Source organism: Rhodococcus sp. F64268 (genome assembly GCF_023015605.1).
Classification (GTDB): domain Bacteria; phylum Actinomycetota; class Actinomycetes; order Mycobacteriales; family Mycobacteriaceae; genus Rhodococcus.
Window position 1 is genome coordinate 1 of the sequence record NZ_JALKAI010000015.1, and the last position, 57,339, is coordinate 57,339.

The 57,339-nt window shown below is 65.3% G+C and carries 56 protein-coding genes, 2 tRNA genes and 1 pseudogene (1 of these 59 only partly in view); 17 read left to right on the plus strand and 42 right to left on the minus strand.

All coding sequences use genetic code 11. From position 1 onward, the window contains the following. Window positions 1–498 precede the first annotated feature (498 nt). The 6 genes from MWU77_RS23110 to MWU77_RS23135 all read right to left on the minus strand — a co-directional run bounded on the left by MWU77_RS23110 (window position 499) and on the right by MWU77_RS23135 (window position 6,348). Window positions 499–696 (minus strand): hypothetical protein, encoded by a 198-nt coding sequence (locus MWU77_RS23110; RefSeq protein WP_169690635.1) that lies wholly within the window; start codon window positions 694–696, stop codon window positions 499–501. A gap of 249 nt (window positions 697–945) precedes the next feature. Then, window positions 946–1,018: transfer RNA gene (locus MWU77_RS23115), tRNA-Thr, on the minus strand. Window positions 1,019–1,080: 62 nt separating this feature from the next. Further along, window positions 1,081–2,268, minus strand: a complete 1,188-nt coding sequence (locus tag MWU77_RS23120; RefSeq protein ID WP_169690636.1) for a DNA polymerase III subunit delta' — start codon at window positions 2,266–2,268, stop codon at window positions 1,081–1,083. Between the two features lie 51 nt (window positions 2,269–2,319). After that, complete coding sequence (topA, locus tag MWU77_RS23125) at window positions 2,320–5,286, minus strand: type I DNA topoisomerase (protein ID WP_247274877.1); 2,967 nt, start codon at window positions 5,284–5,286, stop codon at window positions 2,320–2,322. Window positions 5,287–5,402: 116 nt separating this feature from the next. Further along, entirely contained in the window at window positions 5,403–6,011 is a 609-nt protein-coding gene (locus MWU77_RS23130; protein ID WP_247274878.1) for a hypothetical protein, read from the minus strand. Between the two features lie 133 nt (window positions 6,012–6,144). Beyond that, window positions 6,145–6,348 carry a cold-shock protein gene (locus tag MWU77_RS23135; protein WP_005248460.1) on the minus strand — a complete coding sequence of 68 codons (204 nt, stop codon included), beginning with the start codon at window positions 6,346–6,348 and terminating at the stop codon, window positions 6,145–6,147. 351 nt (window positions 6,349–6,699) lie between these two features. Here MWU77_RS23135 and MWU77_RS23140 point away from each other — a divergent pair, with 351 nt between their 5' ends. Continuing rightward, a complete protein-coding gene (locus MWU77_RS23140; RefSeq protein ID WP_247274879.1) occupies window positions 6,700–9,066 on the plus strand; it encodes a DEAD/DEAH box helicase in 2,367 nt (788 codons plus the stop codon). Here the strand turns inward: MWU77_RS23140 and MWU77_RS23145 are convergent. From MWU77_RS23145 to ssd, 7 genes are all read right to left on the minus strand, one after another. Further along, a complete protein-coding gene (locus MWU77_RS23145; RefSeq protein ID WP_374229962.1) occupies window positions 9,045–9,437 on the minus strand; it encodes an Rv3654c family TadE-like protein in 393 nt (130 codons plus the stop codon). The genes MWU77_RS23140 and MWU77_RS23145 overlap by 22 nt on opposite strands. Next, the gene (locus MWU77_RS23150; RefSeq protein WP_169690640.1) at window positions 9,434–9,748 is read right to left on the minus strand and encodes a TadE family type IV pilus minor pilin; all 315 of its coding nucleotides are present in this window, start codon (window positions 9,746–9,748) and stop codon (window positions 9,434–9,436) included. The genes MWU77_RS23145 and MWU77_RS23150 overlap by 4 nt, the downstream gene beginning before the upstream one ends. A gap of 47 nt (window positions 9,749–9,795) precedes the next feature. After that, window positions 9,796–9,960, minus strand: a complete 165-nt coding sequence (locus MWU77_RS23155) for a DUF4244 domain-containing protein (protein WP_169690768.1) — start codon at window positions 9,958–9,960, stop codon at window positions 9,796–9,798. Between the two features lie 89 nt (window positions 9,961–10,049). Then, a complete protein-coding gene (locus MWU77_RS23160; protein ID WP_169690769.1) occupies window positions 10,050–10,619 on the minus strand; it encodes a type II secretion system F family protein in 570 nt (189 codons plus the stop codon). 8 nt (window positions 10,620–10,627) lie between these two features. Continuing rightward, the gene (locus tag MWU77_RS23165; protein ID WP_169690641.1) at window positions 10,628–11,428 is read right to left on the minus strand and encodes a type II secretion system F family protein; all 801 of its coding nucleotides are present in this window, start codon (window positions 11,426–11,428) and stop codon (window positions 10,628–10,630) included. Beyond that, window positions 11,428–12,597, minus strand: a complete 1,170-nt coding sequence (locus MWU77_RS23170) for a TadA family conjugal transfer-associated ATPase (RefSeq protein WP_169690642.1) — start codon at window positions 12,595–12,597, stop codon at window positions 11,428–11,430. Before MWU77_RS23170 ends, MWU77_RS23165 begins: the two co-directional genes overlap by 1 nt. Further along, on the minus strand, window positions 12,594–13,658 hold the full coding sequence (ssd, locus tag MWU77_RS23175) for a septum site-determining protein Ssd (RefSeq protein WP_247274880.1): 1,065 nt from the start codon (window positions 13,656–13,658) through the stop codon (window positions 12,594–12,596). Before ssd ends, MWU77_RS23170 begins: the two co-directional genes overlap by 4 nt. A gap of 351 nt (window positions 13,659–14,009) precedes the next feature. Between ssd and MWU77_RS23180 the strand changes: the two genes are divergently transcribed. Next, the gene (locus MWU77_RS23180; RefSeq protein WP_247274881.1) at window positions 14,010–14,864 is read left to right on the plus strand and encodes an HAD family phosphatase; all 855 of its coding nucleotides are present in this window, start codon (window positions 14,010–14,012) and stop codon (window positions 14,862–14,864) included. A gap of 435 nt (window positions 14,865–15,299) precedes the next feature. Here MWU77_RS23180 and MWU77_RS23185 read toward each other — a convergent pair whose 3' ends face one another. Beyond that, window positions 15,300–16,052 (minus strand): oxidoreductase, encoded by a 753-nt coding sequence (locus MWU77_RS23185; protein WP_247274882.1) that lies wholly within the window; start codon window positions 16,050–16,052, stop codon window positions 15,300–15,302. A gap of 227 nt (window positions 16,053–16,279) precedes the next feature. Between MWU77_RS23185 and acs the strand changes: the two genes are divergently transcribed. The 3 genes from acs to MWU77_RS23200 all read left to right on the plus strand — a co-directional run bounded on the left by acs (window position 16,280) and on the right by MWU77_RS23200 (window position 19,877). Further along, entirely contained in the window at window positions 16,280–18,211 is a 1,932-nt protein-coding gene (gene acs, locus MWU77_RS23190; protein ID WP_247274883.1) for an acetate--CoA ligase, read from the plus strand. Window positions 18,212–18,420: 209 nt separating this feature from the next. Beyond that, entirely contained in the window at window positions 18,421–18,921 is a 501-nt protein-coding gene (locus MWU77_RS23195; RefSeq protein ID WP_169690647.1) for a phage holin family protein, read from the plus strand. Between the two features lie 23 nt (window positions 18,922–18,944). Further along, window positions 18,945–19,877 (plus strand): alpha/beta fold hydrolase, encoded by a 933-nt coding sequence (locus MWU77_RS23200; protein ID WP_169690648.1) that lies wholly within the window; start codon window positions 18,945–18,947, stop codon window positions 19,875–19,877. A gap of 5 nt (window positions 19,878–19,882) precedes the next feature. Here the strand turns inward: MWU77_RS23200 and MWU77_RS23205 are convergent, their stop codons facing one another. From MWU77_RS23205 to nth, 4 genes are read right to left on the minus strand one after another with little or no spacing between them, the layout of a single operon-like run. Further along, the gene (locus MWU77_RS23205) at window positions 19,883–21,073 is read right to left on the minus strand and encodes a MarP family serine protease (RefSeq protein ID WP_169690649.1); all 1,191 of its coding nucleotides are present in this window, start codon (window positions 21,071–21,073) and stop codon (window positions 19,883–19,885) included. After that, window positions 21,070–21,768: a CoA pyrophosphatase gene (locus MWU77_RS23210; RefSeq protein WP_247274884.1), complete on the minus strand. Its 699-nt coding sequence runs from the start codon at window positions 21,766–21,768 to the stop codon at window positions 21,070–21,072. The genes MWU77_RS23205 and MWU77_RS23210 overlap by 4 nt, the downstream gene beginning before the upstream one ends. Further along, window positions 21,765–22,427, minus strand: a complete 663-nt coding sequence (locus MWU77_RS23215; protein ID WP_247274885.1) for a TlpA disulfide reductase family protein — start codon at window positions 22,425–22,427, stop codon at window positions 21,765–21,767. The genes MWU77_RS23210 and MWU77_RS23215 overlap by 4 nt, the downstream gene beginning before the upstream one ends. Window positions 22,428–22,432: 5 nt before the next feature. Next, on the minus strand, window positions 22,433–23,239 hold the full coding sequence (gene nth, locus MWU77_RS23220) for an endonuclease III (protein ID WP_374229965.1): 807 nt from the start codon (window positions 23,237–23,239) through the stop codon (window positions 22,433–22,435). Between the two features lie 81 nt (window positions 23,240–23,320). Between nth and MWU77_RS23225 the strand changes: the two genes are divergently transcribed. Beyond that, entirely contained in the window at window positions 23,321–23,590 is a 270-nt protein-coding gene (locus MWU77_RS23225; RefSeq protein WP_169690653.1) for a hypothetical protein, read from the plus strand. A gap of 194 nt (window positions 23,591–23,784) precedes the next feature. Continuing rightward, the gene (locus MWU77_RS23230; protein WP_054805733.1) at window positions 23,785–24,459 is read left to right on the plus strand and encodes a Crp/Fnr family transcriptional regulator; all 675 of its coding nucleotides are present in this window, start codon (window positions 23,785–23,787) and stop codon (window positions 24,457–24,459) included. 87 nt (window positions 24,460–24,546) lie between these two features. Here MWU77_RS23230 and MWU77_RS23235 read toward each other — a convergent pair whose 3' ends face one another. From MWU77_RS23235 to MWU77_RS23245, 3 genes are read right to left on the minus strand one after another with little or no spacing between them, the layout of a single operon-like run. Continuing rightward, window positions 24,547–25,329 carry an MBL fold metallo-hydrolase gene (locus MWU77_RS23235; protein WP_247274886.1) on the minus strand — a complete coding sequence of 261 codons (783 nt, stop codon included), beginning with the start codon at window positions 25,327–25,329 and terminating at the stop codon, window positions 24,547–24,549. A 2-nt stretch (window positions 25,330–25,331) separates the two neighbouring features. Next, window positions 25,332–25,793, minus strand: a complete 462-nt coding sequence (locus tag MWU77_RS23240) for a RidA family protein (protein ID WP_247274887.1) — start codon at window positions 25,791–25,793, stop codon at window positions 25,332–25,334. Window positions 25,794–25,797: 4 nt separating this feature from the next. Continuing rightward, window positions 25,798–25,962, minus strand: a complete 165-nt coding sequence (locus tag MWU77_RS23245; protein ID WP_169690656.1) for a DUF4177 domain-containing protein — start codon at window positions 25,960–25,962, stop codon at window positions 25,798–25,800. Between the two features lie 53 nt (window positions 25,963–26,015). Between MWU77_RS23245 and MWU77_RS23250 the strand changes: the two genes are divergently transcribed. Beyond that, a complete protein-coding gene (locus tag MWU77_RS23250) occupies window positions 26,016–27,029 on the plus strand; it encodes an ArsA-related P-loop ATPase (protein WP_169690657.1) in 1,014 nt (337 codons plus the stop codon). Then, window positions 27,026–28,165 carry an ArsA family ATPase gene (locus MWU77_RS23255; protein WP_247274888.1) on the plus strand — a complete coding sequence of 380 codons (1,140 nt, stop codon included), beginning with the start codon at window positions 27,026–27,028 and terminating at the stop codon, window positions 28,163–28,165. The genes MWU77_RS23250 and MWU77_RS23255 overlap by 4 nt, the downstream gene beginning before the upstream one ends. An 81-nt stretch (window positions 28,166–28,246) precedes the next feature. Here MWU77_RS23255 and MWU77_RS23260 read toward each other — a convergent pair whose 3' ends face one another. Further along, window positions 28,247–28,570, minus strand: a complete 324-nt coding sequence (locus MWU77_RS23260) for a WhiB family transcriptional regulator (protein WP_054810128.1) — start codon at window positions 28,568–28,570, stop codon at window positions 28,247–28,249. Between the two features lie 278 nt (window positions 28,571–28,848). Between MWU77_RS23260 and MWU77_RS23265 the strand changes: the two genes are divergently transcribed. Next, entirely contained in the window at window positions 28,849–31,287 is a 2,439-nt protein-coding gene (locus MWU77_RS23265; protein ID WP_308198861.1) for a transglycosylase domain-containing protein, read from the plus strand. 3 nt (window positions 31,288–31,290) lie between these two features. Here MWU77_RS23265 and MWU77_RS23270 read toward each other — a convergent pair whose 3' ends face one another. Next, complete coding sequence (locus MWU77_RS23270; protein ID WP_169690658.1) at window positions 31,291–31,767, minus strand: GatB/YqeY domain-containing protein; 477 nt, start codon at window positions 31,765–31,767, stop codon at window positions 31,291–31,293. Window positions 31,768–31,834: 67 nt separating this feature from the next. Here MWU77_RS23270 and MWU77_RS23275 point away from each other — a divergent pair, with 67 nt between their 5' ends. Further along, entirely contained in the window at window positions 31,835–32,788 is a 954-nt protein-coding gene (locus MWU77_RS23275; RefSeq protein ID WP_247274889.1) for a metallophosphoesterase, read from the plus strand. Window positions 32,789–32,880: 92 nt separating this feature from the next. Further along, window positions 32,881–32,954 (plus strand) — tRNA-Pro (locus tag MWU77_RS23280). Window positions 32,955–33,026: 72 nt separating this feature from the next. Here the strand turns inward: MWU77_RS23280 and MWU77_RS23285 are convergent. The 5 genes and pseudogenes from MWU77_RS23285 to MWU77_RS23305 form a co-directional block, all read right to left on the minus strand. Continuing rightward, the gene (locus tag MWU77_RS23285; protein WP_169690660.1) at window positions 33,027–35,417 is read right to left on the minus strand and encodes an excinuclease ABC subunit UvrA; all 2,391 of its coding nucleotides are present in this window, start codon (window positions 35,415–35,417) and stop codon (window positions 33,027–33,029) included. A 76-nt stretch (window positions 35,418–35,493) separates the two neighbouring features. Further along, window positions 35,494–35,966, minus strand: a pseudogene (locus MWU77_RS23290) (nitroreductase/quinone reductase family protein). A 35-nt stretch (window positions 35,967–36,001) separates the two neighbouring features. Then, window positions 36,002–36,412 carry a VOC family protein gene (locus MWU77_RS23295; RefSeq protein WP_169690662.1) on the minus strand — a complete coding sequence of 137 codons (411 nt, stop codon included), beginning with the start codon at window positions 36,410–36,412 and terminating at the stop codon, window positions 36,002–36,004. A gap of 10 nt (window positions 36,413–36,422) precedes the next feature. Further along, complete coding sequence (locus MWU77_RS23300; protein WP_247274890.1) at window positions 36,423–36,860, minus strand: helix-turn-helix transcriptional regulator; 438 nt, start codon at window positions 36,858–36,860, stop codon at window positions 36,423–36,425. 75 nt (window positions 36,861–36,935) lie between these two features. Continuing rightward, window positions 36,936–37,943, minus strand: coding sequence for a LacI family DNA-binding transcriptional regulator (locus tag MWU77_RS23305; RefSeq protein ID WP_206040519.1), 1,008 nt, complete (start codon window positions 37,941–37,943; stop codon window positions 36,936–36,938). A 161-nt stretch (window positions 37,944–38,104) separates the two neighbouring features. On the opposite strand from MWU77_RS23305, the gene MWU77_RS23310 reads away from it, so the two are divergent. Then, entirely contained in the window at window positions 38,105–39,292 is a 1,188-nt protein-coding gene (locus MWU77_RS23310; RefSeq protein WP_169690664.1) for an acyl-CoA dehydrogenase family protein, read from the plus strand. A 112-nt stretch (window positions 39,293–39,404) separates the two neighbouring features. Next, on the plus strand, window positions 39,405–39,860 hold the full coding sequence (locus MWU77_RS23315; protein WP_169690665.1) for a tellurite resistance TerB family protein: 456 nt from the start codon (window positions 39,405–39,407) through the stop codon (window positions 39,858–39,860). Window positions 39,861–39,941: 81 nt separating this feature from the next. On the opposite strand, the gene MWU77_RS23320 is transcribed toward MWU77_RS23315, so the two are convergent. From MWU77_RS23320 to MWU77_RS23345, 6 genes are all read right to left on the minus strand, one after another. Then, window positions 39,942–41,372 (minus strand): alkaline phosphatase PhoX, encoded by a 1,431-nt coding sequence (locus tag MWU77_RS23320; protein ID WP_247274891.1) that lies wholly within the window; start codon window positions 41,370–41,372, stop codon window positions 39,942–39,944. A gap of 138 nt (window positions 41,373–41,510) precedes the next feature. Further along, entirely contained in the window at window positions 41,511–43,256 is a 1,746-nt protein-coding gene (locus MWU77_RS23325) for a cholesterol oxidase substrate-binding domain-containing protein (RefSeq protein WP_247274892.1), read from the minus strand. Between the two features lie 81 nt (window positions 43,257–43,337). Continuing rightward, window positions 43,338–44,147 (minus strand): metal-dependent hydrolase, encoded by an 810-nt coding sequence (locus tag MWU77_RS23330; protein ID WP_169690773.1) that lies wholly within the window; start codon window positions 44,145–44,147, stop codon window positions 43,338–43,340. Between the two features lie 177 nt (window positions 44,148–44,324). Further along, window positions 44,325–44,798 (minus strand): Dps family protein, encoded by a 474-nt coding sequence (locus tag MWU77_RS23335; protein WP_169690668.1) that lies wholly within the window; start codon window positions 44,796–44,798, stop codon window positions 44,325–44,327. 308 nt (window positions 44,799–45,106) lie between these two features. After that, entirely contained in the window at window positions 45,107–46,567 is a 1,461-nt protein-coding gene (locus MWU77_RS23340; protein WP_169690669.1) for a catalase, read from the minus strand. Between the two features lie 105 nt (window positions 46,568–46,672). Beyond that, window positions 46,673–47,101, minus strand: a complete 429-nt coding sequence (locus MWU77_RS23345) for a Fur family transcriptional regulator (RefSeq protein ID WP_247274893.1) — start codon at window positions 47,099–47,101, stop codon at window positions 46,673–46,675. Between the two features lie 108 nt (window positions 47,102–47,209). Between MWU77_RS23345 and MWU77_RS23350 the strand changes: the two genes are divergently transcribed. Continuing rightward, a complete protein-coding gene (locus tag MWU77_RS23350) occupies window positions 47,210–48,103 on the plus strand; it encodes an LLM class flavin-dependent oxidoreductase (protein WP_247274894.1) in 894 nt (297 codons plus the stop codon). A 6-nt stretch (window positions 48,104–48,109) separates the two neighbouring features. Here MWU77_RS23350 and MWU77_RS23355 read toward each other — a convergent pair whose 3' ends face one another. Continuing rightward, complete coding sequence (locus MWU77_RS23355) at window positions 48,110–48,682, minus strand: NADPH-dependent FMN reductase (RefSeq protein WP_247274895.1); 573 nt, start codon at window positions 48,680–48,682, stop codon at window positions 48,110–48,112. 174 nt (window positions 48,683–48,856) lie between these two features. Next, window positions 48,857–50,314 (minus strand): catalase, encoded by a 1,458-nt coding sequence (locus MWU77_RS23360; RefSeq protein ID WP_247274896.1) that lies wholly within the window; start codon window positions 50,312–50,314, stop codon window positions 48,857–48,859. 302 nt (window positions 50,315–50,616) lie between these two features. Here MWU77_RS23360 and MWU77_RS23365 point away from each other — a divergent pair, with 302 nt between their 5' ends. Further along, entirely contained in the window at window positions 50,617–51,405 is a 789-nt protein-coding gene (locus MWU77_RS23365) for a DUF5602 domain-containing protein (RefSeq protein WP_169690674.1), read from the plus strand. Between the two features lie 16 nt (window positions 51,406–51,421). Here the strand turns inward: MWU77_RS23365 and MWU77_RS23370 are convergent, their stop codons facing one another. The 5 genes from MWU77_RS23370 to MWU77_RS23390 are packed head-to-tail and all read right to left on the minus strand — an operon-like array spanning window position 51,422 to window position 56,522. Continuing rightward, on the minus strand, window positions 51,422–52,045 hold the full coding sequence (locus tag MWU77_RS23370) for a pentapeptide repeat-containing protein (RefSeq protein ID WP_247274897.1): 624 nt from the start codon (window positions 52,043–52,045) through the stop codon (window positions 51,422–51,424). Between the two features lie 47 nt (window positions 52,046–52,092). Beyond that, a complete protein-coding gene (locus MWU77_RS23375; RefSeq protein WP_247274908.1) occupies window positions 52,093–52,728 on the minus strand; it encodes an acetoacetate decarboxylase family protein in 636 nt (211 codons plus the stop codon). Continuing rightward, complete coding sequence (locus tag MWU77_RS23380) at window positions 52,712–54,427, minus strand: FAD-dependent oxidoreductase (protein WP_247274898.1); 1,716 nt, start codon at window positions 54,425–54,427, stop codon at window positions 52,712–52,714. The genes MWU77_RS23375 and MWU77_RS23380 overlap by 17 nt, the downstream gene beginning before the upstream one ends. After that, entirely contained in the window at window positions 54,424–55,947 is a 1,524-nt protein-coding gene (locus MWU77_RS23385) for an NAD(P)/FAD-dependent oxidoreductase (RefSeq protein ID WP_247274899.1), read from the minus strand. Before MWU77_RS23385 ends, MWU77_RS23380 begins: the two co-directional genes overlap by 4 nt. Continuing rightward, the gene (locus MWU77_RS23390; RefSeq protein WP_169690678.1) at window positions 55,944–56,522 is read right to left on the minus strand and encodes a TetR/AcrR family transcriptional regulator; all 579 of its coding nucleotides are present in this window, start codon (window positions 56,520–56,522) and stop codon (window positions 55,944–55,946) included. Before MWU77_RS23390 ends, MWU77_RS23385 begins: the two co-directional genes overlap by 4 nt. Window positions 56,523–56,691: 169 nt before the next feature. On the opposite strand from MWU77_RS23390, the gene MWU77_RS23395 reads away from it, so the two are divergent. Next, the gene (locus MWU77_RS23395; RefSeq protein WP_169690679.1) at window positions 56,692–57,171 is read left to right on the plus strand and encodes a MaoC family dehydratase; all 480 of its coding nucleotides are present in this window, start codon (window positions 56,692–56,694) and stop codon (window positions 57,169–57,171) included. A 78-nt stretch (window positions 57,172–57,249) separates the two neighbouring features. Here MWU77_RS23395 and MWU77_RS23400 read toward each other — a convergent pair whose 3' ends face one another. Further along, a protein-coding gene (locus MWU77_RS23400) for an aspartate-semialdehyde dehydrogenase (RefSeq protein ID WP_169690680.1) crosses the window boundary here: on the minus strand, window positions 57,250–57,339 show its 3' portion. 945 nt of this gene lie beyond the right edge of the window; only the last 90 of its 1,035 coding nucleotides appear in the window; its start codon lies off the right edge, out of view; its stop codon occupies window positions 57,250–57,252.

Below are 57,339 nucleotides of genomic sequence, written 5' to 3' on the forward strand. Positions count from 1 at the left end.
TAAAGACTCTTGATTTCACTCCCGAAAGAGTCAATCAGTCAAAGACATCGAGCCAAATCACTAGCAAAAAAACTCAAACTAGCAAAACACTGACCACCACAGACGGAAGAATGTGATGATCAGCACAATTTCGATCACCGAAACAATTTCGGTGATCGCACCAAAAATATTTGGCACTGACATTCATCGGCACACTGTTGAGTTCTCAAAGAACACGCACACATCATCACTCACCGGACATCATCCGGCTCGTTCCGAGGCAACTGTTCCAGCCTAGTTCGTTTCACTCACGGACGCAAATCCGTGTGGTGTTCGGAACCAGGGGCGGTNAAACCTTACCAGAAGGTGTCGTACCAGTGAAATTCAGGCGTCTTCGTCCAACCTCGTTGTCCCTGACCTTGCGGTCCGGGTCGGTGTCCGTGTCGCTCTGACCTGGAATAAGTTACGCGAGGACCTGCCGGAACACCAAATCGCCAGGTCAACGGAGTTTTACTGCTCTCAGGGCACCCAGTACTTCTCCGCAAGCGCCTGTACTACGGCGTCATCTTCCTCTGCGCGATCGAGCAACATCAGATCGTGGTCCAGGTCCATGGCCCTGGGGTCGTCTCCCTCGGCGTCCCCGACGGGCCGGCCCCCGTCCTCGGCACGCTGTCGGAGGATCTTGTCGCGCACTCGCCTCTTCAACGACTCGCTCATGTATCGAGCATGGGCGTCACACCGCAGCTTGTCGAGAGATGCGGAACTCCCCGGAGGCGGATCGCGCACCTAGCGATCGTCGCGGTTACGGAAGACTCGAATCGCCATCGGAAGCACAACTGCCAGCGCACCGAGAATCAGGATGAGGGAGAACAGTTCCATCAGCATGGTGCCCATGATCCACGCAGATCCGGTGGAAGGTCGAGAACGGTGAAGGCCCCGTCCATGTGGACGGGGCCTTCACCTCTGAGCTGCCTGAGAGAATCGAACTCTCGACCTTTTCATTACGAGTGAAATGCTCTACCGACTGAGCTAAGGCAGCGCGCCTTGCGGCGACCGAAGTCTAGCCGAAAACCCCCCGCCCGACGCAAACCGGCAGGAAACTCACCGAAACGCGGCGCTCAGACGAGCCGCCATCGCGGCCAGCGCGAAACGGGGTTTGACGTTCTGCGCGAGCGCTTCGCGACAGTCGAGGATCGCTTCGATGCAGTCGAGGAGCCTTTCGGGCTTCGCTCGGGAGGCGAGGTCGCGGGCGCGGTCGGCCATGTCGGGATGGTTGGGCGTCGTCGCAGCGCCCATCGACTGCGCGAGTGCATCCCGGTACAGCCCGGCAAGGTCGATGAGGGCACGGTCCATGATGTCGCGCTCGGTGCGGGTCTTGCGTGACTTCTGGGTGCGTTCGAGTTCCTTGAGTATCCCCGCCGAACCTCGCAGAGCACCCGCAGCTCCTTTACCTGTTCCCCCGGCACCGAGAGCGGTCTTGAGTTCTTCGGTTTCGCGTTCGTCGCGGTCTGCGCTGATCTCTTTGGCTTCGGCCTCCGCGCGCCGACCGAGTTCTTCCGCAGACGTATAGGTGGTGGCGGGTCGAAGGACGGCGCCCGCGACATCGAGAGCGCGGGCGCGGTTGTCGCGGGCCGCCGCGTCTGTGGCGAGACGTCGAGCACGACCCACATGACCACCGCTGACCGACGCGGCCCACTGCGCGGCATCCTCAGCGATACCGTCGACGTCGCGGAGGACCTGGGCGATCGAGTGGACGCTCGGAGTGATGAGCCCGACGTGCCGGCACCTCGACCGTAAGGTCACCGAGATGTCCTCCGGATCCACCGACGGTGCACACAGTAGGAAGACCGTGCGCTGCGGCGGCTCCTCGACGACCTTGAGCAGCGCGTTCGCGGCGCCTTCGGTGAGGCGGTCGGCATCTTCGATGACCACGACCTGCCAACGCCCGGTACTCGGTCGACGCGACGCGACCTGCACGATCTCGCGCATCGCCTTGACACTGATCGTCAGGCCTTCGGGAACCACACGTCGAACATCGCCGTGGGTGCCCGCCATCGTGGTGGTGCATGCGTGACAGCGACCACATCCGGGTGTTGCGTCGTCGGTGCACTGCAGTGCCGCCGCGAAGCACAGGGCTGCAACGGAGCGTCCTGATCCGGGCGGGCCTGTGAACAGCCAGGAGTGCGTCATCGCAGAGCCGGAGACGCCGGTGCGCGCGGCTACCGCCGCACCCACCAGATCGGTCTCGACATCACGTTGACCGACGAGACGATCGAATACTCCGGGCATGTGGCTCAGCGTAGCGATCGGCACCGACGGCCTCGGTCAGGGCAGATCAGATCAGTCGGTCGGCCCGTCGGCTGCGGTCTTCTTCGCTGCGGCCTTTTTGGCGGGCGCCTTCTTCGCCGCTGCCTTCCTGACTGCGGTCTTCTTCGCTGCGGTCTTCTTGGCGGGAGTCTTCTTCGCCGCCTTCTTGGTCGTCTTCTTCGCGGGCCCGCGGGCACGACGATCCGCCAGCAGCTCGGATGCTCGTTCGTCGGTGATCGTGCCGACCTCGTCGCCCTTGCGCAGGCTCGCGTTGGTTTCACCGTCGGTGACGTACGGACCGAAGCGACCGTCCTTGATCACCATCGGCTTCTCGCTGACCGGATCGACACCGAGTTCACGCAACGGCGGAACTGCCGCTGCCTGACGTCCGCGACGCTTCGGCTCTGCGTAGATCTTCAAGGCTTCGTCGAGAGTGACCGTGAACATCTGTTCCTCGGTCGCCAGCGAACGCGAGTCGGTGCCCTTCTTCAGATACGGACCGTAACGACCGTTCTGCGCGGTGATCTCGTCACCGGATTCCGGATCGACACCGACCACACGCGGTAGCGACAGCAACCGCAGAGCGTCGTCGAGAGTGACGGACGACAACTCCATCGTCTTGAGGAGAGATGCCGTGCGCGGCTTCGGGCCGGTGGCCTTCTTCGCGGCCTTCTTCGCCGGCGCCTTCTTGGCCGTCTTCTTCGCGGCCGTCTTGGTTGCGGTCTTCGTTGCGCCGCCGCTCGTCAGCTCTTCGACCGGTACGGGGGCGACATCGGGTTCCGGCTCCGGCTCAGGCTTCGGCTCGGGCAGCAACTCCGTGACGTACGGACCGAAGCGACCTTCGCGAGCGACGATCTCGTGTCCGGTCGCCGGGTCGACACCGAGAACCCGACCCTCTTGCGGGGTGGAGAACAACTTCTCCGCGTATTCGAGGGTCAGCTCGTCCGGCGGCAGGTCCTCTGGCAGGTTCGCGCGCTGCGAGATCGGATCGGCCTCGGGATTGTCGGGGTCGGCGACCATCCGCTCGAGGTACGGACCGAACCGGCCCACTCGCACGTGGATCTCGCGACCCTCTGCATCATCGAACAGCCGAATCGAGTTGATCTCGCGAGCATCGATGTCTTCGAGGTTCTGCCCGACCAGCTTCTTCAGGCCGCCCTTGCGGGCAACCGAATCCTCGTCGCCGTGCTCGCCACCGAAATAGAACCGCGACAGCCAGGCACTGCGCTGCTCCTGACCCGAGGCGATTTCATCGAGATCGTCCTCCATACCTGCGGTGAAGTCGTAGTCGACGAGCTGACCGAAATGAGCCTCGAGCAGACCGATCACCGCGAACGCCACCCACGAAGGCACCAGCGCGCTGCCACGCTTGTAGACATAGCCGCGATCGAGAATCGTCTTGATGATCGACGCGTAGGTCGACGGACGCCCGATACCCAGCTCTTCGAGAGTCTTGATCAGGCTCGCTTCGGTGAAACGGGCCGGCGGGTTGGTCGAGTGCCCATCCGGGTCCAGCTTCGTCGCGGTGACTGCAGAGCCCTCGCTGAGGTTGGGTAGCCGCGACTCCGCGTCGTCCGACTGACCACCTGCCTCTTCGTCGACGCTTTCGACGTAGGCCTTGAGGAACCCGGCGAACGTGATCGTGCGACCCGACGACGAGAACGTGCACACCTCACCCGTCCCGGCGGTGCCGGTGATGCGGAGCGTGAGGGTGGTGCCTCTGGCGTCGGCCATCTGCGACGCGACCGTACGCTGCCAGATCAGCTCGTACAGCTTGAATTCGTCGGTATCGAGCCGCGCATGCAGTTCGCCCGGAGTCGCGAAGACATCGCCGGCGGGCCTGATCGCTTCGTGCGCTTCCTGGGCGTTCTTGACCTTGCGGGTGTACTGGCGGGGTGTCGCGTGGACATACTCGGCGCCGTACAGCTGGGTGGCCTGCGAACGGGCCGCGGCGATCGCCGACTCGGACAAGGTCGTCGAGTCGGTACGCATGTAGGTGATGTAACCGTTCTCGTACAACCGCTGCGCGATGCGCATCGTGCGTTCGGACGAGAACCGGAGCTTACGGCCGGCTTCCTGCTGCAACGTTGACGTCATGAACGGCGCATAGGGCTTGCGCGTGTACGGCTTGCTCTCGGCCGACGACACCGTCAACGCGACACCGGACAGCGCATCGGCCAGGCGACGGGCATAGGCCTCGTCGAGCACGATGACACCGTCGGTCTTCAGAACGGCGTCGGGGCCGAAGTCGCGACCTGCCGCAACGCGGGAGCCGTCGACGTTGACCAGACGTGCTCCGAACGATCGGGGACTCGCATCTGCACCGGCATCCATGGTTGCCGCGATATCCCAGTATTCGGCAGACTTGAACGCCATGCGCTCACGTTCGCGTCGCACGATGACACGGGTCGCGACCGACTGGACTCGGCCTGCCGAGAGCCGGGGCATGACCTTCTTCCACAGCACCGGGCTGACCTCGTAGCCGTAGAGGCGATCGAGGATGCGACGGGTTTCCTGTGCGTCGACCAGGTCGTTGTCGAGCTCTCGGGTGTTCTCGGCCGCGGCACGGATCGCGGGCTCGGTGATCTCGTGGAAGACCATCCGGCGTACCGGAACCTTGGGCTTGAGGGTCTCGAGGAGGTGCCATGCGATGGCTTCACCCTCGCGGTCGGGGTCTGTCGCGAGGTAGAGCTCGTCCGCATCCTTCAGGAGCGACTTGAGCTCGGTGACCTTGGACTTCTTCTCCGGGCTGACGACGTACAGCGGCTCGAAGTCATGATCGACATCGACACCGAGCCGGGCCCACGACTCGCCCTTGTACTTGGCGGGGACGTCGGCTGCACCGCGGGGTAGGTCGCGTATATGTCCGACGGAGGCTTCGACGACATAGTTGCGCCCCAGGTAGGGGGCGATCTTCTTTGCCTTGGTCGGAGACTCGACGATGACGAGTCGGCGCGTGCCCGACGCGTTGTCCGACGTGCTCTTGTCCCGTGCTGCCACCGTGACGCCTGAACCTTCCCGTTTTGCCGACATGTCCGTCTCTCGAAGACATGTATACCGACCTGTCTCCCCGACTCGGTCACACACAGGGTCGCACACACTCGGTCGATCCCTCGTCACATGTAGTGGTCGAAGTGCTCGTGACGTGGCCAGATCGCGCGGGCTTCGGAGTCGTCGGGTGGTGCTCCGACGCTCTCCGCGAGCCGCGCGATTCGGCGCGGTCCCGACACTCGCAACCCTGGTGGGGCACCATGCGGACTGATCAAGGTAGGAGCGATTCCGGCCACCATCAGAGCCTCGGAAAGCGACACATACGTGCCGGGTGCATCCGGATCGAGCCCGAGGACGTACCGCTCACCCACCACTTCCATCCGGCCCGCTGCCAGGAACCATGCCCGCAACGCCCCGGCACTCGGGACCCATCCGGCCGGAACACGCTTGGATCCGCCGCGCGACCACGCGGTCGCGAGCGGAACGAGATCGGAAACGTCGGCGGTGCACACCCGCGCAGACCCGTCCGGTAACGCGTCGATCGCCGCGGTCAGACCCGTCGCGATGATCTGATCGGCGATCGCGGACGCGCGCCACGGCGCTTCGACCATCACTGTGATCTGCGCCGAGTCGGCTGTGCGCGTCACGATTCGTCCCTGCGAGGCGAGCAGCCCGCTCAGGTCGGACAATGCCGGCGGTGCGGTATCGGCGCCGAAGAAGGACAGTTGACTCACTGCTACCTCCTTGCGTACTGCCTTTTCCAGTTGTATCGATCCGAGAAAGCCCTCGTCCCCCATCGCCGGTGGCGACAGGGGACGAGGGAGTGAGAGCGATTGCTCTCAGAGGTGCTCGACGGAGCGTGCCGAATCAGACGGCGCGCACACCGGTGGCCTGCGGACCCTTGGTACCCTGCCCGACCTCGAACTCGACGCGCTGGTTCTCCTCGAGGGTACGGAAACCGGAACCCTGGATCTCGGAGTAGTGAACGAACACGTCGGCAGAGCCGTCCTCCGGAGCAATGAAGCCGAAGCCCTTCTCCGCGTTGAACCACTTCACAGTGCCCTGTGCCATGCTTTTCCTTCTCTTTCTAACACCGGATTCGACGAGCCGCTGGGGACAGCGGCCGCCAGGTCCCGATTCCGACCGCTGTACCTTTCGAATCCCCCGTTGGAAGAGCTAAAGCACACCGCTCGCAACCACGATCCTGCGAGCGTGCACTTTCTCAAGTCTACGAACACAGAAGCTGCGACCGCGTGCCAGTCAATCATGTTCCGGGCGGTCACAACAGTAGGTATGGCACAATCGCGCCAAAATTCTGATCTTGTAGGCCGCTCGGTAGCATGACCAGCGGGTAGAAGGCTGATTCCATGCTACGCACCATCGCCTCGACCCGCACCGAATTCGATCCACCGGAGCCGACGCGTGACCAGTCCATCACCTATCCACCACGACACGGGCACTCCCCCCGGTTACGGACAGGCGCTACTCGACCGACTGGTCGCAGGCACACCGTCGAACGAACACCCGCTCACCTACGCAGCCGATCTACCCGCACGGAAGGCGCAACACGTCCGCTGGCCGGATTGGGCCGCCGACTGCGTCGTCTACGCGCTCCGCGAACAAGGAGTGTCGGAGCCCTGGCGCCATCAGATTCACGCCGCCGATCTCGCATCTGCAGGCAGGAACGTCGTGGTGTCGACCGGCACCGCATCGGGCAAATCCGTCGCCTACCAGCTTCCGGTGCTCACCGCGCTCGCGTCGGCACCTCAGTCCACGGCGCTGTATCTCTCCCCCACGAAAGCACTGGGCGCCGATCAGCTGCGCGCAGTGACGGAACTGACCGGCGGGACGGGTGAACTGTCGACTGTTCACCCGTGCGCGTATGACGGCGACACCTCCACCGAACTACGTCGATGGGCAAGAAGCCATTCTCGGTGGATCTTCACCAACCCCGACATGCTGCACCTGGCGATACTGCCCGGCCATGCGCGCTGGGCTCGACTGCTTCGGCGGCTGCGGTACGTCGTGATCGACGAGTGCCACTCGTACCGCGGAGTCTTCGGGTCGCATGTCGCGCTGGTCATCAGACGGTTGCGCCGGCTCGCGAACCACTACGGCGCCGACCCGGTGTTCATCCTGGCATCCGCTACCACCGCCGACCCCGGAGCCGCCGCCTCACGACTGATCGGGGCGCCGTGCGAGGAGGTCACCGAGGACGGTTCGCCACACGGTCCGCGCACCGTCGCTTTATGGGAACCGCCGCTACTCCGGGACGTCACCGGTGAGCACGGCGCACCCGTTCGCCGCGCTGCCGGCGCCGAGGCGGCCCGGCTTCTCGCCGACCTCGTCGTCGAAGGTGCGCGCACGCTGGCGTTCGTCCGTTCCCGTCATGGTGCAGAGCTCACCGCGATGGGTGCGCGGCGTCTGCTGGCCGAAACTGCGCCCGAACTCGCGGACCGGGTCGCGACCTACCGCGCCGGGTATCTCGCGGAAGATCGTCGCGATCTCGAGGCCGCACTGTCCGATGGTCGGTTACTCGGGGTCGCGAGCACCAACGCTCTCGAACTCGGGGTCGACATTGCGGGCCTCGATGCCGTGGTCGTCGCCGGATTTCCCGGCACCGTCGCGTCGTTCTGGCAGCAGGGCGGTCGGGCCGGGCGCCGCGGACAGGGTTCTCTCGTCGTCCTCGTCGCACGCGACGACCCACTGGATACCTACCTTGTGCATCACCCGCAGGCGCTGCTCGACAGGCCCGTCGAAGCGACCGTGACCGACCCGTCGAATCCGTATGTGCTCGGGCCGCAGCTACTGTGCGCTGCCCTGGAGTTGCCGCTCTCACATGCCGAGGCCGAGGGGTTCGATGCGCAAGAGTTGCTCACGGAACTAGCGGGGCAGGGCCTGATTCGTCGGCGACCCCACGGCTGGTTCGTCACACCGGACACTCATCCGCACGCCGAGGTCGATATCCGCGGCGGCATCGGCCATCCGGTTGCGATCGTCGAAGCCGACACCGGCCGGATGCTCGGCACCGTCGAGGCGGGACGCGCGCCGGCAACCGTCCACCCCGGCGCAGTGCACCTCCATCAGGGTGAGACGTTCGTCGTCGACGAGCTTCAGCTCGACGACGGTGTCGCGCTCGTGCACGCAGAGGATCCGGAGTGGTCGACGTCCGTTCGGGAGGTCACCGACATCCGAGTCGTGGCTGTGGAAGAGGCCCGCACATACGGGCCCGTCACCGTCCAGATGGCCACCGTCGAAGTGACCGGGCAAGTTGTCGCCTATCTCCGGCGTCTCCCCTCCGGGGAGGTGCTCGACCAGATCGAACTGGACATGCCGGCACAGACCCTGCCCACCCTCGCTGTGCTGTACACCGTCACCCCGGAATTGCTCGACCGGATCGGGTTGACACCCGAGCGGATTCCGGGTGCTCTGCACGCCGCCGAGCACGCCGCCATCGGATTGCTACCGCTCGTCGCGACGTGTGATCGCGGCGATATCGGTGGTGTGTCCACCGATCTGCACGCCGACACCGGATTGCCCACCGTGTTCGTCTACGACGGGCATCCGGGTGGGGCAGGTTTTGCCGAACGCGGATTCTCACGGATCACCCAGTGGCTCACCGCCACCCGCGATGCAGTGCAGTCGTGCGAATGCACCGACGGATGCCCGTCGTGCGTGCACTCACCCAAGTGCGGCAACGGCAATGACCCACTCGACAAGGCCGGTGCGACAGCACTGTTGACCGCCGTACTCGAGGCACTCGGCACTCAACCTCCACCGTCCACGTAGGCGGTCGGTTCGTCGCCGAGGGCAGGCCCCGCTCGGGCGATCGCCGATGCGTCCCGGTCGCCGAACATCGGCGAGACCGCAGCGTAGGTCTCCACCACCGCGTCCCACCCGTGTATCCGGCAACTCCGCACACCCACGTCCATGCGGACGGTCACCGTCTCCGCGACCGCACACGCCTCGGTCACTCCCCGATCGAGCGACGATGCGACGGCCAATGCCGCCATGTCTGCCGCAGCCTGCAGCCGGTGCCGAACCACCACAACCGATCCGACGTGCACAACGGTCGCGGTGATCGCGATGAGTGCGGCCATGATGCAGCACCCGAGGACGCTGGCACTGCCACTCTCCTCGCGCAGATCCACCCGCGTCACGACACCTCCCCCGGTTCACGGACCGCAACGGCGTCGGCCGTCAGGGTCACCATCGGGAGCAGCGGCGCATCGACGCTCACGGTCGCTACGACGAGGTCGTCTTCCACACTCACCTCGATGTGCGCGCCCTGCGGCGCGACCCGGGCGGCCACCTCGACCGCCCGGGCCTCGTCACCGCGCGCCACCAGCCGCGCCGCCTCACGGGCAGCATCCTGACACCGCACCTGCTGCGAAACACACAGCACCGCACCGAGACACAGCGTCAGAACCGTGATGAGTGACGCGATCGCGAGTGCCGCTTCGACGGTCACACCACCCTCGTCCCGCGCAGCGACGCGACGAGCACGAGCCCACCCGGTCACACCGAGGTGTTGAGGGCTCGTTCGACGATGCCCGTCAGCGCCGACACGATTCCGTCGCCGGTGACGACCGTGTACAACACCGCGCCGAATGCCGCCGCGGCAATCGTGCCGATGGCGTATTCGGCCGTCGACATGCCGTCGTCGCCGGCCGCCACCTTCATGACGCGGCGGGCGAACGACCGATCTTCTTCTATGGATTCAGCGAACACGAGATTCCCCTTTCTGTCGACGCGGACGGTCCGCGTCGACGTCACAACAGCCCTGATCCCAGGACGCCCCGAGCCAGGCCGATCACCACCGGCACGATGCCCAGGCACACGAAGGCCGGTAGGAAGCACAGGCCGAGCGGACCGCTCACCAGCACCCCTGCACGTTCGATGGCGCCTGCAGCTTCGTCTTCGGCATCCGAGCGATGCCGCACGGCGAGTTCGGAAACGATGTCGGACAGTGGCGCACCGGATTTCGCCGATCGCCGCGCAGCGCGAGCGAAGTCTTCGAGAAGCAGGTCGCCTTCCGCGGACCACGCGTCTGCCGGGTCGGCGCCGAGCTTCAGACGGTCGGCTCCTCGACGGAGCGCTGCAGCGAGCACAGGCGGCGCAGATTCCGCGACCACACCCGCCGCCGATGCTGCCGGCATCCCCGCTCGCAGGCACGCAGCGAAAAGATCGAATGCGGCGGCGGTCGCATGCGGATCCTGCACGTTTCCGGTCGCGGTGCTCGTCGTCGCGCCGGGCGGTCCGTGCAAAGCCTGCAGCCGTCGCGTTCCAGGGTCCGGCACCGCAATCAGCGCTGCCGCAAGGCACAACGACGGCAGCAACATCGACGCGCTCACCGGCCTACCCTGTCAGCGATGCGGTCGGTCCACAGCAGTCCTGCGCACACGAGCACCGTGCCGAGCACCAGTAGCACTGCGCCGAGACCGCCACCGAGGAGCGTCGTCAGAGGCGACGCTCCCATGAGTTGCCCCAGCGCCACCCCGAGCGCGGGGAGCGCGGCAAGAACCGTTGCGGTGGCGCGAGCACCGGCGAGTCCTGCTGTGGTTCTGGTCCGAATCCGCAGGCGCGCAGCGAGATCGGATCGGGCCGCCGACAGTAGTTCGGCGAGCGCCAGGCCGTGACGATCCGAAACCGACCATGCATCTGCAACCCGGATGAGGCTTTCACCGATTCCGTCGTAAGCAAATTTGGTTGCTGCACCGCGCAGTCCGTCGGAGGCAGATCCCCCCAACCGGGCCCGGGCCGCGGCGACACGCAACGAGTCCGACGTCGGGCCGGTTGTTTCACGCGCGGCCGTATCGCACGCGTCGGCGGGATGCGCACCGACATGGAGTTCCGCGATCACCATGTCCAGGGCGGAGAGCAGGACCCGGCGTTCGGTGTCGAGACACACAGCCCGTTGTCGGCGACGCAACCGGAAGATGATCGTGGCTACTGCGACCGCCACGGCGACGGCAACACCTGCTCCACCCATCAATCCTGCAGCCGACGCGACGACCACCGCGCAGAGCACGCGGTTCGGTCGGCGTAACGCTGCCGATGAAGGGGTGGCGGGCCGTCCGAGTCGCCGGCGCGCATCGGCACCGGAAGAAGCGAGGACGGCGGCAGCCAGGCACAGGAGGGATGCTGTCACTACCGCTCCCTCGACCGCAGGATCCGTTCGAGCAGTTCCGAACCGGGCACAGCACCGTCGGCGTATGTCCACGCGGGCACCACCAGTACCCCCGCTACCGCGTCGCGTTCGAGCACCCCGATCTCGACGAGCCTCCTGGTGCCGTCGGGAGCACGGTGGACATGAAGGATCACCTGCACTGCTGCAGCAAGCTGACTGTGAAGGGCGGCACGATCGAGTCCGCCGAGGGCTGCGAGCGCTTCGAGCCGGGCGGGTACTTCGTCGGGCGAGTTCGCATGGACTGTTCCCGCGCCACCGTCGTGACCAGTGTTCAGCGCTGTCAGTAGATCGACCACCTCGGCGCCTCGCACCTCACCGACGACGATCCGGTCGGGCCGCATCCGCAATGCCTGACGCACGAGGTCGCGCACGGTGACTTCTCCTACGCCTTCGACGTTCGGCGCTCGGGCGACGAGACGAACCACATGAGGGTGATCGGGGACGAGTTCGGCCGCGTCCTCGACGCACACGATTCGCTCCGCGGGATCCACAGCGCCGAGGAGCGCCGCCAAGATCGTTGTTTTTCCTGCCCCCGTTCCCCCGACGACGAGGAAGGCGAGGCGCCCCGCCACGATCCGGCGGAGCAATCGGTGGGCTTCGGGGTGCACTGCCCCACGTTCGACCAACGCATCGAGCCCCTGCGTGGCCGGCCTCAGCACACGCAGCGACAGGCACGTGCCGCCCTGAGCGACGGGCGCAAGGACCGCGTGCAGACGGACGCCGAACTCGCCGTGCCCGGGCAGTCGGCCGTCGACCCACATTTGCGCGTCGTCGAGCCTGCGCCCGGCGAACAATGCGAGACGCTGCGCGAGCCGTCGGACGGCGGCCTCGTCCGGAAAGGTCACCGGCGTGAGGGTCAAGCCCCCACCACAGTCGACCCACACCCGGTCGGGTGCGGTGACCAGCACATCGGTCACGGTGGGGTCTGCAAGCAACGCTTCGAGTGGCCCTGCTCCGGTGAGCTCTGTCTGGAGGTGGCGCAGTGCGACAAGGAGGTCGGTGTCGCCGAGTACGCCGCTCGCCTCGGCACGCAGTGCAGACGCGACCCGTGCGGGCGACAGCTCTCCCGGTTCAGCCGCGAGCCGGTCGCGTACCCGGTCGAGCAGTTCGGCGTCCAGAACATTGTTCATGAGATCCGCCGCGCCCCGGTGTGACCGGACGAGTCGAGGACCTCGAGGGCAGCAACAACGAGCGGCGACCGCCGGCGTAGGGGCAGACCGCCACGTTCGAGTGCCTCTGCGAGTCCTGGCTGAGGACGCATCGCGGCCAGCAGCGGTAGTCCCACGACGGCTGCGACGTCGACGGCGCGCAGACCGCCGGGCGCTGGGCCACGCACCACGACTCCCGCAGTGGCGGCACGGCCGGCGAGCCAGTCGGCTGTCCGTGCGGCAGACAACGCGCTGCTCACCCGCGCCTGGGTGACGAGCACAGTGGTGTCGGCAGCAGCGATCGCGGCCTCGGCTACCTCGTCGAACGTACGGGCTACGTCACAGACCACAGTGGCGCCCGCGCGCCGTACTGCTTCGAGGACCGCGGTGAGTGGGGTCGCGCCGATGCGCTCGGCACCCCGGTCGCCTGCGAGCACGCCCACTCCCGATAGCCATTCGGGTACGGCGTCCCGCAGAGCGCGAGCAGAAACAGTGCCGGAGTCGATGGTCAGTCCGGACCATCGGATGCCTGCGCGTTCTTCGAGGCCCGTGAGGGTATCGAGTCCCGCTCCGAAGGGGTCGGCGTCGACGAGGAGGACGCCGCCGGGGGCGCCCCTGGTGGCAGCCACCCATGCCAGCGCGGCGGAGAAGGTCGAGGCGCCTGCCCCGCCACAACCACCGAGCACTGCGAACACAGTGCCTCCGCCCGCCTCAGGCTCGGCCGCTGCACCGAGAACGGCGAGCAGTTCCACTTCGTCGTCGGGAAGACCCAGAACATGCTCGGCGCCGACCGTGGCTGCAGCCTGCCATTCATCCAGCCCGGGCGTGTCCGGGCAGACCAGCACGATCCCGGATCGGCGGGGCAACGCAGCGGCGCAGACGAGCGCTTCGTCGCGGTCGACCACGACCACACCTGCGTCCAGCCATGCGCGGCGCTGCGGCGGCGCCGCGGGTTCGGCCAGTTGCCGGTCTGCTGCCGCCGCGACGCGGCGCAGACTCGCCAGCAGAGTCGCGTCGCCGATCAGCGCGAGGACGTCGTTCATGCCGCACAGCGTGCGCCGCCGACGACCGCCGTGGAAGGCCGATTCACCAGTAACGCCGAATCTGTGGATGGATCAGGCGCCTGTGGACAACTCGACGTGACGGGCTGCAACCGGGAACGGTCATCGGCTCCGAGCGGAAACCGGTCATGACAAAGAGACGACCCTCGCCAGGGGGGGAGGAGGCGAGGGCCGTCGGTGTTCAGCCCCGGGGGGTCGGGCTGAACACTGCCTGGATATCCAGACTGACGCGATACTACACCTTCCATACTCGGTGTTTGCAACTTCAAGCATCAGCGTGGCGCGCCACATCCAGGCCCCGAAAGTGGCACCGCGGGCCCTATGGTGGAGAACGTGACAGACGCGACCGCGGATACCGCCGAGTCCGGTCGGATCGCTGCCTTCTTCGATCTCGACAAGACCGTCATCGCCAAATCGAGCGTCCTCGCGTTCACCCGCCCGTTCTTCGAGCACGGCCTCCTCAACCGCCGCGCGGTACTCGCGAGCAGCTACGCACAACTGCTCTTCGTGCTGTCCACCGTCGACCAGGAGCGCGTCGATCGGATGCGTGAGCACATTGCGCAGATGTGCAAGGGCTGGGACGTGGAACAGATCCGTTCGATCGTGCACGAGACACTCGACGAGATCGTGACGCCGTTGGTGTATGCCGAAGCCAAGGACCTGATCGCGGACCACCGGGCCCGGGGGCACGACGTGGTGATCGTGTCGGCGTCGGGCGAGGAGGTCGTCACACCGATCGCGCAGGCACTCGGTGCCTCCTACAGCGCCGCAAGCCGGATGCGCATCGTGGACGGGCGCTACGCGGGCGAACTCGAGTTCTACTGCTTCGGCGAGGCGAAGAGCACCGCAATACGTGAGCTTGCAGTGGAACACGGCTACGACCTGACACGCAGTTACGCGTACTCGGATTCGGTGACGGACGTGCCGATGCTGCAGGCCGTCGGCAAGCCTCGCGCGGTCAATCCCGACCGCGCATTGCGGCGATTTGCGAACGAAAATCGATGGCCCATATTGAATTTCACGCGACCGGTGCCCTTGTCGCGACGCGTGCGCCCGTCAGCGAAAGGACTGATCCGACTCGCCGCGGCGGGAGCGTCGGCAGCGTTGATCACCGGTGCCGCAGTCTACCTCGCCGGGCGCAGGCACGACCCCCGGCGCCGCCCTCGACCCCTCCGACTCCCGAGCTGAATCTTTCCGGGCCAGGGTCTTGCCGACGCCGAAAGTACGGGGTACAAATGAGTTACGGAAGCACGGGAGGCCAAGAGCGAATCGGAAGAGAAGGTTCGATCTCCCGCCCGAGTTTCCCAGCACGGACACCGAGTACCCACGCGGAGCCGATGCCACTATAAGGGCAGAAGCGTTGTGGGCCTGCGAGTTCCGAGTTCTCGAAGGCAAGACCTTCACACCCGTTGTGAAGAGCGAACCGCCGACACCCGGATCATCGCCGAGGCCGTTGACACACAACCCACACCAGCACGCATGGTAACCCGGCAGGTCCGTGCTAGCGGGTGGCGCACCGATCACGATCGGCGAGCCACCCGCTTTTGCATCGCGTGGCCGAAAGCCGCAGCGCTGCAGCATGTTCAGAGCAACGCAGCGCGCTTCGAACGGGTGCGGCGACTGTCAGCTACCGCCGAACGCCTCGGCGATCGACGTTGCTTCGCGAGCGCCGGCCTCGAGCGCACCACAGCAGAAGATGACCCAGCCGCCGACACCCACTTCCGTACCCTGAGCAAAGCCCGCGATCCCGTCGCGGTACGCCTGCGCTCGCCGCATCCACGTCACTTCGGGCACCCCGAGGTTGTGGGTGTCGAATCCGGACGCCACACACACCAGCCGCGACGCCGCGCGCGCCACGAGACCGTCGGCCACACCGAAGGGACTCAGTGAACAAAGTTCGCCGTGCACCACGGCGGCGAGGACCGGCGCTGGGACAGAAGTGCCTCCCGTGACCAATTGGGCGAGTGCGTCGAGCCGTTCCGCCACCCCGGGTTCCGGCCGAGGCCTGCCCAGCTGCTCCGGATCGTCCACCAGATCTGCCGCGGCGAGCAGGTGCAGGCGGGCGAGCGCCTGCAACGGAGCACGGCGCCAGGTGGACACTTGGATTGCGAGCGCGTCACCGTCGAGGGACTGCGCGACGCGCAAAGCTCCCGACAGGACCGGATCGCCGGTTTCCCCGGGGGGCGGAAGCTCCGTAGATCCGCCGTCGATCGCTGCCGATGCTCGCGCGGCCCGTACCGAGGCTTCTGCCGCGGTGTTCGGCCAGCCGCGACGGTTCGTGCGGTGACGGTGGACCTCGGCGAGAGCGTCACGCGCGCGGTCTGCCGAGTCACGCACGCCGGGGAGATCGAGGATGGGCTGAAGCGGATCTGTCACGGTCCCGAACGGTACCGGCGTGCGCTTCGAACATCACCCACGGCCCATCACCGGACACACCGAGACGCCACTCGTCGCGACCGCCGACCGCCCGTCGCTCGACAGCGACCGATCAGCGCATGTGAGCAGGTTGCAGCGTAGTGCAACGATGCGATTCGCGTCACAGGTGACTACGCTCACTGACGTCCGAACTGTTTTGCCACGACCCGGAAAGAGGCCACCGCACCATGACGAGCGCAGCCCAGGACCACGATCAGCAGGTGTTCCCGCCGAGTGCAGAGTTCGCCGCCACCGCCAACGCAGGTCCCGAGTTGCAGGCCGCTGCCGACGCCGACCGCCTGGCGTTCTGGGACACCCAGGCCCAACGGCTCGACTGGGCCACACCCTGGACGCAGGTGCTCGACTGGTCCGATGCTCCCGTCGCGAAATGGTTCGTCGAAGGCTCCCTCAACGTCGCCTACAACTGCGTCGACCGCCACGTCGAAGCCGGCAACGGCGACCGCGTCGCGATCCACTTCGAGGGCGAACCCGGCGACTCGCGCTCACTGACCTACAACGACCTGCTCGCCGAGGTCTCGAAGGCCGCGAACACGTTCACCGACCTCGGTCTGACCACCGGCGATCGCGTCGCGATCTACATGCCGATGATCCCCGAAGCGATCATCACGATGCTCGCCTGCGCCCGCCTCGGACTGACCCACTCCGTCGTCTTCGCCGGCTTCTCCGCCACCGCACTGCGCTCACGCATCGACGACGCCGAAGCCAAACTTCTCGTCACGGTCGACGGGCAATGGCGCCGCGGCCAGGCCGCTCCACTCAAGACCGCCGCCGACGAAGCCGTCGACGGAGCCGCGTCGATCCAGAACGTACTCGTGGTCAAGCGCACCGGGATCGACGTCGAGTGGACCGACGGCCGCGACCTCTGGTGGCACGAAACGGTCGAGAAGGCCTCCCCCGAACACACGCCCGAGGCGTTCGACGCCGAACACCCCCTGTTCATCCTCTACACCTCCGGCACCACCGGGAAACCCAAGGGCATCGTCCACACCTCCGGCGGTTACCTCACCCAAGCGGCCTACACCCACCATTACGTGTTCGACCACAAGCCGGGCAAGGACGTCTACTGGTGCACCGCCGACATCGGCTGGGTCACCGGCCACTCCTACATCGTGTACGGGCCGCTGGCCAACGGCGCCACTCAGGTCGTCTACGAAGGCACCCCCAACTCCCCGAACGAGCACCGGCACTTCGAGATCATCGAGAAGTACGGCGTCTCGATCTACTACACCGCACCCACGCTGATCCGCACGTTCATGAAGTGGGGCCGCGAGATCCCCGACGCCCACGATTTGTCGTCGATCCGGCTGCTCGGCTCGGTCGGCGAGCCGATCAACCCGGAGGCGTGGCGCTGGTACCGCGAGGTCATCGGCGCAGGCAAGAGCCCGATCGTCGACACCTGGTGGCAGACCGAAACCGGTGCGATCATGATCTCCCCGTTGCCCGGTATCACCGCCACCAAGCCCGGCTCGGCGATGGCTCCGCTGCCCGGAATCTCCGCGAAGATCGTCGACGACGAAGCCCACCCGCTCGGTGCGGGCGGCAACGGCTACCTGGTGCTCGATCAGCCGTGGCCGGCGATGCTCCGCGGCATCTGGGGCGACCCGCTGCGCTACCGCGAAACCTACTGGTCCCGGTACGAGGAGCAGGGCTGGTACTTCGCCGGCGACGGCGCCAAGTACGACGAAGACGGCGCCCTGTGGGTACTCGGACGTGTCGACGACGTCATGAACGTCTCCGGGCACCGCATCTCCACGTCCGAAGTCGAATCCGCTCTGGTCAGCCACTCCGCTGTCGCGGAAGCCGCCGTCGTCGGCGCAGCCGACGACACCACCGGTCAGGGCATCGTCGCGTACGTGATCCTGCTCGAGCACGTCGAGAACACCGGCGATGCGCTCATCAAGGAACTGCGCGATCACGTCGCCGTCGAGATCTCCCCGATCGCGAAGCCGCGGCAGATCACCGTCGTGCCCGAACTGCCCAAGACCCGTTCCGGCAAGATCATGCGACGCCTGCTCCGCGACGTCGCCGAGGGTCGTGAACTCGGCGACACCTCGACGCTGGTCGACCCGAAGGTCTTCGACGCGATCCGTAACAAGTAGTCCGATAGAAGTAGTCCGATCCACGCTGCGCCTTCCCGGCATCCGTCCCGGGAGGGCGCAGCGTCATCAGGAGCGCAAAGAATCCGCGGAAATCACAAAAGCCACCGCCTTGCTGTGCCACTCGTCGCCCCCTCACTGGGATCGGCGCTACTGTTACGGCGTGGGTGAGCCCACCGCAAGCAGAACGAACCAACCGAAGGGGTCGACTAGTGAGCGTCACGAACGGGAACCGGCCGGGAGACGGGGCGCCGAGCAGCATCTCGGGCATTCCGCTGACGGAGGTACACACCCCGACCTCGCGGGACGCAAGCATCGGCGAACTCGTCCGTGACGCGACCGCGCAGGTGTCCACACTGTTCCGTGCCGAGGTCGAGCTCGCGAAGGCGGAGGTCACCGGCGAGGTCAAGAAGGGTCTGCAGGGCAGTCTGTTCTTCATCCTCGCCCTTGCCGTTCTCATTTTCAGCTCGTTCTTCTTCTTTTTCTTCCTCGCCGAACTGCTCGATGTCTGGGTTGCCCGCTGGCTCGCCTTCCTGATCGTCTTCCTACTGATGGTGGTCGTGACAGCGATCTTCGCGCTCATCGGTTACCTGAGGGTGCGCAAGCTACGGGCGCCGAGCAAGACCATCGACTCACTCAAGCAGGCGAAGACGGTTCTGCCGATGTCCGGCGACGATGCCGAGGCGCAACGCCCGCACTACACAGCTCGTTGACGCAGCTCGAACGATCATCCACTTTGACCCCGCCCGATCCGTCCACGGTCCGTTACGACGGGCCGTGGACCCACCGCGACATCCACGCCAACGGCATCCGACTCCACGCAGTCGAAGCCCATGGCGCGCCGGCGGGCGCGCCGCTGGTGGTATTCATCCACGGTTTCGGTGATCTGTGGTGGTCGTGGCGCAATCAGCTCACCTCGGTCGCCGAGGCCGGCTACCGCGCGGTCGCAATCGATCTGCGTGGCTACGGCGACACCGACAAACCGCCCCGCGGCTACGACGGCTGGACCCTCGCCGGCGACGTCGCAGGACTGATCCGTGCGTTGGGACATACCGAAGCGGTTCTCGTCGGCCACGCCGACGGGGGTCTGGTGTGCTGGGCCACAGCCGTTCTGCACCCCCAGCTCGTCCGCGCGATCACGGTCGTGGACTCCCCGCACCCGATTTCGCTTCGCGATGCTGCCATTCTGGACCGCGCGCAGCGCAAGTCCCTGTTGCCCCGATTCCTCGCTCATCAGCTGCCGTGGCGACCCGAACGGCTTCTCGTGCGCGACAAGGGCGCCGAGATCGAACGACTGGTCCGCCTCCGTTCAGGCAGCGACTGGCAGCGCAGCGCGGAATTCCCTGCCGTCATCGACCGCCTGCGCTCAGCGGTGCAGATCCCCGGAGTCGCGCACTGCAGCCTCGAGTACCAGCGGTGGGCATTCCGTAGTCAGTGGCGGCCCGACGGTCGCCGGTTCATGAAGGCCATGGACGTCACGTTGACCCTCCCCGTTCTGCAGGTGCACGGTGCGCTCGATCCGTATGTGGTGCCCGCGACCTTGCGGCGCTGCGTGCGACACGCGCCGGGGCGCATCATGAAGTTCATCGACGGCGCAGGGCACTATCCTCACCAGGAGAAGGCCGACGACGTCACGGCCGACCTCCTGGACTTCATCCGCGCCCTCTGACCGCGTCAGACGATGCACGCCCCGGTTTCGACGGCGGCGACCATCGAATCGGCTATTGCGAGCTGACGGCTCACCTCGGATGCTGTGAGCGCGAAACCGGTGTCGGTATCGTCGACGGCCGCACCGAACACCATGCCCAGGATCTGTCCTTGCGGGTCGACGAGCGGCCCACCGGAATTCCCCTGCTGGATGAGCCCGCGCAGGGTGTAGACCTCACGCTCGACAGTGCCGCTGCGGTAGATGTCCGGTCCCTGCAGGTCCAGGGTCTCTCGGATGCGGGCCGCGCTGGCGGTGTACGGGCCACCACCCGGGTACCCGAGGACGATGGCGTCGTCGCCCGATTCTGCTGGGGTGGCGGAGAACGGAAGCGGAGCCGCGGTCAGGCCGGGAACCGCGAGGATCGCCACGTCCACCGCGGGGTCGAACAATACGACCTCCGCGTCGAGTGCACGCCCGTTGCTCTCCACGGTCACCGCCGCGGTCCCCGCCACGACATGAGCATTCGTCATCACGCGTTCGGGCGCGACCACGAAGCCCGATCCTTCGAGCGCTTTCTGGCAACTCGGAGCGACGCCGTTGATGCGCAGCACGCTCGTTTGCAGCTGTGCGGGGATCGGCCCGTCGAGCAACGTGCCGTCAGGAACGGCGACCTCTGCGATCGGTGTTCGACCGAACGGCCCGATCACCTCGGGGAGGCCCGAGGTGTCGAGAAGTGCCGAGAACTCGTTGGGGATCGCCCGCATCCAGTCGGTGGCGAGGTTGTCGACGGTGCCGAGCACCTTCGATCCACGCACCGCAGCGGAAATCTGTGGTTGCGTCGCGGAGGTCAACGGGACGGCCAGCAGCCAAGCGGCGATCAGGACCGCGACGGATTGGAGTCCCGCGCCGATCACGCTGTCGACCGCACGGGCGCTGGGACTGTGCATGCTGCTGCGCGCGGCACGGCCGAGCACCATGCCCGCAACCTCCCCGACCACCACCAGCACGATGATCAGCACGATCCCGGCGAGGATCCGTAACCGCCCCTCGTCGACGTGGACGAGAACGTGAGGTGCGATGAGAATGCCGGCCACCGCCCCAAGCAGCACACCCAGGAACGCCAGCGCCGAGGCGACCGCTCCCTGCCGAAGGCCGGACGACGCCGCGATGATCACGACGAGGACGATCACCAGGTCGATCCAGTTCGATCCGGTCATGCGTCGATCACCCCCGATTCGAGTTCTGCTTGCACTACCGCCAGGTCACGAACGTCTCGGTGATCCCATTCGATCTCCCATCCCGACACCGTGAACAGGCCGGCGAGCACCCCCGCTGTGAATCCCCAGACGAGCATGCCGTCGACCTGGAACGCCGGGCCTCGATACCCCATTCGGTGGGAGACCTGGAATCGGTTCTCCGGATCGAGCAGGTCCCGGACAGGTACACGCACGACACGAGCCGCCTCGGCCGGGTCGACCACCCCGACCGGGCTGGGCTTCTCCCAGTACGCGACGACCGGGGTGACGTCGAACCCCGACGGCGGAATGAACAGTTCGGGCAGCACCGCCAGCGGTCGCACCCCGTCCGGGTCGAGCCCGGTCTCCTCCTGCGCTTCGCGCAGAGCGGTTGCGATCGGACCGTCGTCCTCGGGGTCGGCAGCACCGCCGGGAAAGGCGACCTGCCCGCTGTGCTGGCGCATGGTGGCGGCGCGCTGGGTGAGCAATACCTCTGCGTCTGCAGGCAGACCTCCTCGAACGAGGGGGTCGGGCTCGGGCGAGCCGCCGAACAGGACGAGCACGGACGCCTGGCGGGTGGTCATCCCATGTGGAGCTCCGCGAGTCAGCACAGGATTGAGTCCGTGCGGATCGGTGGGCTCACGAGTGGCTACACCCCGCAGCCAATACGGTGTCATGCGACAACCCCCAGATGTGTCTCTACGACCTCGGCCACCTCGTCGGCACTGCGAAACGGCTGCGGGAGCACCTTGGCAATCGAACCGTCGGCGCGCACGAGCACCGTGACAGGTAGGACTGCCGGCGCGGACACCGCAGCCTGCACGCGTCCTGAACCGTCCTGCACTCCGGGCAGGCGAACGTCGTATCGCGCGAACCGCTCCAGCGCGTTGCTCTCGTTGGGATCGGTATGCACGGTCACCACCGAGACTGCGTCGCCCGCGCGTAGCGCGAACTCCTCGAGTACGGGGAGTTCTTCGGCGCAGGGAGCGCACCACCACGCCCAGAGATTGACGACGGCGGGACGACCGGCAAGTCCGGCGGCAAGGTCGACGGAGCTACCGTCGCCCACGCACTCGAACACCAGCCCGGCGAGTGGTCCGGCCGGAGGTGCGCCGGTCGGTGCCGGACACGGCGGCAGATCCGCTGCGGCGCGAAGTGGGTCCAGCGCTTGTGCGTCGTCCTGGGGCCTGCGGTCGACGGGTGCCGCAGAAGTACCCGGGCCGTCGGTGGGGGCCGGCGCCGGGGCGTCGCTGTCGCGGGGCCAGATGGCGACGATCAGCGCGATCACTACGACCAGTGCTGCCAGGCTCCAGCGGCCTGCGCTCGAAGGACGCACCGCCGTCACATCCCGGCGAGCTCGAGCAGATGCTCGGTCTCCGGTCCCTTCACGAGCCTCGCGGCGAGGCTCGGGTCGGTGGGCCCGATCCCATAGGAAGGGCAGTCCTTCGCGAGCACGCACACCCCGCACGCCGGTTTACGCGCGTGGCAGACCCGCCGGCCATGGAAGATCACCCGGTGGGACAACAGCGTCCATTCCTTGCGCTCGATGAGCTCACCGACCGCGTGCTCGACCTTCACGGGGTCGGTTTCGTCGGTCCATTTCCACCGGTTCACGAGCCGACCGAAGTGGGTGTCGACAGTGATTCCCGGCACATCGAAGGCGTTGCCGAGGACCACATTCGCTGTCTTCCGGCCAATGCCCGGGAGTGTCACGAGGTCTTTCATCCGGCGCGGAACATCGCCGTCGAAGCGCTCGAGCAACGCCTGCCCGAGGCCGATGAGCGAATTGGCCTTGTTGCGATAGAAGCCGGTGGAACGGATGTACTCCTCGAGTTCCGTGCGGTCGGCTTCCGCGTACGCGCGAGCGTCGGGGTAACGGGCGAAGAGCGCAGGCGTGACCTGGTTGACTCGCACATCCGTGCACTGTGCAGACAGAATCGTCGCGACTGCGAGCTCGAGCGGAGTCGTGAAATCGAGTTCGCAATAGACGTGCGGGAAGGCATCGGCGAGGCGGCGGTTCATCCGCCGCGCGCGCCGCACCAAACCGAGGCGAGACTCGGGTCCTCGGGCCCGACGTGGCCTGCGCGAGCTCCGTTCGGCGGAGCGAACAGGGCTCGTATCGAGGCTCTCGGACGGGGTCGGTTGCACCTGGACCACTGTACGTAAGACGCCGGGCTCGATACGGGGGCCGTGTCTGTTCTGAGATCTTGCCCGTGTTTACTTCCCGTCATGCAAGCTCTTGCTGTCGTACTTCTCCCGGTGCTGCTCATGCTGTTTGCACTCGCCATGGAACGAGTCGAATCACGATTGAGTCGATTGTCCGTTCGTCAGCAGGAGGTCGAGGAGTTCCTCGACCAGGCAGACCACGACGACGTCGACGCCCTCGCCCGCGAGGGATTTCCCGGAGCATTGGCCCGGTTCAACCGCCGTAGGCGCCGCAGCGGCACCTCCGATTCCGTCGACGCTCCGGATCTCCTGGACGCGAGCCGCGCGAGCTGAGGAAGGTACCGGCCGGTAGTATTCGTGAGCGGGATCCGACATACCGAGACGGATTCCGTGGTGTCGGTCACTCACACATGCGACAGGCACAGTAGACTTGGCGTCCGTACGCCGCCATGGTGGCCCTCGCCGGGATGCCGTGGACGTGCACCTGACAGTGAAGTACAACGAGAATCATCCCAAAAGGAGCGCACGTGGACGAGGTCCTGGCCAGAGCAGGCATCTTCCAAGGAGTCGAGCCCTCTGCGGTTGCGGCGCTGGTCAAGGAGCTGCAACCGGTCGATTTCCCGCGCGGCCACGTCATCTTCAACGAGGGCGAACCGGGCGACCGCCTTTACATCATCGTCTCCGGCAAGATCAAGCTCGGACGGCGCTCGCCGGACGGCCGCGAGAATCTGCTGACGATCATGGGTCCCTCCGACATGTTCGGTGAGCTTTCCATCTTCGACCCGGGCCCGCGCACGTCCACCGCGACCACCGTCACCGAGGTGCGCGCGGTGAGCATGGACCGCGAGGCGCTCAAGGCGTGGATCGACCAGCGACCCGAGATCGCCGAGCAGCTCCTGCGCGTGCTCGCCCGCCGTCTGCGGCGCACCAACAACAGCCTCGCCGACCTGATCTTCACCGACGTTCCCGGTCGTGTCGCCAAGGCGCTGCTGCAGCTCGCTCAGCGTTTCGGCACCCAGGAGGCGGGTGCTCTCCGCGTGACCCACGACCTGACGCAGGAAGAGATCGCACAGCTGGTGGGTGCATCCCGCGAGACGGTCAACAAGGCGCTCGCCGACTTCGCCCATCGCGGTTGGCTGCGCCTCGAAGGCAAGAGCGTGCTGATCTCGGATTCCGAGCGACTCGCGCGTCGTGCCCGCTGAGGCCGACCTGCGCGGCATCCTGAACAGGTGAGGCCGGGACACCCTCGGGTGTCCCGGCCTCTCTCGTTCGTTCCCTGTGCTCGAGATCTAGCTGCGCAGGTACGCCAGCTGCACGTTCACCGATTTCTCGGCCGCGTCCCACAGGGACTCGTCCACATCGGCATACACGTGTTCGACCACCTGCCGGGCCGAAGCTTCTCGACCGAGGGTTCGCAGCGCTCCCCGAACCTGATCGAGCCGCTCTTCCCGGTGTGCCAGGTATCCGCGTGCGATGGTTTCGAGGTCGGGCAGTTCCGCACCGTGCCCGGGCAGCACCGTGTACCCCTGACCGAGCGCGATGTACGACCGCAACGAACCCAGATAGTCGCCGAGGTCGCCGTCCGTGTCGTCGAGCACGGTGGTTCCCCGCCCGAGGGTCGTGTCGGCGGTGAGGACACTGCGATCGTCCTCGAGAACGAACGACAGCGAATCCGCGGTGTGGCCCGGTGTGGCGAGGACCCGGACACGGAGCCCGGCGGCTTCGAGCACATCACCGTCGGACAGCTCGGTACCACCGCCGTGCCGATGTTCGGGTGTGACGGCGTGAACCGGGCTTCCGGTGAGCTCCGCGAATCGCTCACCACCTTCGGTGTGATCGAAATGGCGATGGCTGATGAGCGTCATCGCAACCGGAACCTGCGCGACGCGGGTGAGGTGCGCCTCGTCGAGCGGTCCCGGATCGATCACAATGCACTCGTCGCTGTCCGGGGCACGCAGGATCCACGTGTTGGTGCCCTCCAGGGACATCACCGACGGATTCTCGGCAAGCAGCACCGCCGCGTTCTCGGTCACTTGCCGTAGTTGCCCGTAGGCGGGATGAACGAGTGCCATGATCAGCGCACCTCCACCATCAGCTCCACCTCGACGGACGCAGCGAGCGGAAGTTCCGCGACGCCGACTGCGGATCTCGCGTGAGCTCCGGACTCGCCGAAGATCTCGCCCAGTAGTTCCGAGGCCCCGTTGACGACACCGGGTTGTCCGGTGAATCCGTCTGCCGACGCCACGAACCCGACCACCTTGACGATGCGCACAACATTGTCGATCCCTACGAGGGCATCGACTGCGGCCAGCGCGTTGAGTGCGCAAATGCGGGCAGCGGTCTTCGCGTCGTCTGCAGACACGTCGGAGCCGACCTTGCCGACGTACGCCAAGGTTCCGTCGACCATCGGAAGCTGGCCCGAGGTGTAGACGGTGTTCCCGCTGCGCAGGGCGGGAACGTATGCGGCGACCGGCTTCGCCACCGGCGGCAGGGGGATCCCGAGTTCGGCCAGACGTGCTGTCCAGGTTGCGGCCATGGGGTCAGCTCTTGGGGCGCTTGAGGTACGCGACGTGCTGTTCGCCGGTGGGTCCTTGCAGGACCGTCACCAGTTCCCACCCGTCAGCACCCCACGTGTCGAGGATCTGCTTGGTCGCGTGCGTGAGCAGGGGCACGGTTGCGTACTCCCACGTTGTCAATTCACTCATGACCTGACCCTATCCGGCGCCTTTCCCTGTTGACGACTTATAGGCTCGACACCGTGGCGACACAGACATCTCATTCCGGCACATGGCCGGCCAAGGCCGCGCGGGCGCGACTGCACTTCGTGTCCGGCAAGGGCGGAACCGGAAAATCCACGGTCGCGGCGGCAGTTGCACTTGCCCTCGCGTCGGGAGGCCGGAAGGTCCTGCTCGTCGAGACCGAGGGCAGGCAAGGAATCGCGCAGCTGTTCGACGTGGCCCCGCTGCCTCCGGTGGAGACGAAGATCGCAACCGCCGAAGGGGGTGGTGTGGTCATGGCCCTCGCGATCGATATCGAGGCGGCGTTCCTGGAATACCTCGACATGTTCTACAACCTCGGCTTCGCGGGCCGCGCGATGCGCAAGATCGGCGCGATCGAGTTCGCGACGACGCTCGCGCCCGGACTCCGCGACGTGATCCTCACCGGCAAGATCAAGGAGACGGTCGTACGCACCGACAAGTCCGGTGAGCGCCTCTACGATGCGGTCGTGGTCGACGCTCCGCCCACCGGCCGGATCGGCAGCTTCCTCGACGTGACGCAGGCCATGGCCGATCTCGCGAAGTCGGGACCGATCCGCTCGCAGAGCGAAGGTGTGGTCCGGTTGCTGCATTCCGACGAGACTGTCGTGCACCTGGTCACGTTGCTCGAGGCCCTGCCCGTTCAGGAGACCGCCGACGCGGTCGACGAATTGGAGGCAGCCGATCTGCGGATGGGCACGGTGATCGTCAACAGGACCGCACCCGAGCACCTTCCGGATTCTCTGGTCGACGATGTCGCCGACGGGCGCATCCCAGGTGAATCCATCCGGTCCGCGTTCGAGAGGGTCGGGCTGACGTTGTCGGACGACGATTTCGCCGGATTACTCACAGAAACCATCGAGCATGCCTCGATACTGCAGGCGCAGCAGGTCAGCGCCGCCCAACTCGACGACGTGAAGGTGGCCCGGATGTCTCTACCACTGCTCGCAGACGGGGTCGACCTCGGCGGACTCTACGAACTTGCAGAGCTGCTCGCCGAACAGGGCGTCCGGTGACCGAGCGGACGGTGCGCACGGCACCGGTCCTCGATGTCGCGAAACTCCTCCACGATCCGACCTCGCGGGTGATCGTGTGCTGCGGGTCGGGCGGTGTAGGTAAGACGACGACGGCGGCATCGCTCGCCTTGCGGGCGGCGGAGCAGGGCCGCAAGGTCGTGGTACTCACGATCGATCCGGCGAGGCGCCTGGCTCAGGCGCTCGGTGTGCAGACTCTCGACAATTCTCCGCAGAAGGTGCCGCTCGAATCCGGCGGGACAGGCGAACTACACGCCATGATGCTGAACATGCGTCGCACATTCGACGACATGGTGCTCGAGCACTCCACGCCGGAGAAGGCCCAGCAGATCCTCGACAACCCCTTCTATCAGACGGTGGCGTCGTCGTTCTCCGGTACGCAGGAGTACATGGCGATGGAGAAACTCGGCCAGCTCGCCGCGAGCGACGAGTGGGATCTCATCGTCGTCGACACCCCACCGTCACGGAACGCCCTCGACTTCCTCGACGCACCGAAGCGCCTCGGCGCTTTTCTGGACGGCAGGATGATCCGTATCTTCACCGCCCCCGGCCGTGGGTTGGGCCGGATCGTGACAGGTGCGATGGGTTTGGCGTTGAAAGCGGTCTCGACGATCGTGGGCAGCCAGATGCTGTCGGACGCATCCGCATTCGTGCAGTCACTGGATTCGATGTTCGGCGGGTTCCGCGAACGCGCCAACCGCACCTATCAACTCCTACAGCAGCCCGGAACCCACTTCATGGTCGTCGCGGCCCCGGAACCGGATGCCCTGCGCGAGGCATCGTTCTTCGTGGAACGACTGCGCGGCGACAAGATGCCGCTCGCGGGCCTCGTGCTCAACCGGACACATCCCACGTTGTCCTCGCTGCCCGCGGACCACGCGTTGACTTCGGCTGATCTCCTTGCGGAGGAGGGCGGTGAGGATGCCCCCGCAGCAGAGGCCGTGCTGCGCATCCACGCGCATCGCGCGGTGACGGCGAAACGAGAAGTCCATCTGCTGCGGGGATTCACCTCAGCGAATCCGCGCGTGCCGGTCGTCGGTGTGCCCTCCCTGCCCTTCGAGGTCTCGGACCTCGAAGCGCTGCGAGCGGTGGGCGACCAGTTGACCCGGCAGGTCTGATGTTCCGGGTGGCACGCACGACCTTCCCCGTCGTGCGTGCTCCGGCGTCGTTGTACAGCCGGTTACCTCATCGAGTTGCGGTTATACCGCGTTCTGGTGCTGACGCTGCGCCTCGAAGAAGTCCGACCAGGACTCCACTTCCGGATGCTGCTTGAGGAGCGCACGACGCTGTCGTTCGGTCATTCCTCCCCACACTCCGAACTCGACGCGGTTGTCGAGTGCGTCCGCGCCGCACTGCAGCATCACGGGGCAGTGACGGCAGATCACTGCCGCCTTCCGCTGTGCTGCGCCTCGGACGAACAACTGATCGGGGTCTACCTCGCGGCATCGAGCCTTCGACACCCAGGCGATGCGTGCTTCTTCTTCGTCAACGTCGAGCCTGGTCATGGGGGCGGTCAGGTGCATTCAGTTCCCCTTTGCTTTCCGAACTCCGTTGTGGGGAGTTCCTGAGGACGCACAATTTTGCACTTAGCATGAAAAAACTTGTACGTCTTCACTGTCGAGGTGTTACCTGCATCACACTGCTGTCTCAATCTAGGTAAAGTGATGCCCGCGCGCAAGGCGAACAAAACCTTTTCTGGTACGCCCGTGCATAGCCGCACGTCGGACGGCGTTTCGTTTCCCTGGAATCGTCGACTCCTCCGATCGGCACGTAGGGTGTACCCGTGTCGATCCGAAGTACTGTGGCGAAACTTGCCGGTTGCACGGCCCTCGGCGGTGTCCTCGTGGCCGGAATGCTCTTCCCGGCCGCAGGCGGATTCGGCTACGTGTCGAACCGCGCCGCAGACACCGTCGACAACAGTTCCGCAGAACTCGTCGAAGGGATCGTTCCCGCCGTAACGACAATGGTCGACTCTGCCGGCAACCCGATCGCGTGGTTGTACGACCAACGCCGCTTCGAGGTACCGAGCGACCAGATTTCCAACGAGATGAAACTCGCGATCGTCTCCATCGAGGACAAGAGGTTTCCCGAGCATCAAGGCGTGGACTGGCAAGGCACCATCCGCGCCTTCCTCACCAACACCAGCAGCGGGCAGGTCGAACAGGGCGCGTCGACGATCGACCAGCAGTACGTGAAGAACTACCTGCTGCACGTCGTGGCGAAGACCGATGCGGAACGCCGCGCGGCCATCGAAACCACGCCCGCCCGCAAGATCCGCGAGATCCGGATGGCGCTGACCCTCGACGAAGAGTTGTCGAAGGACGAGATCCTCACCCGTTACCTGAACCTGGTGCCGTTCGGAAACGGTTCGTTCGGCATCCAGGACGCCGCCCAGACCTACTTCGGCATCGACGCGAAAGACCTGAACATCGCTCAATCAGCGATGCTCGCGGGCATGGTGCAGTCCAGCTCCGCCCTCAACCCGTACACGAACGAAGAGGGCGTGACCAATCGCCGCAACATCGTGCTCGACACGATGATCGAGAACATTCCCGAGCGGGCAGACGAGATCCGGGCCGCAAAGGCAGAACCCCTCGGCGTCCTTCCCGAGCCCAACACCCTGCCGCGGGGCTGCATCGAAGCGGGCGATCGCGGATTCTTCTGCGAGTACGCACTCCAGTACCTCGCGAACTCAGGACTGTCACGAGAACAGATCGACAAGGGCGGATACCTCATCCGCACCACGCTCGACCCGGAAGTACAGAGTTCGACGAAGTCCGCGCTCGACCAGTACACGAGCCCGACCGTCGACGATGTCGCAACGGTGATGAATGTGGTCGAACCGGGTCAGGACTCCCATCGTGTCCTTGCGATGGGTTCGAGTCGTACCTACGGCCTCGACGGCGACGCCCACGAAACAGTTCAGCCGCAGCCTTACTCGCTCGCCGGGCACGGCGCCGGATCGGTCTTCAAGATCTTCACGGTTGCCGCAGCGATGGAGAAGGGTCTCGGCACGACCGCCATCCTCGACGTGCCCAGCCGTTACAACGCCCAGGGTCTCGGCGATGGCGGCGCGCGGGGCTGCCCTCCCGGCTACTACTGCGTCGAGAACGCCGCGCCGTACCCGCCTGCGTTGTCGGTGACCGACGCACTCGCTCAGTCCCCCAACACCGCCTTCGTGAAGCTGATCGAGGCGACGGGCGTCGACTCCGTCGTCGACATGTCCGTCCGACTGGGAATGCGTTCCTATGCGCAGCCCAACACCTCCGGATTCGGTGAGCAGTCGATGGCCGACATGCAGAAGAATCAGCATCTGGGCTCATACACGCTCGGCCCCACATGGATCAACAACCTCGAATTGTCGAACGTGGCCGCCACCCTGGCCTCACACGGAAAGTGGTGCCCGCCGACTCCGATCGACGGTGTCTTCGACCGTGAGGGCAAGCCGGTGCCGATCACGCAGCAGGCGTGCGAGCAGGTCGTCGAACCCGGACTGGCCGACACCCTCGCCAATGCGATGAGCAAGGACACCGCGGGTGGCGGTACCGCTTCCGGAGCCGCAGGCAACACGGGATGGAGCCTTCCGGTGGCAGCCAAGACGGGGACCACCGAGTCGCACATGTCCTCCGCATTCCTCGGATTCACCAACAGGTACGCAGGGTCGGTATACACCTACGGCGACTCCCCCACACCCGGCCAGATCTGCGCCAATCCGGTCCGTCCGTGCTACGACGGCAACCTGTTCGGCGGCACCGCCCCCGCACACACCTGGTTCACGGCCATGACTCCGATCGCCACCAAGTTCGGTTCCATCGAGCTTCCTCCGGCCGACCCTCGTTACGTCCGCGGCGCAGGCAATGCTCAGGTTCCGGACGTCACGGGCCTGTCACGGGATCGGGCCACCCAGCGCCTGCAGGACGCAGGATTCGCCGTCACCGAGTCCACGGTCAAGGCCGAGGAACGAGCAGGCATCGTCACCGGCTCCTCCCCCTCCGGCTCGGCGGTACCCGGATCGACGGTGACGATCTTCGTCAGTGACGGTTCCGTGCGCGTCGCACCCACGACGAGTGCGACTCCCGCAAGGCCGAGCGGCAGCGAAGTTCCCGATACCACGGTTCCTGCCGCCCCCGCTCCTGTTCCCGGCCGTCAAGAACCTGCCCAGACCGAGTCGGCGCCGCCGGAGGACAGCGAGTCGGAAAGCCCGGCCGCAACGACGACCCCGTCGCAACCGGACAACTGACGGCTAGAGACGCGACCGCACCGCCGCGGACAGGCGCTTTCCATCGGCCTTGCCCGCGGCGATCGCGGTCGCAACCTTCATGACCTGGCCCATGTTCTTCGGACCCGGACGCGTTCCGAGCTCGTCTGCAACCCTGCCGATGGCCGTGTCGACCACGTCGACGAGCTCCGCATCGGTCAGCGGAGTCGGCAGATACTCGTCGATGATGCGTGCCTCGGCGTGCTCCTTGGCCGCGAGTTCCCCGCGACCGTTCTCGGTGTAGACCTCAGCGGCCTCACCACGCTTCTTGGATTCACGCGACAGCACCTTGATGATCTCGTCGTCGGAGAGCTCGCGCGCCTCCTTCCCCGACACCTCCTCGGTCTGGATTGCAGCAAGCAACATCCGCAGTGTCGCCAAACGTAATTGGTCCTTGGCCTTCATCGCAGCGGTCATGTCTGCGCGCAATGTGGATTTGAGTGAGGAAGATGTGTCGGTCATACCGGGAACGCTACGCCGGGACCGTCGAAGCACGTGCGCAGACGTGCAGCGGCGGTACCCTGAAGAAGTGCCTGACCTTTCTCCCCTCACACGTGTCGCCGCGGGTACCGCAGGAGCTGCCGTTCTCGGCCTCGGTTACGCGACGCTGATCGAACGCAACGCATTCACCCTCCGGGAGGTCACCATCCCGGTCCTCGCGCCGGGCGCCTCGACGCTCCGGGTGCTGCACATCAGCGACCTGCACATGATGCCGGGGCAGAAACGCAAGCAGAACTGGCTCAGGGAACTCGATCAGCTCGAACCCGATCTGGTGATCAACACGGGCGACAACCTGTCGCACCCGAAGGCGGTTCCCGCAGTCGTCCAATCTCTCAGCGGCCTCCTTGCCCGCCCCGGTCTTTTCGTGTTCGGCAGCAACGACTACTTCGCGCCGGTCCTGAAGAACCCGCTCGCCTACTTCGACAAGGACCACGACCGCGTTTATGGGCCTCCGCTACCGTGGGGCGACCTGCGCGCGGCCTTCAACGAACGCGGATGGCAGGACATGACACACGTCCGACGCGATATCGAGGTCGGCGGCGTACGCATCTCGGTGGCCGGTGTCGACGACCCACATCTCGAACGTGATCGCTACGAGACCATCGCCGGGACGGCCGACAAGTCCGCGGATCTTCGCCTCGGACTGACCCACTCGCCCGAGCCCCGCGTGCTCGATCGTTTCGCCGACGACGGATACGACCTCGTGCTCGCCGGCCACACCCACGGCGGACAACTGTGCCTGCCGTTCTTCGGTGCTCTGGTGACCAACTGCGGCATCGACCGGTCGCGGGTGAAGGGACCCTCGCGGTGGGGTGCGCATATGCAACTGCACGTGTCGGCGGGAATGGGCACCTCCCCGTTCGCCCCCGCGCGCTTCTGCTGTCGTCCGGAAGCCACGCTGCTGACATTGGTTCCGGCTCCGCGTGAGGAATCGCGCAGATCCTCGGGTAGTGCTGCAGAAAGCGCAGGGACTCCCCGCTGACCGCAAGACTTCGTCATCGACCATCAAAAAGTCGCTGACCAGGCGATTTAATCTTCCTGCGAGTCGTGCGGTAAGCTGACCGAGGTTCATCACGGGGTGTGGCGCAGCTTGGTAGCGCGCTTCGTTCGGGACGAAGAGGTCGTGGGTTCGAATCCCGCCACCCCGACTCGTGAAACAGCCGATCGGGCGCCTTCTCCAGCCGGAGAAGGCGCCCGATGGCGTTGATCGGAGTCCCTTTCTACGCCCCCACGTACTCCGCCAGATGCTCACCGGTAAGCGTCGACCGGGAAGCGACGAGATCCGCCGGTGTCCCCTCGAAGACGATGCTGCCGCCATCGTGGCCCGCACCGGGACCGAGATCGATGATCCAGTCGGCGTGCGCCATGACCGCCTGATGGTGCTCAATGACGATGACGGACTTACCGGAATCGACAAGACGGTCGAGCAGACCGAGTAGATTCTCGACGTCGGCGAGGTGGAGGCCGGTGGTGGGTTCGTCGAGAATGTAGATCTCACCCTTCTCCCCCATGTGGGTGGCCAGTTTCAGCCGCTGCCGTTCACCACCGGAGAGCGTGGTCAGCGGCTGCCCGACCTTGATGTAGCCGAGCCCGACGTCCACCAGGCGATCCAGGATCTTGTGCGCCGCTGGGATCTTCGAGTCCGCAGATCCGAAGAACTCCTCGGCTTCGGCAACGGACATCCGCAGGATCTCGCTGATGTCCTTGCCACCGAACTTGTATTCGAGCACCTCGGCCAGGAAACGCTTTCCGTCGCACACCTCGCAGGGTGTCGCGACTCCGGCCATCATCGCGAGGTCGGAGTAGACGACGCCCGCGCCGTTGCAGTTGGGGCATGCGCCTTCCGAGTTCGCGCTGAACAGCGCCGGCTTGACCCCGTTGGCCTTCGCGAACGCCTTGCGGATCGGGTCGAGCATGCCGGTGTACGTCGCAGGATTGCTGCGTCGCGACCCCTTGATCGCTCCCTGGTCGATGGTGACCACGCCGTCGCGGCCGGACACCGATCCACCGATGAGCGAACTCTTCCCCGACCCCGCGACACCGGTGAGCACCACCAGCACTCCGAGGGGGATGTCGACGTCGACATTGCGGAGGTTGTTGGTGTCGGCGCCGCGCACTTCGAGTGCGCCGGTCCCCGTGCGCACCGACGATTTCAGCGAGGCACGATCGTCGAGGTGTTTGCCGGTGAGGGTGTCGCTCTTCCGCAGGCCGTCGAAGGTGCCCTCGAACATCACCTTGCCGCCCTCGGTACCGGCGTGTGGACCGAGATCGACGAGATGGTCGGCGATGGCCATGACCTCGGGCTTGTGTTCGACTACGAGCACGGTGTTGCCCTTGTCGCGTAGTTGCAGCAGCAGGTCGTTCATCCGCGCGATGTCGTGCGGATGCAGACCGATCGTCGGCTCGTCGAAGACATAGGTGACATCGGTCAGGGACGACCCGAGGTGCCGGATCAGCTTGGTGCGCTGCGCCTCACCACCGGAAAGCGTGCCTGCCGGGCGTTCGAGCGACAGGTAACCCAGGCCGATGTCGACGAACGAATCGAGGTTCTGCCGCAGATTGTCGAGCAAGGGGCCCAACGATGGTTCGTCGAGACCTCGAACCCACTCGGCGAGATCACTGATCTGCATCGAGCACACATCGGCGATGCTCAGTCCCTTGATCTTCGACGATCGCGCGTCCTCCGTGAGTCGCGTGCCGTCGCACTCGGGGCAGACCGAGAATGTGATCGCACGATCCACGAACGCACGGATGTGCGGCTGCATCGCCTCTCGGTCCTTGGACAGGAACGACTTCTGAATCTTCGGGATCAGCCCCTCGAAGGTCACGTTGACGCCTTCGACCTTGATCCTGGTCGGTTCCTTGTAGAGGAGATCGTTCAGCTGCTTCTTCGTGAATTTCGCGATCGGCTTGTCGGGATCGAAGAAGCCACAGCCGCGGTAGATCCGTCCGTACCAGCCTTCCATGCTGTAGCCGGGAATGGTCAGCGCACCTTCGTTGAGCGACTTGGTCTCGTCGTACAGCGCCGTCAGATCGAAGTCGGAGACCGACCCCCGACCTTCGCAACGCAGGCACATCCCGCCGGTGATGGTGAAGGAGCGACGTTCCTTCACTGTCCGTCCCCCGCGCTCCATCGACACGGCTCCGGCACCGCTGATCGAAGCGACATTGAACGAAAATGCTTGGGGGGAACCGATGTGCGGCTTACCCATCCGGCTGAAGAGGATACGCAGCATGGCGTTCGCGTCGGTTGCGGTACCCACGGTGGAGCGAGGGTTCGCGCCCATGCGTTCCTGGTCGACGAGGATCGCCGTCGTCAACCCGTCGAGGACGTCCACATCGGGCCGGGCCATGCTCGGCATGAACCCCTGGACGAACGCACTGTAGGTCTCGTTGATCAGCCGCTGCGACTCTGCGGCGATCGTGCCGAACACCAGCGAACTCTTGCCGGATCCGGAGACACCCGTGAACACCGTCAGTCGTCTTTTCGGGATCTCGATGCTGACATCTCGCAGGTTGTTCACCCGCGCCCCGTGGACGAGGATCCGGTCGTGACTGTCGGCGGGGTTCAGTTCACGCGACTGGGTGTTCGTCCTGGCGGACGGCGTCATCGGTGTCTCCGTTTCTCTGTCCGGGACCTCGCTCCGGAGGCCCTCGGTAATCGACCTGTTCGACTGTGCCACGCAGTTACTGCAGCGTCAGCCGGATCAACGGGTATTCACGATCGGACTTACTCTGATACTTGGCGATTCGAGGCTGTTCGGCCGCCAGACGCTGCCAGGCCCGTTCACGATCGGCACCGCGAAGTTCGTGTGCTCTCGCGGAGACCGGTTCACGACCCGGAAGCTCCACCGATACGCCGTCCGGGTGAGCCATCAGGTTGGCGTGCCAGTCGGGGTTCACGCTGCCCCCGCCCGACGCGATGACGAGCACGGCATCCTCGCCGTCCGCCAACCGCATCAGGGGGTTTCACGCCGTTGTCCGCTCCTGCGACCGATCGTGTGCAGGATCAGCATGTCCATGCCCATCGTCCGGCCCTTGCCGCGTCGGATCTTCCGCATCGTCCGCGCGTTGGCTGTGCGCTGGAACCAGCGCGAGAGCGCCCCCGGCGTACCGGGCGGTCGCGTCCGGTCGGTACCTGTCCCGTCGTCCTGTCCCATCTCGACCTCCACTCGAAGTTGGAATGCCTTGCAGATCAGCTGGTTTGGTTGATCCGGATCAGATTGCCCGCAGGGTCGCGGAAGGCGCAGTCGCGCACGCCGTAATCCTGATCCATCGGTTCCTGAAGGACCTCGGCCCCGCTTGCCTCGAGTCGCGCGAACAGCCCGTCCAGGTCGTCTGTGGCGAGAGTGACTGCACCGTAGTTGCCCTTTGCCATCAGCTCGAGGATCGTGTTCCGCTCGTCGTCACTGATGGTGGGGTCCGCCGCGGGCGGGTTCAGGACGATCGAGGTTTCGGGGCGGTTGGGGGGTCCGACGGTGATCCACCGCATGTTCTCGTAGCCGACGTCCTTGCGGACCTCGAATCCGAGGGTGTCGCGGTAGAACGCCAAGGACGCTTCCGGATCGGTGTGCGGGAGGAATGTGTAGTGAATGGTGATGTCCATGGCAGTAACGCTAGCGACGGCCGGACACCTGCGCTTCTCGATTCCTGACCGGTCTCGTGATCTGTTTCGCGACGCACGCCGGGATGCCTTCCGTGCCGTATTCGGCCTTGTCCTTGTAGACGCTCGGCGGCATACCGACCAATTCGGTGAATCGCGTGCTGAATGTCCCCAGCGAGGAACAACCGACTTCGAAGCACACATCGGTGACGCTGAGATCACCGCGGCGCAGCAACGTCATCGCCCGTTCGATCCGGCGGGTCATCAGGTACGAGTAGGGCGATTCGCCGTAGGCCTTCTTGAACTGGCGACTCAGATGCCCCGCCGACATGCCCACCCCGCGCGCGAGCGCGTCCACATCGAGCGGCCGCGCATACTCGCGATCCATGCGGTCGCGGACACGGCGCAACAGCGCGAGATCTCGGAGACGCTGCGCATCGCTATTCGCCACGTGCGCGATCGTCCTCGGTCACCGTGTCGTTGTCCAGCGGTGACCGAACACCGAGCCGAACACACCGGAGCCGGGTCAGCTCGATTTCCGCTCGATGAGCTCGACCGGGAGCCGCATGGACTCCACCTCGCGTCCCTGCACGAGTTCGAGCAGGCCGCGCACCGCGGACGCCCCGATCTCGCGGGCGGGCGAGCGGACCGTCGTCAGTGGGACGGGTAGCTGCTCGACGATGGGAATGTCGTTGTATCCCACGAGCGAGAGGTCGTCGGGGATGGTCAGCCCGAGATCGCGTGCGACTCCGAGGACACCGATCGCGATCGTGTCGCTGACCGCGAAGATCGCGCGGGGGCGATCCGGTCGATCCAGCAGTGCGCGCGCGGCGGTCACACCCCCGGCCACATCGAAGCCCGACCGCACGATCCGGTCGGGACGCGGCGGGAGCGATGCACGCTCGAGCGTGTCGACGAACCCGGCGCGGCGGTCACGGGCCGTGCTCGCGTGGTCCGGGCCGGCGATGATTGCGATATCCGAGTATCCGCGGTCGAGAAGGTGCTGCGCCGCGAGGCACCCGCCGCGGTAGTCGTCGCCGACGACGAAGGGCAGTCCCGCGTCGGCGTGCCTGGTCACGCACAGCAGCGGAAGCGGTCCCAGTGCGAGCGACTCGACGAACGGGCCGCCTGGGATGTGCAGGCTGCTGAGCAGCAGGCCATCGACCTGCCGACCGACAAGCAGAGAGATGGCGCGGCGTTGCGCGTCGAGGTCATCCGGAGGACTCGACAGCAGCACCGAGTACCCGGCACGCTCGGCCGCTTCCTCGATGCCCTGGTAGGTCGTGGCGACGACGCCGTCGGTGAGTCTGGGCATCACGACCCCGAGCGTCGTGGTCTTACGGGTGCGCAGGCTCGCCGCCCACAGGTTCGGGCGGTAACCCAACTCCTCTGCCACCTCCCGCACACGCAGGGCGGAGTCCGACCATCCGTCGACGGGTTCGGGTTGACGCAGCACCCTCGATGCCGTCGAGACGTGCACACCGGCGCGCTCGGCGATCTCCTTGAGAGTCGGCGCGCGGTCGGATCGGGCCATTCGGGCTCTCCTACTCTGTCGCATCTATGCCGGCCGGGTTGACGGCCCACATGACGCGCCCTAGCCTAGGTTATGCAAACGTTCTCGCAATCGTTCTTGCATACGATTGCACAAACGATTTTCCTCACCTCGAACCCACCAGCCACGACCCGGAGAACCACATGTCGAACCCCCAGTCCCTGACACAGCTCTTCGCCCTCGACTCGCTGCTGGAACCGGAAGAGATCGCAATCCGCGACACCGTCCGCAAGTTCGCGACCGACCGGATCCGTCCGCACGTCGCGCAGTGGTTCGAAGACGCGAAGCTCCCCGCCCGAGATCTCGCGAAGGAATTGGGCGGCCTGGGCGTCCTCGGCATGCACCTCGACGGCTACGGCTGCTCCGGCATGAGCGCGACCGCATACGGTCTGGCCTGCCTCGAACTCGAGGCGGTCGACTCGGGAATCCGCAGCCTGGTCTCGGTGCAGGGTTCCCTGGCCATGTTCTCCATCCACCATTGGGGCAGCGAAGAACAGAAGCAGGAATGGCTGCCACGCATGGCCGCCGGCGAAGCAATCGGCTGCTTCGGCCTCACCGAGCCCGACTTCGGCTCGAACCCGGCCGGGATGCGCACCAACGCAAAGCGTGACGGAGACGACTGGATCCTCAGCGGCACCAAGATGTGGATCACCAACGGATCGATCGCCGACGTCGCCGTGGTGTGGGCCCAGACCGACCTCGACGAGGGCCCCAAGGGCATCCGCGGCTTCGTTGTTCCCACGGACACCCCGGGCTTCTCCGCGCCTGAGATCCACGCCAAGATGTCGCTGCGCGCCTCGGTGACCTCCGAACTCGTCCTCGACGGAGTGCGGCTGCCGTCCTCGGCGATGCTGCCGCTCGCGAAGGGTCTGCGCGGCCCGCTGACAGCGCTCGGCGAAGCTCGATTCGGCATCGCCTTCGGCGCGGTCGGCGCTGCGCGCGATTGCCTCGAGACCGCCATCGACTACGCACAGTCGCGGATCGTGTTCGACAAGCCGCTCGCCTCATTCCAGCTGACGCAGGCCAAGATCGCCGATATGGCGCTCGAGGTGGGCAAGGGACATCTCCTCGCCTACAACCTCGGCCGCATCAAGGACCGCGGCGAGATCACGCCCGAGCAGATCAGCACCGGCAAGCTCAACAGCGTCCGTGAGGCCATCGCCATTGCGCGTGAATGCCGCACGATTCTCGGCGCGAACGGCATCACTCTCGAATACCCGGTCATCCGGCATGCCAACAACCTCGAATCGGTGCTGACGTACGAGGGCACCTCCGAGATGCATCAGCTGTCCATCGGTAAAGCACTGACCGGAGAGGCCGCATTCCGGTGACCGGCGGCCGGACTACGCGCCACGGCCCGAGATGCCGCAGACTTCACAAAGCACTTTCTTCACATCCGATGGCAGAGTGGTTGGTGCACGAACACCGACACGAAGGGCCACCATGGCGTTCTGGGATCAACTCAAGGCGAAGACCACCGAACTGAGCGCACAGCTCAAGACCAAGACGGATCAGTTCAAGAACAAAGAATTCGCGAACGCCAGCATGGCGATGTGTGCGCTGATCGCCGCTGCCGACGGCAGCATCGACCCCTCCGAACGGCAGAAGACCGCGGCGCTCATCATGAGCAACGACATCCTCTCGGTGTTCCCGAAGGACGAGCTCCGCGAGAAGTTCGACTGGTACTGCAGCAAGCTGGAGTCCGATTTCGACTTCGGCAAGGTCGAAGCCACCGCCACGATCGCCAAGTTGAAGTCGAAGCAGGATCAGGCCCGCGCGGTCATCCAGATCGGCATCATCATCGGAGGCGCCGACGGGCACTTCGACGACCACGAGAAGGCCGCTGTGCGCGGCGCCGCACATGCGGTCGGGATCAACCCCGCAGAATTCGATCTCTGACGTCGGATGAACGACAGTGGAGCCGCGCACCTGTCGAGTGCGCGGCTCCACTTCTCGTCGAACCCGTCGAGACGAAACAAGCTAGCCGATCGGACGGACCCAGGGGCCGGTGATCGCCAGGGTCAGTCCCGGCGTCTGAATGTTGACGAACAGCGTTCGACCGTCGGCGCTGAATGCGGGACCGCAGAACTCGCTGTCATTCAGCTCGTTTCGCGCCAGCGAGAACGGTGCACCGCTGGGGGTGACGCCGATCAGGTGGCTGACGCCCTCACCGTCCTCGGCGAGCACAAGTCCGCCGTGCGGGGACACCGTGATGTTGTCGGGGCCGTCGTAATTTCCGGTGTCGACCGACGGATCCGGGTTGACTCCGAAGAGGACCTTCAGCTCGGCGGTCTCGGAAGCGGGGTCGTAGAACCACACCTGCCCGTCGTGCTCGGCGACACTGCCGTCGTCGAAGCGGGCGTAGCTCGCGACGAAGTACGCGCCGCCGTCACCCCACCATGCGCCTTCGAGCTTGCGGCTCCGCGTGACTTCTCCGTCCCCGAACTGCTCACGGATCGGTTCGTCGTTCGCGTTACGGTCGGGGACGTCCACCCACTGCACGGCGTAACGCGTTCCCGGCTCGGTGGCCTGCGACAGATCGGCGACGAAGGCGCCGTCCTGGAAGCAGCGCATCGCCTGGAGCGCACCGGCGGTGTCGCCGCCGTCGGACTGTGCCAACTCGCGCAACGCTCCGTGGCGGCCCACGAAACCTTGCGGTGGCACCCACCGGTAGAACAGGCCGTTGGGTTCGTCAGCGTCCTCGGTGAGGTAGATCGCGCTCGTGCCGGGATCGACGGCGACGGCCTCGTGCTCGAATCGTCCGAGGAACTTCAGCGGTATCGGGCTGGTGCCGACGTTCGACTCCCGGCTCGCGGGATCGACCTCGAAGACGTAACCGTGATCGAGGGTGAGGCCGTTGTCGCCGGCCCGGTCGTCGGTCTCCTCGCACGTCAACCACGTGCCCCACGGCGTGATACCGCCCGCACAGTTGTCGACGGTGCCTGCGAGGCTGACGTACTGACCTTCGCGCTGACCGTTCGGTGAGACGAGGATCGTGGTGGTACCGCCGCGGGCACCGGGATCGTAGGTCAGGCCGTCGACGACGGGGACGGCGAACGGTTCGTCGCCCGCGTCGTCGCCGACCTCGTGGTTCGACACGACGGTGGCACCGTTGCCTCGTGCGAATACACCCAGCGCGTCGGGGCTGCTCGGAACCGGGTTGCCGTCGTCGAGCAGCGTTTCTCCCGACTTCGCGAGCACGGTGTACGAGAAACCGATCGGCAGCGCGAGCAGCCCGTGAGGATCCGGAATGAGCGGGCCGTACCCGATCGCCCCGGGGGCCGCTGCCGCAGTGCCCGGCCGCACCAGCGCGTCGAGACTTCCGGCGAACGCGATACCGACACCGGCGAGTGCAGTGCGCCCGAGGAAACCTCGGCGATTCAGCGCGGAACGATCGACTGCGGAACTCATCTTCCGATACCTCCATATGGGTCGAATACGTAACCCACGAGACGGTAGGGATCGCACTACCCGCGTTGATGGAGGTCCGGCGTCATCCTGATGAACTGCAACCGAATTCACCGTGCCTCGACAAATCTGGTCCTGACGTCAGATCAGCCTGTCGAGGAATCCGTTGCTGAACACGCGATGCGGGTCGTGCCGATCGAATGCCGCGCTCGCCGCGTCCCAGCCCTCGCCGCCGTCCAGCCCGGTGCGATACATGGCCGGGACGGTGTCGCCGAGGAACTGCTGGTTCCGATATCCGCCCTCCGCATCGAACGCCCAACCTTTGGACCACTCGGAGCGGAACGTCGCGTAGTCGCCGGAGTAGTTGGCGACCATCCACTCCTCCATCTCCTGGAAGAAGGCCGGCAGGCCCGCTGTGCCGGGGAGCGACACCACGTTCATCCAGATCGCAGTGTCCCAGTCGGGGCGATCGGGCCGTGGCCGCACCGGCGACAGGTTCGGTGCACCGGCCGAGTCGACGAGCACCTCGCCCTGGTCGTCGACCGTGCACATCCGCACCTCGAACGGTCCGTTGACGGGATACAACCCCTGCGACGCGAAGTCGCTCATCCGCTTGTGCAACCACGTCGTGAACTCGTTGATGACCTGCGCGATGTTCTCGCGCTTCGTCACCACCACACCACCGCCCGCAATGACGCGGAGAGTGGTGGCCCGCAGGTAGAACAGCAGATCCTTCGACCAGCCCCAGAGGTCTTCGGTGCCGGTGGCCTTCAGGCCTGCGGCGACGGCACCGAACTGCGACGCACCGAATGCCGGGGTGATGGCCTGATTACCGCTGACCACCTGACCGAGCGGGGTGGTCACCAATTCGGGAAGGCTGTCGGTGAAGAAGTAGTTGTAGGGTCCGTGCACTTCGCGTGAGGCGGGCGGCTTCTCGGGGCTGACGGACCAGATCTTGAGCCACGGGGTTTCGGTGAACGGAAACCAGATGGCCTCGACGCGACCGGACTCTTCTGCGTACCGCTCGAAGGTCCGGCCTTCAGCACCCGTCGGCGCGAAGAGTTCCTGCCACGGCACATCGGTGAAACTCTGACACCGCAGCCGATAATTCGCACCTGCCATCAGCGTCACAGAGGTGACGAAGGTACGGCCGAGGTGGGTGAGCAGGGGTGTGATGTCCGGATCGGAACGGCGGAACTCTCGCAGCTCGTACTCCCCTGCGGCGTCGTTCCACACCACCGCGGTGAGCGCGACGATGAGGTTCGACAGGGAACCGAAAGACTGTCCCGGGACGGCCTGCTCTCCTGCGGCGGGGTAGGTCGCGCCGTGCGCACCGATCGACAGAGCGCCCGCGATGGTGATGTCGCCGATCGCCGGTGAATTGGCCCAGCCGAGACCTTCGGCCTGCAGCGCCGACAGGATCGATTCGAGGCTCGCGCCGCCACCCGCAATCACGGTGGCCGGAGAACCTCCTCCGTCGACGCTCACAGAGTTCAAGTGCGTGATGGTGTCGATGAGCACGATCTTGTCGGCACTCTCACCGGGCACGAGAGTGAGCGGGCTCCAACTGTGCATCGAGCCCCGCGGGCGGATGCGGTAGCCGTGGCTGCGCGCCCAGTTCGCGAGGCGTACGACGTCGCCGGGCTCACGTGCGGTGGCTGTCCATACGGCATCGAACCGGATGGTCTTCGCCCAGTTCTCGAAGCGTTGCTGCGCAAGCGGGATGTCGGCGGGGAATTCCGGAGGCGCGGGGATGGTCGCGCTCGGGTCGCCGAGCGGGATCGCTCCCGCGGGCGTCCAGCTCAACCCTGCAAGCGCCGCGGCGCCCGCGGCGGCTCCGAGGAAACCACGCCGGCTGAGGGCAGCGCTCGAGGCTTGTTTGCTCACGTGGACGAGCTCCGTTCTGTGGGAAACCGGGATGGAGCAAAAATAGAACAAGTTTCTTTTCGATGCCAGTGGCTCCGAAATTCAGAACGAGAGACCGGACGCTTCGAGCGCTCCGAAGACATAGCCCGGGACCCCGTCGACGGACCAGAGGGCGAACCCGATCGCGGCCAGAGTCATCGCCGGCCCGAGGAACACGACCTCGAACGGCCCACCCGCACGGATGGAGATCGCGCGCGGAAGTTTGAACTCCCACCATCGTTTGCCTTGCCACGGCACGAAGGGTGCGAGGAAGGGGATCCCCTCCTTGGTGATCGCATCACCCAGACAGTGGGTGACACACCCGAGGGCGACGGCGACCCCCAGGCCGGTCGATCCCACCTCCCCGGGGAACGCCGTCCACATCACGACCGAGAGGATGGCAGTGACGACGGTGACGATGAACCACCCGTACTTCTTGGCCCAGGTGCCGAACAATCCGCGCAGCGCGAGACCCAACGTGATGAACAGGACGCCGATAATCGCGTTCCGTCCGAACTGTGCGACCAGCACCGACACCCCCGCACCCAACAGAGCCGCGAACAACGCCGTGTGCGTCATGGTGCGGTGGCCACCGGTCCGCTTCCGATCCTTACGCCCACGTGTGACGTTGTAATACCCGGCCGAGACCGCGCCGACGCCCCTGGCGAACGTCTGGCTCACCGGACCGAACGACCGAGCGACGGTCGACTGTGATGTATCGAGATCGGGCAACAGCGCCGATCCCGCGCAGACGCCCGCGAAGGCGAGAATCTCCGGCGTCGATGTCGGGCCACCCCATTCCCGCGGCAGCACGTCGGCGACCAGGAGACCGACGAGCGCTCCGGATACCGCATGGGTAGGTCCCATCACCATGTCGGACAACACCTTTCGTTCGAACTCCGCCACCCGCCCGATCGGAGGGGATCGAACCCCCAACCTAGCAACCACTACCGACACACCCGTCACACGGATCACTGGCGAAACTCTCCGGAACGGCCGAAAGGCCGCCCACCGGGGACGGTGGGCGGCCTTTCGCGTTCATCGTTCAGTTCAGGCGAGCTGCGCCTGCCACATCCAGTGAAGCTGCTCGAGGCGAGCAGCCTGACCGATCAGCAGATCCTGTGTGACCGGGTCTGCATCGCCGGTGACCTCGATACCTTCACGCAAGCGTGCGATGACCGCTGCGAGATTACCTACGATCGAAGCGACGACCTCGGTGTCCTTGCTCCAGCCGTCGCCGAAGCCCTTGGTTCCGCTCTCACGGGCAACCGTTGCGACCCGGCCGTCCGGGCTGACACCGATGGCGGTCAGCCGCTCGGCCACCTGATCAGTGAATTCGCGAGCAGTGGCGACGAGTTCGTCGAGGTCGAGATGGATACTACGGAACTGGGACCCGACGACGTTCCAGTGCGCCTGCTTGCCGATCAGACTCAGATCGATCACATCCACGAGCACGTTCTGTAAGGCGTCTGCGGCAACCTTCCGGTTCCCGTCCGACAGCGTGCTGCTGATGGGGCTGTTCATCTTTCGCACTCCTCTCAATTTCGTAACTACCGTTGGGTTCAACAGTTTTCATTCCCGAATACTTCCGGGCCGAAACATTTTGTGGCCGACTGCACATCCGGATGAAGCCCGGGGTGTGTCACAGGATCGTGTCGGCGGGGCCGACGCCCGTGACCCGATCCCCGCCGCGAGGCATGATGGTTGTACGGTTCATCATCAACCGACCTAGGGGGTTCGCACCATGGACGCGCAGTCATTGATCGTCTGGGCACTGGCCGTTGCGATCTACTTGTGGGGCCTGGCCTGAAGCGTCGGACGCACCCGAGAGATCATTCGCCGCCGGACCGCACGCCTTCTTCGACCTTCTTCCCGAGATCGGTGTCGACATTGCGCCAGTATTCGAAGATGCGCTCGTACAACGCCTCTGACGTGCCGGCCAGGACATGGCCGACGATGTTGCCGACCAGAAGTTCCCGCGTAGCGTCGTCCATGACCTCTCGGACCAACGTGCCCGCCTGACCGAAGTCGTCATCCTCTGCGTGCTGCACATAAGCAGCTCGCACCGCCTCGGTTCCGAAGTCCCACAGTCCATCGTCGCCCGCACGCTCAGGATCCGCATGTGGACCACCGAAGCTGTTCGGTGCGTAGACCGGCGTCGCGGGGTCGTTGAACGAGTACGTCATGTTCCCGTCCTGCGAGTACGACTCCACCTTGTTCTTCGGGGCGTTGACCGGCAGCTGCGCGTGGTTCGCTCCCACGCGGTAGCGGTGTGCGTCGGCATAGGAGAACACCCGGCCCAACAGCATCTTGTCAGGTGAGAATCCAATTCCTGGCACGACGTTCGACGGCGCGAACGCAGCCTGCTCGATCTCTGCGAAGAAGTTGCGCGGGTTGCGGTTCAGTGTCCAGGTCCCGACCTTGATCAGCGGGTAGTCCTTCTGCGACCAGACCTTGGTGAGGTCGAACGGATTGAAGCGATAGCCCTCGGCCTCTGCAACAGGCATCACCTGCACGTGCAGCGTCCAGCTGGGGAATTCACCCCGTTCGATCGCCTGGTACAGATCGGCCCGGTGGTAGTCGGGGTCGGTTCCGGCGAGCACGTCCGCCTGAGCAGCGGTAAGGGTTTCGATGCCCTGGTCGGTCTTGAAGTGGTACTTCACCCAGAATCGCTCACCGGCGGCGTTGATCCACTGGTAGGTGTGGGAGCCGAAGCCGTCCATGTGCCGCCAGGTACGAGGAATGCCGCGGTCCCCCATCAGCCAGGTCACCTGGTGCGCGGTTTCGGGACGCAGCGTCCAGAAATCCCACTGCATGGTGTGGTCGCGCAGGCCGGAGCCGGGTAGGCGCTTCTGCGAATGGATGAAGTCGGGGAACTTGATCGGATCCTTGATGAAGAAGACCGGTGTGTTGTTGCCGACGAGGTCGTAATTGCCGTCCTCGGTGTAGAACCGCACCGCGAAACCACGCGGGTCGCGCCACGTGTCCGGACTTCCCTGCTCACCGGCAACCGTCGAAAATCGCACCAGCGACTCAGTTTTCACACCGGGCTGGAACAACTTCGCCTTCGTGTAGGCGCTCACGTCCTCGGTCACGACGAGTTCACCGAATGCCCCACCACCCTTCGCGTGGACCACTCGCTCGGGGACACGTTCACGGTTGAAGTGTGCGAGCTTCTCGATGAGGTAATGGTCGTGCAGCAGGATCGGGCCTTGCGCGCCCGCGGTCAGCGAGGTGTCGTCACTGGCTACAGGGTTACCGGCGTTGTTGGTGGTGAAACGGGTGTTCGTCATGTGAGACCTCCGTATCGGCGATTACCCGTGAGACCGGGTACGACGCGTCGACACGGGTCGCCGGAGCGACACCGTGCATGAAGTGAATGTGGATATCGAAAGGGTTCAGCGGCAGGACTGACACAGACCCCAGAAGGTCACCTCGGCTTCGTCGACGACGAAACCTCCGGCATCCGACGGAGTCAGGCAGGGTGCAGCACCGACGGCGCAGTCGACGTCGACGACGGTGCCGCAATTACGGCAGACCAGGTGGTGGTGGTTGTCTCCAGTGCGGGTCTCGAACCGTGCCGGAGATCCGGCCGGCTCGATCCGCCGGAGAAGTCCGGCACCCACGCAGGCCCTGAGTACGTCGTACACGGCCTGGGTCGAGACCTTGCCGAGCTCGTCTCGCACAGCGGCGGCGACCTCATCGGCATCCGAATGTGGGTTCCGGGCAACCATATCGAGTACTGCAACACGCGGAGCCGTCACCCGGAGCCCCACGGAACGAAGCTGTTCCTTGGGGTCGAAGTGTGAGTCATCCGTTCGTTGCATGCCACCAGTATGCCGCTTTTCTGGAATTAGTCAAGAAAAGGATCGGTGTGGCCGTGATCACCGGATAGGGTGGGCACGGTCGCCTCCGTCAAGGGGAAGGAACATCCCATGCCCGACTACGGTCAGACACTCCGGTTCGGAAGCTTTCTCACGCCCACCGCGGCCGACGCCACGGTCGTCGACCTCGCCGTACGATCCGAACGTGCCGGACTGGACCTGGTCACCATCCAGGACCACCCGTACCAACCCCGCTTTCTCGACGCATGGACTCTGCTGACCTGGATTGCAGCAAAGACCGACACCGTGACGATCTCTCCGAATGTCGCGAATCTTCCGCTACGAGGACCAGCAATCCTCGCGCGCAGCGCCGCATCGCTCGACCGGCTCAGCGGCGGGCGCATCGAACTCGGATTGGGGGCCGGGAGCTTCTGGGACGCCATCGCCGCCAACGGGGGGCCACGACGCAGCGCAGGAGAATCGGTCGACGCACTCGTCGACGCCATCACGGTGATCCGAGCCCTCTGGTCGGACGAACGCGGGGCAGCACGTGTCAGCGGCGAGCACTACAGCGTCGACGGCGCCAAGCGCGGACCTGCCCCACTGCACGACATCGGAATCTGGCTCGGTGCGTACGGGAAGCGGATGCTGGCGGTGACGGGACGCTACGCCGACGGATGGCTACCGAGCTCTTTCAATGCCGGACCGGACGCACTCGGCGCGATGACCGAACGAGTGGACGCGGCTGCACACGAGGCGGGTCGCGACCCAGCTGCGATCCGCCGCCTGTACAACATCAGCGGCACCTTCACCGACTCGGCCGACGGTTCGTTCCTCAACGGGCCGCCGCGAGTATGGGCCGAACAACTCGCCGATATGGCGTTGCTGCACGGCACCGGCACGTTCATCCTCGGTAGCGACTCCGCCGACGACCTCGAACGCTTCGCCGGAGAGGTCGCGCCACAGGTGCGCGACCTCGTCGACGCGGAGCGGAATGCAACCTGACGCGGTTCAGCGATTGCGGGGCAGGACGGTGAGGACTCGCTCGATGTGCTCGCGAAATTCCTCCATGTACTTCCGGAGGAAGTCCGCGGTCGAGGCATCGGAGATCGACCCGTCGTCGGTGTAGATGTCCGGGTCGAAGGTGATGTAGCCCTCAGGAGCCGTCATCTGGCGGGTGTTCGTGAAGCTCAGCACCGCCCGCAGACTCTGCTGGGCCAGCGCAGTACCGATAGCGCCGGGAGATGCACCGATTACCGCGACCGGCATGTGGTCGAAGGAGTTCTGGCCCCACGGCCTCGACGCCCAATCGATCGCATTCTTCAACCCTCCGGGAATCGACCGGTTGAACTCGGGCGTGACGAACAGGATCGCGTCGACCGCTGCGATAGCCTCCTTGAGATCGCGTCCCTGCGGCGGGTAATCGGAGTCGTAGTCCTGGCTGTACAGCGGCAGGTCCTTGATCGGGATCTCGACGAAGGACAGGTCGTCCGGCGCCAACTTGATCAGGGCTTTCGACAGAATGCGATTGATCGATGTGGAGGACAGGCTGCCGACGATGTAGCCGACCACATATGCGCTCACCGATACTTCTCTTCGGAGGAGGATCACGTGAACTGGAGGATCACGTGAACTCCATCATGCGTACACGCGGAACTCTTCGTGGCGATTCCATCGATGTTCAACCGACCGTCGCCGCGGAGACACCTGAGGGGCCGGCCGCTATGCGCGGACGACCCCTCGGGTGAGCCGGAAGAACTAGATCGGCCGCGCTCCCTTGAGTGCTGCAATCGCCTTCGCGACGCCCTCCCCGTAAGCGGGGTCGCACTGGGTGCAGTTGTCGATGTGGCGCTGCACCACAATCTCTTCAGCGCCGTCGATCGCGCGGGCGGTGTTCTCGAACAATGCTTGCTTCTGCTCGTCGCTCATGTTGTTGAACAACGCGCGGGGCTGCGAGAAATAGTTGTCGTCGTCCTCGCGGAAGTTCCACGCGTCGGCGACGTCGCCCACCGACTGAGGCGGATTGCGGTACTCCGCCTGCTCCTGCCACTGACCGTAGCTGTTCGGCTCGTAGTGCAGCTTGCCGCCGTGATTGCCGTCGACCCGCATCGCGCCGTCGCGGTGGAAACTGTTCACCCCGTTCTTCGGAGCATTGACCGGGATCTGGAAGTGATTGACTCCCAGTCGGTACCGCTGCGCGTCTCCGTATGAGAACAGGCGCCCCTGCAGCATCTTGTCGGGTGAGAAACTGATACCCGGAACCACGTGCGCGGGGTTGAAGGCGGCCTGCTCGACTTCTGCGAAGTAGTTGTCGGGGTTGCGGTTGAGTTCCCACTCGCCGACTTCGATGAGAGGGTAGTCGCCCTTCGGCCAGACCTTCGTCAGATCGAACGGGTGGTAGGGCACCTTCGCGGCGTCGGCCTCCGGCATGACCTGGACACACAACTTCCACTTCGGGAAGTCGCCGGCCTCGATCGCGTCGAAGAGATCACGCTGATGGCTTTCCCGGTCGGTGCCGACGAGTTCGGCCGCCTCGGCGTCCGTGAGGTTCTTGATGCCCTGCTGGACACGGTGGTGGAACTTCACCCAGAACCGCTCGCCCTCGGCATTGATGAAACTGAAGGTGTGCGATCCGAAACCGTGCATATGCCGGTACGAGGCGGGGATTCCTCGGTCGCTCATCACGATGGTGACCTGGTGCAGCGACTCCGGCAGGTTGGTCCAGAAATCCCAGTTGTTGTTGGGACTACGCAGATTGGTGCGCGGGTCGCGCTTGACGGCGTGGTTGAGGTCGGGGAACTTCAGCGGATCTCGGAAGAAGAAGACCGGGGTGTTGTTGCCGACGAGGTCCCAGTTTCCGTCCTCGGTGTAGAACTTGACCGCGAAGCCGCGGATGTCGCGCTCCGCATCGGCAGCACCGCGCTCGCCGGCGACGGTGGAGAACCGCGCGAACAGCTCGGTCTTCTTGCCGACCTCGGAGAAGATCTTGGCCGTGGTGTACTGCGAGATGTCGTTGGTGACGGTGAAGGTCCCGTACGCACCCGACCCCTTCGCGTGCATCCGGCGTTCGGGAATGACCTCGCGGTCGAAGTGCGCGAGTTTTTCGAGGAACCAGACGTCCTGGAGAAGTTGCGGACCTCGCGGTCCAGCAGTGATGACGTTCTGATTGTCGGGGACGGGGGCACCTGCGCCGGTCGTCAACTTGTCCTGAGTCATAGTCGTCCCTCCGTAAACACGCGTGGGTGTGCGTGCGTTGAGTCGAAGTTCGTATCCAGTTGTCGCTCTACCACTCCGGGCTGCGGAGCGGCGCGTATCCCTGGCGTTCCACAACGTGGGCTCGCGCTGTGCCGCCAGTCACACTTCACCACCTTTTCTTGAATAGGTCAAGAAAACGAGGCACAAAGTCCCGATGCACCGGCGTGCAGAACCGGAACATCACGATTCAACCTACCCGGCACGGGACCGGTCGTCAGGGAAATACCATCCGAATCACCAGCCGCATGCATCACAGGAGAACCATGGCCATTCGATCACGCTCGCCCTTGCTCGTCACTGTGGCATGCGCGCTCCTCGTGGCCACCTCCCCCTCTGCGCACGCAGGCGGGATATCGGGAGTCGTCAGCGCCGACGAGATCTCGGTCGGGGCAGGCAACGCACATACCTATGTCGCGTTCGACGACGACCGTGCTCCGACCTCGGTCGGTGTCCGCCTCGACGCCGCCGCCCTCGATGAGCTTCCGATCGGGATGTTGCCGACCACGCAGGAGTACGTCCTGCCACTACCCGAACAAGCCGCGACCACCATCTTCGATCACGTGACCCTCGACTGGAATTCGCACGGCCACAACCCCGAGCACGGCTTCGACATCCCCCACATCGACGTGCACTTCTACTTGATCGACTCCGCGGCCAGAAGAGCGATCGATCCGCTGACGCCGGGGTACATCGAGGCTTCCACTCGACTTCCCGATCCCCGGTATCTACCGGACGGTTACGCCGCCGGCGACGATCCGCTCCTGGGCACGGTTCCAGGTATGGGGCTGCACTGGCTCGACACCGGCGAACACGATCACCACTTCACCGAAACCGTGCTGCACGGGACGTGGGACGGGCAGGTCGTGTTCATCGAGCCGATGATGACCCGCGAATGGCTCACGTCGAAGCCGGATCTGCACGAGGACCTGCCACAGCCCGCCGCCTACCAGCAGTCGGGCGCGTACCCCACGACCTACTCGGTCACCTGGGACGAGGCCACGCAGGAGTACGTCATCGAACTCGGCGGGCTCACACCGCGGGAACCGTCCTGAGCGAACCGCGCCGGCCTCAGCCCTGCACGACCTGAAGGCCCTGCGCCCCCGCGTACGCGAGCGCCTGCCCGAAATCGATCTTCGCACCCCGCAGGCTCGCCGAGACCCAGAGCATCGCGTCGACTCGTGCACCGGTCAGGTCGGCTCCGTCGAGTCGCAACCCGCCACCGCGCACACCACTGAGGTCTGCGCCGACGAGCAGCGCTTCCCGCAGATCCGCCTCGACCAGGTTCGCCTCCCGTAGTCGGCAACCGCTCAGGTCGGCCTTCCGGAGATCGACACCGCCGAGCGAGGTCAGACTGAAGTCGACCTCGTCGAAGGTCATCGGCCGCATTCGGCAGTCCCGGAAGACCGAGCCGAGAAACGTCGAGTTCCGGAAGGTGCTGCCGCGCAACTGCGTGTACTCGAATGTGCAGTTCCGGAACGCCGAGCCGGAGTGCGTCGACCCGGTGAGATCCGCACCTGTGAAATCGCAGTCGGTGAAGGTGACCGCTTCCGTCCCGAGCCCGGAGAGGTCCGCATCGTGGAATGTGCAGCCCACATATTCCTGACGACGCCACTCCTGCCGCGGCAGGCGAGCATCCGAATAGTCCTCCCCTACGATCTCGTCGATACCGGCTTCGAAGGTGGGGTCACTCATGCCCTCCAGTGTTCACCATGGCCGGTCACGCGGATCGAGGCCTCCTGTCATCGCTCGATACGCGCAGGCCCTGTCGCCATCGAACCCGAAGTGATGACGATTCCGTGATGGGTGCCCGGCCGGAGCCAACGATCCAGCGTCGGCCCCTCGACTTCCACCGTGACCCGCGCATACCGGAAACGGCCACGCAAACGCGCAGACGCGCGACACAGTGCGCCGTCCCCGTCCGGCTGCGCGAACGACAGTCCCCCGACGATCGGAAGCTGCGGCCCGCGCGGTGACGCGGAAGTCCGCACCTTCCAGCCCTCCGAGACAGCGGTGAGGTCTCCGAGAACGTCCCCCGAGAATTCGGCAAGCACCTTCGGCAACTTCCAATGCTCACGGCCACCGTGTACCGACGGTTCGGAATCGACAGCGATGAACGGTACTGCCATCGCGGGGATCGGACCCCGGCGAAGAACCGGGCTGGCCAGAATCTCCCGATAGGGACCGACCGGGGACTCCAGGTAGTTGACCATCATCGCCAGTGTCATCGGCACGATCGGCCCTCCGGGACCGTATTCACGGGCCGCAGGAGTACTGCGGTGCCACCACAGGGTGGCGCGCACGCTCGCCGGCCACGGTGGCGGTGGCGACGCCGGCCAGTCCGTCCGTCCGTCGTCGCTTTCAGGAACGCTCCACAGCACCGGCCGTCTCCTCACGTCGTATCGGAAAAAGAGGTAGGCGCAGCGCGCCGGGTGCCTCTGCTGGCACAGCCGGTCGAATCGGATGCACAGGTTTCACCGGCGCATAGGGCGCCCCGAGCTCGGGCCGGGTATCGTCCTCGCCCTTGTTCGGCCACAACGCCATTGCTCGCTCCGCCTGGGCGGTGATGGTGAGCGAGGGGTTGACGCCGAGATTCGCGGTGACCACGGAGCCGTCGACCACATGAAGGCCTTCGTGCCCGTACGCGCGCAGATAGGGATCGACGACACCCGTCTCGGGCGAGTCACCGATCACGCAACCGCCGAGGAAGTGCGCGGTCATGGGGATGTTCACGAGATCGAGCAGTGATCCACCCGGATCACCACCGATCTCGTCGCCCACCCGCCGGACCGCCTCGTGCCCGACGGGGATCCACTCCGGTGGCGGATTCCCGGGACCCTGCTTGCTGGTGACACCGTGTCCGAGCGGGCTTCGCCTGCTGGCAAGTTCGAGGGAGTTGTCGTCGGTCTGCATCACGAGCGCGATGACGGTGCGTTCGGACCATCGTCGCACCGACAGACTGCGTAGGAACGCTCGCGGATTACGGACCGCCACACCGACGAACTTCGCCAGCCGCGGTACTCTTCCCCCGCCGTCGACGAGGAGCGCCTGCAGAAGTCCGATCGCGTTGCTGCCCTTTCCGTATCGCACCGGCTCGATGTGGGTGTGATCGTCCGGGTGGAAAGATGAGGTGATCGCAACTCCTTCGGTGTAGTCGACATCGCGACTCTGCGCCGTTGCTGCGAGTACCGCCTCGGAATTGGTCCGAACGACACGACCGAGCCTCGGCGACAACCGGGAGAGATCGCCGCCCTCACGCATCGCGAGGAGCAAACGCGCGGTGCCGTAGGTTCCTGCCGCGACCACGACCTGATCAGCGGTGAAAGTCTTGCGACGCTTACGGATACCGTTCGTGCTGCGTGTCTCTATCTCGTAGCCGCCACCCGACCGGGGCGTGACCCGTGTCGCGGTGGTGAGGGGATGGATCCGCGCGCCCGCACGCTCTGCGAGATGGAGATAGTTCTTGACCAGGGTGTTCTTGGCACCTACGCGGCACCCGGTCATGCAGCTGCCGCACTCGGTGCATCCTGTGCGCTCGGGGCCCGCTCCGCCGAAGAACGGGTCGGGGACGGTCTTGCCCGGTTCGTCGAAGAAGACACCGACCGGAGTCGGACCGAAGGTGTCGCCCACGCCCATATCGTCGGCGACCTTCCGCATCACCTCGTCGGCAGGGGTGACGCTCGGGTTCTCACGCACCCCGAGCATCCGCGAGGCCTGCTCGTAATAGGGCGAGAGTTCGGTCTCCCAATCGGTGATGTGCCCCCACTGTGGATCCTGGAAGAACCGTGACGGCGGACGGTAGAGGGTGTTCGCGTAGTTGAGCGAGCCCCCTCCGACTCCGGCTCCGGCCATGACGAGTACGTCCGGTAGGAGGTGAATACGCTGCACGCCATAACATCCGATCGCAGGTGCCCACAGATACTTGCGGAGCCTCCAGCTGGTTTTCGGAAGCTCGTCGTCGGCGAAGCGACGGCCTGCCTCGAGAACTCCGACCCGGTAACCTTTCTCGGTCAGACGCAGAGCGGAGACGCTCCCACCGAATCCGGATCCGATGACGAGGACGTCGTAATGGGTCATGCTCGTACTCCCGAGTTCGTGGCCCGCAGGGCATAGTTCTCTGCATCGAACTCCCTGGTCCGATTACGGTAGTGCCAGGTGAAGGTCGGCCACATCACCGAGTTCCGGCCGGTCTTGTCGAGGTACCAACTACTGCAGCCACCGGTGTTCCAGACCGTGCCTGCCAGCATCGGGTCGAGTTCTTCGGCGTAACGGCGCTGCGCGTCGGCTCTGACCTCCACCGCATCGAGGCAGCGCACGCGCATGACGCGCAGCGCATCGGCGATGTACGCGGCCTGGGATTCGAGCATGTACACGATGGAGCTGTGCCCGAGATTGGTATTCGGGCCGTACATGAGGAACAGGTTCGGAAAGCCGTTGATGCTGATTCCCAGGTGCGCCGAGGGGCTTCCGCTCCACACGTCCGCGAGGCTCCGCCCGTCTTCACCTCGGATATGCTGCGCAACAGGAGGTTCGGAGGGAGTGAAACCTGTCCCGAAGATGATCGTGTCGACGGGGTACTCGTTGCCTGCAGCGTCGACGACTCCGTTTTCGGTCACCGCGGTCAGCGCCGACGAGACGACCTCGACATTACGACGGGTGATTGCCGGAAACCAGTCGTTGGACAGCAGAATTCGCTTGCAGGTGATGGCGAAGTCCGGCGTGAGACGGTTGCGTAGTTCGGGATCAGGTACCTGCTTGCGTAGGACCGAACGGGCGCGCTTCTCGAACAGCGGCAGCGCGTACTTCCGCGCGAGGGGCTTCGTCATCCCGATGACATACATCTCCTTCTGGCCGTACACGGCACCGCGCACGGCCTTCTGGATCAGAGGAAAGCGGCGGTACAGCGATCGAACCGGAGAAGCGATCGCGTGATCACGCTTGGGCATCACCCAGGATGCGGTGCGCTGGAAGAGCGTAAGGCGGTCGACCTCGCCGACGATCTCCGGAACGAACTGGATGGCCGATGCTCCGGTACCGATCACCGCGACCCGTGTGCCGGTCAGGTCATGGTCGTGGTCCCACTCTGCGGAGTGGAACATCTTCCCGCGGAAGAGTTCCAGGCCCTGGACCTTGGGCAGGGTGGGGGTCGAGAGGGCGCCTGTCGCGACGATGAGCACGTCGGCGGTGAGGTCGCCACGCGAGGTCGACACCGCCCATCGCGCTCGCTCTCCGTCCCACTGCGCATCGCGCAGCTCACACCCGAACAGGGTGCGCCGCGTGACGCCCAGTTCGCCCGATACCCGGCGGAGGTACGCGTAGATCTCGGCCCGAGTACCGTGTGCCCGCTTCCACTCGGACTCCGGCGCAAACGAGAAGGAGTACAGAGCACTCGGAACATCGCATGCAGCACCGGGATACGTGTTCGCCCGCCAGGTCCCGCCGACATCGTCGCCGCGTTCGACCACGAGGACATCAGCGGCGGGATCGTCACGCAAGATCGTGGCGGCCATCCCGATACCACCGAACCCCGCGCCGACTATGAGCGTACGGACGTGCCGAGGGAGCGTTTTCCTGCCGGTCGCATCGCCAGATTTCATTTCATCACCAGAGCCTTCCACGCCGGAAGCAGCCGCTTCCGGAACTCACGATCGGTTTCGGGGGTGCGCATCAGAGCCGATACCGCCAGCCCCCGAGCGAGCTCGATACTGAGATCGATCGACTCGGAGCTCATCCGGTCACCCATGATCTCCATCAATCCCAAGCGCAGCGCATCCGACACCTTGCGCTCCAGTGGGACCATCGCGGTGTGCAATGCCGGATCGGTGCGCGCTGCCACCCACAGTTCGAGCGCGGCATCGAACAGCGGCCCGGAGAACGCATCCATCAGCGTTTCCATCCCGACTTCGGGATCCGGCTCGGCTTCGAGGATTTCGACCAGGCGCTTGTCGACCAGATGCTCCACAGCCGCGACGACCAGCGATTCCTTGGTCGGAAAGTGGTGGAGCTGCGCTCCACGCGACACCCCGGCCCGCGTGGCGATGCCGTGAGTACTGGTGCCCGAATACCCCAGTTCGACGAGGGATTCGACCGCCGCGTCGAGCAACTTCCCGCGCGTCGCTGCGGTGCGTTGCGCTTGAGTTCGCGAGCCCGCCGCTACAGTGTCGTGGATCACGATACCGAGCGTAACGGCAAATCAACAAACAGTCCAGACTGTTTTTATCTTCTACCTACGGTGCCGCAGGGTGCCGAGACCCATTCGAGACCCAACCCGGGGCCAAACAGTGGCACACAGAGCAGAATCGCTTACGCGCACAGCAATACCGAGCAGTAAGGGAGTCCCGATGACATCCACTGAAACCACCGGTACACACGTCTCGACCCTCGCCGAACTCGCCGGATACGTCGGCAGACCCCTCGGCCTCAGCTCCTGGATCACCGTCGGACAGGATCGGATCGACACCTTCGCCGACGCCACCGACGACCATCAGTGGATCCACATCGACCCCGACCGCGCGAAGAAGGAAAGCCCGTTCGGCGGACCGATCGCACACGGGTATCTGACACTCTCGCTGATCATCCCGATGTGGTACGAGGTATTGAAGGTGGACAGCGTGACGCTGGCACTCAACTACGGCCTCGACAAAGTTCGATTCACCAACCCGGTACCGGCCGGCGCGCGGGTGCGACTCGACGCAACCCTGAAATCACTCACGGAGCTGCCCGAAGGCGGCGTCCAGATCGTCATCGAGGGCGTGATCGAACTCGAGGACAGCGAACGCCCCGCAGTTGTCGTCGAGGCGATCTATCGCATGTTCGAGTGACAGCACCCCCGGAACGAGGAACGGCACCCTCGATCGTGACGATCGAAGGTGCCGTTCGCTCGAAATACGCGCAGCAGTCTACCGAGCCAGAAGCTCCGCAATCTGAATGGTGTTGAGCGCAGCACCCTTCCGCAAGTTGTCGCCCGACACGAACAGCGCAAGCCCACG

Bases quoted from the DNA above. Each gene is read 5' to 3' on its own strand.
- MWU77_RS23315 (WP_169690665.1), top strand. From the start codon at position 39,405: ATGGCGTTCTGGGATCAACTCAAGGCGAAGACCACCGAACTGAGCGCA.
- MWU77_RS23120 (WP_169690636.1), bottom strand. From the start codon at position 2,268: ATGCCCGGAGTATTCGATCGTCTCGTCGGTCAACGTGATGTCGAGACC.
- MWU77_RS23330 (WP_169690773.1), bottom strand. From the start codon at position 44,147: ATGGTGATGGGACCTACCCATGCGGTATCCGGAGCGCTCGTCGGTCTC.
- MWU77_RS23350 (WP_247274894.1), top strand. From the start codon at position 47,210: ATGCCCGACTACGGTCAGACACTCCGGTTCGGAAGCTTTCTCACGCCC.
- MWU77_RS23320 (WP_247274891.1), bottom strand. From the start codon at position 41,372: ATGAGTTCCGCAGTCGATCGTTCCGCGCTGAATCGCCGAGGTTTCCTC.
- MWU77_RS23155 (WP_169690768.1), bottom strand. From the start codon at position 9,960: ATGAAGGTGGCGGCCGGCGACGACGGCATGTCGACGGCCGAATACGCC.
- ssd (WP_247274880.1), bottom strand. From the start codon at position 13,658: ATGAACGACGTCCTCGCGCTGATCGGCGACGCGACTCTGCTGGCGAGT.
- MWU77_RS23240 (WP_247274887.1), bottom strand. From the start codon at position 25,793: ATGGCCGCAACCTGGACAGCACGTCTGGCCGAACTCGGGATCCCCCTG.
- MWU77_RS23365 (WP_169690674.1), top strand. From the start codon at position 50,617: ATGGCCATTCGATCACGCTCGCCCTTGCTCGTCACTGTGGCATGCGCG.
- MWU77_RS23380 (WP_247274898.1), bottom strand. From the start codon at position 54,427: ATGACCCATTACGACGTCCTCGTCATCGGATCCGGATTCGGTGGGAGC.
- MWU77_RS23340 (WP_169690669.1), bottom strand. From the start codon at position 46,567: ATGACGAACACCCGTTTCACCACCAACAACGCCGGTAACCCTGTAGCC.
- MWU77_RS23205 (WP_169690649.1), bottom strand. From the start codon at position 21,073: ATGACCGGATCGAACTGGATCGACCTGGTGATCGTCCTCGTCGTGATC.
- MWU77_RS23160 (WP_169690769.1), bottom strand. From the start codon at position 10,619: ATGTTGCTGCCGTCGTTGTGCCTTGCGGCAGCGCTGATTGCGGTGCCG.
- MWU77_RS23260 (WP_054810128.1), bottom strand. From the start codon at position 28,570: ATGCACCTGACCGCCCCCATGACCAGGCTCGACGTTGACGAAGAAGAA.
- acs (WP_247274883.1), top strand. From the start codon at position 16,280: ATGACGAGCGCAGCCCAGGACCACGATCAGCAGGTGTTCCCGCCGAGT.
- MWU77_RS23245 (WP_169690656.1), bottom strand. From the start codon at position 25,962: ATGAGTGAATTGACAACGTGGGAGTACGCAACCGTGCCCCTGCTCACG.
- MWU77_RS23360 (WP_247274896.1), bottom strand. From the start codon at position 50,314: ATGACTCAGGACAAGTTGACGACCGGCGCAGGTGCCCCCGTCCCCGAC.
- MWU77_RS23110 (WP_169690635.1), bottom strand. From the start codon at position 696: ATGAGCGAGTCGTTGAAGAGGCGAGTGCGCGACAAGATCCTCCGACAG.
- MWU77_RS23370 (WP_247274897.1), bottom strand. From the start codon at position 52,045: ATGAGTGACCCCACCTTCGAAGCCGGTATCGACGAGATCGTAGGGGAG.
- MWU77_RS23225 (WP_169690653.1), top strand. From the start codon at position 23,321: ATGCAAGCTCTTGCTGTCGTACTTCTCCCGGTGCTGCTCATGCTGTTT.
- MWU77_RS23335 (WP_169690668.1), bottom strand. From the start codon at position 44,798: ATGAACAGCCCCATCAGCAGCACGCTGTCGGACGGGAACCGGAAGGTT.
- MWU77_RS23295 (WP_169690662.1), bottom strand. From the start codon at position 36,412: ATGGACATCACCATTCACTACACATTCCTCCCGCACACCGATCCGGAA.
- MWU77_RS23395 (WP_169690679.1), top strand. From the start codon at position 56,692: ATGACATCCACTGAAACCACCGGTACACACGTCTCGACCCTCGCCGAA.
- MWU77_RS23170 (WP_169690642.1), bottom strand. From the start codon at position 12,597: ATGAACAATGTTCTGGACGCCGAACTGCTCGACCGGGTACGCGACCGG.
- MWU77_RS23345 (WP_247274893.1), bottom strand. From the start codon at position 47,101: ATGCAACGAACGGATGACTCACACTTCGACCCCAAGGAACAGCTTCGT.
- MWU77_RS23135 (WP_005248460.1), bottom strand. From the start codon at position 6,348: ATGGCACAGGGCACTGTGAAGTGGTTCAACGCGGAGAAGGGCTTCGGC.
- MWU77_RS23305 (WP_206040519.1), bottom strand. From the start codon at position 37,943: ATGGCCCGATCCGACCGCGCGCCGACTCTCAAGGAGATCGCCGAGCGC.
- MWU77_RS23285 (WP_169690660.1), bottom strand. From the start codon at position 35,417: ATGACGCCGTCCGCCAGGACGAACACCCAGTCGCGTGAACTGAACCCC.
- MWU77_RS23235 (WP_247274886.1), bottom strand. From the start codon at position 25,329: ATGGCACTCGTTCATCCCGCCTACGGGCAACTACGGCAAGTGACCGAG.
- MWU77_RS23310 (WP_169690664.1), top strand. From the start codon at position 38,105: ATGTCGAACCCCCAGTCCCTGACACAGCTCTTCGCCCTCGACTCGCTG.
- MWU77_RS23270 (WP_169690658.1), bottom strand. From the start codon at position 31,767: ATGACCGACACATCTTCCTCACTCAAATCCACATTGCGCGCAGACATG.
- MWU77_RS23385 (WP_247274899.1), bottom strand. From the start codon at position 55,947: ATGAAATCTGGCGATGCGACCGGCAGGAAAACGCTCCCTCGGCACGTC.
- MWU77_RS23210 (WP_247274884.1), bottom strand. From the start codon at position 21,768: ATGACACCGTATTGGCTGCGGGGTGTAGCCACTCGTGAGCCCACCGAT.